The following is a 57,671-nucleotide window of genomic DNA, read 5'->3' as shown; positions in this document are numbered from 1 at the left end:
CACAGATAGGCACGATGAAAGCGCTGGGATACGGGGGAAGAGATATTGCGGCTAAATATCTGATTTACGGCATGGCGGCAACGGTTACCGGAAGTGCTGTTGGTGCGGTAGTCGGAGAAAAGGTACTGCCAAAGATCATCATTGAAGCTTATAAGATGATGTATGTAGGTCTTGGAACCGTTCAGGTGCCTTTGGAAGCTCAGTACACACTGATGGCTTCCGGAATTGCGATTGGCGTTGTAGTACTTGCAACGATGTCTGTCTGTTACAAAGAACTGAGAGAAAAGCCGGCTCAGCTTATGCGGCCTGCGGCTCCGAAAGAAGGGAAAAGGATTCTGCTTGAAAGAATTCCTTTTATCTGGAAGCGTTTAAGCTTTATCTGGAAAGCGACCATGCGGAATATGTTCCGGTATAAGAAAAGATTTTTTATGATGATTTTCGGAATCGGAGGAAGTATGGCGCTGATGCTGGTAGGATTTGGACTGAAGGATTCTATTTCGGCGATATCAGATAATCAGTTCCACAGGATTATCCGGTATGATATATCTGTTGGATTAAAGGAGGGAGCAGGAGACAAGGAAAAGGAAGAGCTGATACAGTGGCTTTCCAGGAAAGATAAGATCACGTCAGTCAGGGAAGTCAGAGAAACGACAGTAGATCTCAAGGCCGGCAGGGAGACATGTTCAGCATCTTTTATCGTGCCGCTGGATTTAAAAGCCTTTGATAAATACATTTCTCTGCAGGACAGAAAGACTGGAGAAAGAGAAAAACTGGGAACAGAGGGAGTCATCCTGGCTGAAAAAACAGCGTCTTTGCTTGGAGCAGAGCCAGGAGATGAGATTACCATTAAGGAAGGAGACGATGGATCTGTCAAAGTCAAAGTAGCTGCCTTAACAGAAAACTACATGATGAACAAAATCTATATGTCTCCGGAACTGTATGAGAAGCTGTACGGGGAAGCGCCGGAGGCGACAAATATTTACTGCTGTACCGAAAACGTTTCCGCGGATTGGGAAAATACAGCAGGAAGCCAGATCCTCGATCAGGATGGCGCAGGATCAGTATCTTTTGTTTCAGATGACGCGCAGACCATGGAAGACATGGTGGCGAATTTGAATATCGTTGTAGTCGTATTGATCGTATCCGCCGGACTTCTGGCATTTGTAGTGCTATATAATCTAAATAATATTAATATTTCGGAACGCCGTGCCGAGCTGGCAACAATCAAGGTGCTGGGATTTTATGATCTGGAGGTAGGAGAATATGTGTACCGGGAGAATGTGATTCTGACCATCCTTGGAATCATTGCCGGAATCGGTATGGGAATACTGTTGCACCGATATGTGATCCTGACGGCGGAAGTCGACCTGATCATGTTTGGCAGAAGCATTTATATGGCAAGCTATGTTTACAGCACCTTGCTGACCATTGGATTTGCTGTCATGATCAATTTCCTGATGTATTTTCAGCTGAAAAAAATTGACATGGTAGAATCCTTAAAGAGTACGGAATAAGAAAGGACAAGAAAAATGAAAATGAACGATTTAATTATTTATCAGATTTTTCCACTGAGAGCATTTGTGGATGAAACGACAGAACATGGAATTCTGGAAGCAGTGGAATGGATTCCTCATATTAAAAAAGTCGGAGCAAACGCGATCTACTTTTCACCGGTGTTTGAGTCTTCTGAACATGGATATGATACGAAGGACTACCGAGTGATCGATCACAGACTGGGAACCAATGAAGATTTTAAGGAAGTCTGTGATAAGCTTCATGAAGCCGGAATCAAAGTGATTCTGGATGGGGTGTTCAATCATGTAGGACGGGAATTCTGGGCATTTCAGGATGTCTGTGAGAAAAAGTGGGATTCTGCCTATAAGGACTGGTTTTACATCAATTTTGACGGAAACAGCGGTTATGATGACGGCTTCTGGTATGAAGGCTGGGAAGGCCATTATGAATTGGTAAAATTAAATCTTGATCATCCTGATGTGAAGAAACATCTGCTGGAATGTGTAAAAGGATGGATGGATGAGTTTAAGATTGACGGACTCCGCCTTGATGTGGCATATATGTTGAACCGCGGTTTTATGAAGGAGCTGGCTGATTTTGTCAGAAATGAAAAGAAGGACTTTATCCTGATCGGGGAAATGTTGCATGGAGATTACAACGAACTGGTCAATGATGAACTCCTTGATTCTGTGACAAATTATGAATGTTACAAAGGAATGTATTCCAGCTGCAACACCCACAATATGCATGAAATCGGATATTCAATCAACCGGCAGTTTGGGCCGGAAGAATGGACGCTTTACAAAGGGCTTCCATTGTATAATTTTGTCGATAACCATGATGTGGAGAGGATTGCGACCCAGCTGGAGGATAAGGAACATCTGCCTTTGATTTACGCATTGATGTATGCGATGCCGGGAATTCCTGGAATTTATTATGGAAGCGAATGGGGAATTGAAGGAAAGAAAGAAAAAGGAAGCGATAACAGTTTAAGACCTAGAATCCGTCCGGAGGATCTGGTGGAAAATGAACTGACTCAGTACATCGGGCGTTTGTCAAAAATCCGAAAAGCAGCTCCGGCTTTGAAATATGGAAATTATATACAGCTGGCAATTGAACCAAACGTACTGGTTTTTGAAAGAGAAGGAGAAGGAGACCGGATCATTGCGGCAGTTAATATCGGCGATGAGGAACGGGTAATGCATTTTAATGCCAGGGCCGGCATGGGAATAGATCTGATATCCGGAGAGAAAGTGGATTTCGGAGGGGGCTTAAGAGTTCCTCCAAAGACGGCTCTGATGATTCGCACAGAAGACGCGTTAAACCGAATAAAAGAAGAGACTGAGAATCAGAAAGAAAAGGCAGAAACGAATCAGACAGAAGACGCAGTGATTTCTTGACTTTTATGTTAAAAACATATAAAATTAAATGAGTGCGAAAGCACAAAAATTGAATAAGGAGGAAACCTGTGGAGTGTTTGGTATTGTTATAGCCATTATCGCAACACTGGCGGTCTCAGTTCCGGTTTCAGTTCTGACAGCGAACGCAAGGAACAGGAAAGCAATGGAAATCACCATTGGGAATGCGGAAGACAAAGCCAGAGAGATTATAGATGAAGCAATCAAAGCAGCCGATGCGAAAAAGCGGGAAGCTTCTTTAGAAGTGAAAGAAGAAACTATAAAAGCGAGACATGACTTTGAAAAAGAAACAAAAGAACGCAGGGCAGAACTGCAGAAGTATGAGCAGAGAGTTCTTTCCAAGGAAGAGTCAGTGGAAAAGAAATCTGAACTTTTGGAACGCAAAGAACAGTCTTTGACGGCAAAAGAAAAGAATGTTGAATCTGAGAAAGCTCATGTGCAGGAACTGAAGTCAAAACATCTACAGGAACTGGAAAGAATTTCCGGTTTGACCTCTGATCAGGCAAAAGAACAATTATTATCAGCAGTAAAAGAAGACGTAAAACACGAGACAGCAATGTACGTCAAAGAAATGGAAACAAGGGCCAAGGAGGATGCGCAGAAGAAAGCGAAGGAATATGTAGTGACTGCGATTCAGAAATGCGCAGTGGATCATGTGGCAGAGACGACCATTTCCTTAGTCCAGCTTCCAAACGATGAAATGAAGGGCCGTATTATTGGACGGGAAGGAAGGAACATCCGATCCATTGAAAATATTACAGGTGTGGAATTGATTATTGATGATACTCCGGAAGCAGTCGTACTTTCAAGTTTCAATCCGGTGCGCCGCGAGATCGCGAGAATCGCTCTGGAAAAACTGATCGTAGACGGAAGAATTCATCCGGCCCGTATCGAAGAGATGGTGGAAAAAGCTACAAAAGAAGTAGAAAATCAGATGCGGGAAGAAGGAGAAGCGGCGACTCTGGAACTGGGAGTCCATGGAATTCATCCGGAGCTTGTCAGACTGCTTGGAAGGATGAAATTCCGGACAAGTTATGGACAGAATGCGCTGAAACATTCAATGGAAGTTGCTCAGCTTTCCGGACTTCTGGCAGCAGAAGTCGGTGTGGACGTCCGCATGGCAAAACGTGCGGGACTGCTTCATGACATAGGAAAAGCGATCGATCATGAAGTAGAAGGTTCTCATGTAGAACTTGGTGTGAACTTATGTAAGAAATATAAAGAAAATCCAATTGTGATCAATGCGGTTGCGTCTCATCATGGAGATGTAGAACCGGAATCAATGATCGCCTGTCTTGTACAGGCTGCAGACGCAATTTCTGCAGCAAGACCAGGTGCGCGAAGCGAAACATTGGAAAGTTACACCACAAGATTAAAACAGCTGGAAGAGATCGCAAATTCATTTCAAGGTGTTGATAAATCTTTTGCTATTCAGGCAGGTCGGGAAATTCGGGTTATGGTAGTTCCTGAACAGATTAGTGATGATGATATGATTCTGTTGGCAAGGGATATTTCCAAGCAGGTAGAAGAAAACTTGGATTATCCGGGACAGATCAAAGTGAATGTTATCAGAGAGTCACGAGTTGTAGACTATGCGAGATAAGAGACAGAGGCGATAGAGTAATTCTATCGCCTTTTCCAATGAAACGGAAAGGAAGGAATAAAATGAATGGTTATGAAAAAATAGAACAGAGACTGATCCATCAGGGAAAAGTGGTAGGATTTTATGAAGATATCGTAAAGCTGCCAAGCGGGAAGACAGTGGTTTGGGATTTGGTAAAACACAAAGGCGCGGCAGCTGTGGTTCCGGTTACGGAAAAAGGTACGATCCTTCTTGTGAAGCAATATCGAAATGCTTTGGATCAGGAAACGCTGGAAATCCCGGCAGGAGGGATTGAACCAGGAGAAACGCCTCTCGAATGTGTGACCAGAGAGATTGAAGAAGAAACCGGATTTAAAGCAGGACATATGGAACATCTGATGACGATCATTACGGCCATTGGTTTCTGTGATGAGAAGATTCCAATCTACGTTGCTACCGATTTAAAACCCTCAAAGCAGCATCTGGACGAGGATGAGTTTATTGACGTCAAAGAATTTACGACAGACGAAATCAGGGAAATGATATTTGATGGGAGAATCATTGATGCAAAAACCATTGCAGGTGTTTTGGGATATCTTTCATCAGGGAAAAGATAGTGGAATGATCTTGAAGAGAGCCGCATAGGATATACTATGCGGCAGTTTTATGATATGAATGATTTGTCAGGAACTGCTGAAAACAGATCTTAAGGGGAGGAAGACGTGGAAAGGAGAAGGTTTTTTGCAGGGCTGTTTTTAATGGTTGGCCTGATACTTGGCAGCTTGTTTACAAATTTTGTGTACAAGGATTATCTTGCCTATGGAGGCCAGATTGATTCTCTTGTGCTGAACAATAAGGATTTATATGTGTCAAGTGCAAGTCTGCTTCCGTATATTCTGTTTAAAAGAGGCAAGCAGTATGGAATACTGTTTCTTGCAGGATATCTTCTGCAGCCGCTGGTCTTTTTATTTGGCAGTCTGTTCTGCCTTGCTTTTTTCCTTGGCTCCATGCTGTCTCTCCAGATCATTCAGATGGGGCTGAAAGGCCTGATCATAGTTCTGTTTGGCTTTTTCCCGCATTTTATATGTTATGGCATTTCTGCAGCGCTTTTGTTTCGCAGGAATGTGCAGGAAAGTCAAAAAGAAGGAACAGACTTCTATTATGGAAGCCGTTCCTTCTCAGAAAGATTTTCTGTTCAATTGGAAATTATCCTGGTCATAATCGGATGCATTCTGGAAAGTTATGCAAATCCTGTTCTCATGGAAGAGGTGCTGAAATTATTCGCTTAAACAGTATCTGCCATACGGTAAAGAAGAGCGGCAGATTTGTCCCAGCCAAGGCATGGATCAGTAATGGACTGTCCATAAACACCATTGCCGATGGACTGATTTCCGTCTTCAATATAACTTTCGATCATGATTCCTTTTACCAGAGATTTGATTTCCGGCAGGAAGCTTCTGCTGTGCAGGACTTCCTGGACGATACGAGGCTGCTGATTCCATTGTTTTCCGGAATTGGAATGGTTTGCGTCTACAATGACAGTCGGATTTTTCAGCTGGAATTTCTCGTACATATAAGCAACTTTTGTGAGGTCTTCATAATGATAGTTTGGAATGTTATTTCCATGACGGTTGACAGAACCTCTTAAAATTGCGTGAGTCAGAGGATTTCCGTCTGTTTTTACTTCATATCCGTTGGCAATGAAATCATGTGGGTGCTGTCCGGCTGTGATGGAGTTCATCATAACAGTCAGGTCACCGCTGGTTGGATTTTTCATTCCGGCAGGGATATCAAAACCGCTGACAGTTAAACGATGCTGCTGATTCTCAACGGAACGGGCTCCGACTGCGACATAAGATAAAATATCCTCCATATATGGCCAGTTGCCCGGATAAAGCATCTCATCAGCAGCCGGCATATGGAATTCTTTCAGGGCGTCCAGATGCAGTTTGCGGACAGAACGAAGTCCGGCAGCCATATCAGGAGCCTTTTCCGGATCCGGCTGATGGATCATACCTTTGTATCCGTCTCCGGTGGTACGCGGTTTGTTTGTATAAATGCGCGGGATGATCAGGAGTTTGTCCTGAAGATCCTTCTGTACTCTGGCAAGACGGCCAAGATAATCCATCACGGCTTCCTCATTGTCAGCGGAGCAGGGTCCGATGATAACGATAAATTTGCCGGATTCACCGGTAAATACTTTGCGGATTTCTTCATCTTTGTCTGCCTTTATTTTCTTTAACTCTTCGCTTAATGGAAATTCTTCTCTCAGTTCTTCAGGAGAAGGCATTTTCGCAATTTTGTGCATTCCCATAATTCAATCTCCTTTATCATACAATTCGTAGTTTATAGTTTAACAAATAATGGTTCAGGTGTAAAGTAAGGAAATTGCAGACAGGACTTTACAAAAGCAGAGTGTTTGTCTATAATAAAAGAAGTCAGAAAACACTTTCATTTTCTGAAAACTGAATATTGAAGTAGAGAAGAGAATATTTCTCCAACTTCAGGGCAGAGTGAGATATGCGCGCATATCAATTCTCGACTGGTGGTGATGCCCTTCTGGGATGAGTCCACGAGCTTCGGCCGATGAGGTTAGAATCCTCAACCAACAGTATAGTCTGGATGAAAGAAGTAAAGGAATGGTGTGGATGCACCGTTCTCGTTTGTAGTGCCCTGTCGTTTTATGCCGGTTATGCAGAAGCGAGAGGGATTTTTTATTTTCGGAAAAGCTGGTAAGGCTGACCGGAAAAACAGCAAAGAGAAAAGGAGAATATAATGATGACAGGAGAGATGACGACAATGAAAACAGAGAAAGTAAATATCAGGACCATAGCGGTAACAGGAATGCTGGGAGCTTTAGCAACGATTTTAATGTTTCTGGAATTTCCGATTCCGATGCTGATTCCGCCGTTTATTAAATTTGATTTTTCCGAACTTCCGGCGCTGCTGGCGGCTTATGCCATGGGACCTGTTTCAGGAATTGCGGTCTGCTTTATTAAAAATGTGATCAACCTGCTGCATTCACAGACAGGAGGAGTGGGAGAACTTTCCAACTTTATTCTTGGAGTGTGTTTCGTACTGCCGGCCGGACTGATCTATAAGAAAAAGAAAACACAGAAGAATGCGCTGATCGGAGCGTTTGCCGGAGCAGTGCTTATGGCCGTTGTCAGTGTATTTTCTAATTATTTTATTGTATATCCGGTATATACGAATTTTATGCCGATGAGTGCGATTTTAAGCGCGTATCAGGCGATCAATTCCAATGTATCAAATTTATGGGATGCCCTGATCTGGTTTAATATGCCGTTTACTTTCGTGAAAGGTCTGTGCAGCGTGGTGATCACGTTTCTGATTTACAAGAGGGTGTCACCAATTCTGAAAGGTACAGGAAGATAGAAGAAATTAAGAAGAAAACGCCGTCTGCTGAATTTCGATCAGCAGCGGCGTTTTCTCAGGTTTTGGGAAGATTAATCAAATTTGTGCTCTGCTTTCTCCATGAAGGATGCTGCTTCCACAATAAAACGTTCATGGGTTCCGATGCCGACACGTCCTTTGGCATCTGTTACTTCCACGTGGAACTCCAGGCGTTTGCGGTCGATTTCTGTTAAGGTACAGTGACATTTAACTGTTCCTCCGACCGGAGTAGCGGATACATGGGCGATATTCAGCTTTGTGCCAACCGTTGTCATACCTTCATCCAGTTTGTCAGCGAGAAGCGCTACGGCAGAGCGCTCGATCAGAGTGCACATGGCAGGGGTCGCATAGACAGGAAGACTTCCGCTGCCCCATGTCCTGGCTGTATTTTCCGGTACCACGTCCTCAGATAATGTAATCTCGTCTCCAATTTGAATATTCATAAAAATCCTCCTATGTTTTCATACATTTTAGCTTACTCAAAGTATATCAAACATGCAGAAAAATGCCATAGTTTTTTCCATAAAACATTAAGAATTTATAAAAAAGAACAGAATATGGCGCAAAGGTCAGAGGAGATATGCTATAATGTCCGATAGAACAAAGGATAGTGTATACTCTGAGAGGAGGAAACGATTGAAATTATACTTGATCCGCCATGGAGAAACTGACTGGAATAAAATACACAGACTGCAGGGAAGATCCAATGTAAGTCTCAATGATCATGGAAGAGAGCTTGCGCGGCTTACAAAAGAAGCTCTGAAAGATATTCCGTTTGATGCAGCATATACCAGCCCGCTGGACAGAGCGGCAGAAACCGGAGAAATCATTCTGGAAGGAAGGAATCTGGTCCTTCATAAAGACTGGCGTCTGGCAGAAGCTGATTTTGGAATATACGAGGGGATCAGAGAGCAGGAATTGAGGCAGAAAAATGACCCATTTATGAAGTTTTTTGATGATCCGGAGGAGTTTCAAAAAACGGGAGGCGCGGAGAATCATAAAGATGTTATGATCAGAGCAAAAGATTTTCTGGAAAGTACAGTGCTGCCTGGAGAGAGTGAATTTGAGCATATGGTAATATTTTCTCACGGCGCATGGATTCATGCCTTTTTGACAGTCGTGTATCACAGAGGAATCAAAGATTTCTGGCATGCGCCAAAGCAGGCGAACTGTGGAGTTTCGATCATAGAGGTTCAGAATGGCAGCTGCAGGGTTCTGGAGGAATCCAGGATATTTTATTCTGTTTAAAATAAAAGGAGATGAAGATGACAAAGAATCAATTTATCCGTGAACTGCGGGAAGCTCTGGAAGGAATGGTTCCTCCATCGGTCATAGAAGAAAATACAGCATATTATGAAGATTATTTCAGGACGCAGATGTCTCAGGGAAAGACAGAAGAAGAAATCTGCGGAATGTTGGGAAGTCCAAGACTGATTGCGAAGTCAATTGCGGAAGCAAATGGAAGTGAAGACAATGTATATTATGAACAGACTTTTGAAGAGTCACAAAACTGGGAACAGGATGAGCCGAGAGGAAAAGTCAGAATATTTGATCTGAATTCATGGAAAGTGAAAACAGGGTGCCTGCTGTTTGTGGCTGCGATGCTTTTGATTCTTTATGCAGTGCTCCATGTTTTTGCAGCGGTCATGGCGGTTTTGAGTCCGGTCATTCTGGCAGTTCTGATCATTTATCTGATCTATCGGATGATAAGGCGGTAACAGCAGATAGGAAGGGTGAATATGGATATCATAGCAGAAGCAGAAAGTATAGAAGAAGAAGTTGTCTCGTTTCGGCGGGAGTTTCATCAATACCCGGAAGTATCCGGTCATGAGGTGATGACAACAGAATACATTCGGGAACATTTAGAAAAATGGGGGATTTCTTATCGCTTAATGGAACCAACCGGCATCATCGGCGTTCTGGGGAGCGGTTCATCGACAACGGCTTTGCGGGCTGATATGGATGCTTTGGAAATCCGGGAGGAAACAGAACTTTCCTTTCAGTCCCAGAATACAGGCTGCATGCATGCCTGCGGTCATGACGGCCATACAGCTGTTTTGCTGGCCGCGGCAAAAATATTAAAAGAACACGAAGATGAGCTGGATCACAGGATCATGCTGGTATTCCAGCCGGCAGAGGAAACGGCCCAGGGAGCAGCAGATCTTCTGGAAACAGGCATCTTAAATCAGGCAGATAAAATATTCGGGCTTCATATTTTTTCCGGGATTGAAAAGGGAAAAATATCTCTGGAGCCGGGAGCCAGGATGGCGGCGACCAACTGGTTTTCGATCCGGATCGGAGGGAAGTCCGGACATGCGGGGAAACCGCAGGAATGCGTTGACGCGGTTGTGACAGCGGCATCTCTTGCCATGAATCTTCAGACGATCATAAGCCGGAGCATCAATCCGCTGGAAAGCGCCGTCTTGACCATTGGAAGGATGGAAGCAGGAACAGCAAGAAATATCATAGCCGGGGAAGCAGTGCTGGAGGGAACCGTGCGGACATTTTCAAGAGAAGTGCAGGAGAAAATCCGGGAAAGGATGGAAGAAATCACGGCAGCGGCGGCACAGATGTTTCATGCGGAAATTTCCCTGGATTTTCAGCCGGCAAGCCATCCTGCTTTATGGAATGATGAAGATGCGGTAAAAGAAGTAATGAAAAAAGCGGTTACGGTATTTCCGAAAAAGGATTTTGTGCATGTTCCTCCTATGATGCTGGGAGAAGATTTTGCCAATTACCTGAATGAGATGAAAGGCTGCTTTGCCTTTATTGGCGGAGGAGGGAAATATCCGAACCATCATGGTATGTTTGACTTTGATGAGGATGTTCTGGTTCAGGGAGTGAAACTGATGCTGGTATTTGCCTCGGTTTAAAAATTCGGGAAAGAACAGTTGAGGCATCAGGAAACATATGATATAATCAGAAATCAACAGAAACCGAAAGATAATGAAAAGAAAAGGCAGGGAGATATGAATTTAGTTTATCGTAGTACAAGAAATGGAGAAGAGACAGCATCTGCATCAGAAGCAATTCTGAAAGGACTGACCAGCGATGGGGGACTTTTTGTTCCAGACTGTATTCCGAAGCTTGGAGTTCCGCTGGGAGATCTTGCGAAGATGTCTTATCAGGAAATTGCCTATGCTGTCATGAAAGAATTCTTAACAGATTTTACAGAGGAAGAACTGAAATACTGCATTAAAAATGCATATGATGATAAATTTGACACAAAAGAAATTGCGCCGATGGTAAAAGCAGACGGTGCGTATTTCCTGGAATTATTCCACGGAGCAACCATTGCGTTTAAGGATATGGCTCTTTCCATTCTGCCATATCTGCTGGTAACGTCTGCGAAGAAGAATCATGTAAAGAATGAGATCGTCATTCTTACCGCAACGTCAGGAGATACAGGAAAAGCGGCGCTGGCAGGATTTGCTGATGTGCCGGGGACAAAGATCATTGTATTTTATCCGAAGTCTGGTGTAAGTCCGATTCAGGAGAAGCAGATGGTGACCCAGAAAGGGGATAATACATATGTAATCGGAATTCATGGAAATTTCGATGACGCGCAGACAAGCGTAAAGCAGATGTTTGCAAACAAAGATCTGGCAGAAGAGATGAATCAGGCAGGATATCAGTTTTCATCTGCGAATTCCATTAATATCGGCCGTCTGGTGCCGCAGATTGTCTATTATGTCAAAGCATACGGCGATATGCTGAAAAACGGGGCTCTGAAAGAAGGAGAGCCGATGAATGTTGTCGTTCCTACAGGAAACTTTGGAAACATTCTGGCTTCTTTCTATGCAAAACAGATGGGAATTCCGATCGGAAAATTCATCTGTGCTTCCAATAAGAACAAAGTATTGTTTGATTTCTTCCGGACCGGTTCTTATGACAGGAGAAGAGAGTTTTATGTTACAACTTCTCCGTCCATGGATATTCTGATTTCCAGCAATCTGGAACGTATGATTTACCGGATTACAGGAAATAATCCGGAAAAATGCGCTGAATTTATGCAGACTTTAACAAAAGACGGCGTCTATACGATCACGGAGGAGATGAAGAAGGGGCTTTCCGAGTTCTATGGCGGATATGCAACAGAAGAAGAGACAGCGGAAAAGATCAGGGAAGTTTATGAGAAAGACCATTATGTCATGGATACACACACAGCAGTAGCTGCTGTTGCTTATGATAAGTATAAGGCAGAAACAGGAGATGAGACACCATCTGTAATTGCCTCAACTGCAAGTCCGTATAAATTTACAAGAAGTGTTATGGATGCCATTCATCCGGGATCCGAAAATGCGACAGATTTTGAGCTTGTAGATAAATTAAAAGAGATTTCCGGTGTGGAAGTCCCAAAAGCCATCGAAGAGATCAGAACTGCGCCGATTCTTCATACGACAGAGTGTGATATTGATAAGATGGAAGATGAGGTAAAGAAGATCCTCGGCATTTCATAAAATTTAAATCATAAAAGATAAAAAAGCAATTCATAAAAATGGGTTGCTTTTTTTCTTTTATAGTGATACATTAATATACAAGATAGAGAAATGGAAAATAATTACAATTCTTACGAATTCAGGTCGATGATTGATTCCCAGGAGATTTTGACAATTGAATAAGACCATTTTCCGGTACGTTCGTATCGACATATCCCGCCAGGATCTGAATACAGGGAGCGATGCAAGGATATGATAATGAGACTTCTGCATGGTCATGGAGGTGAGTGCAGCCTGTCATAGGAATGAGGGGAGCCAGGAGGCTATGAGACATCTTTGTCTGCCGGGAGATGAGGGAAGAGCCCAGTTGTACAGGAATATAAAGGAGTAGGTGGATGAAAGAGAAAAGGATGAAGATAGTCTGGAAGATGATCTCTGCTGTTATGATATTCTGGGCTGTACTGTCATGCCCGGGAGAAGTCCATGCTCAGATTCATTCAGGCGAAGCCAGAAAGATCGGAACCTGGTGGGAAGGAAACGGGAAGGAATTTTCTTCATTTGATGATTCCAGAGCGTTTCGGGCAGACGCTTCTTATGGATTTAAGCTGAAGGCAACGAAAGAAACAGAGACGGTTATTGTGAAAGGAAGGCAGTCTGATAAACTTCCGGATCTGGAACTGCCGGCCAATGTAAAGAAATTTTTGTGGTTTCAGACGAAGGAAAATCAGGCCGGGCAGATCCAGGTAAAAAAGACAAATATGGAAATTTATCAGTGTGAGCCGGATGGCAGCAAGGGGCACTGGGAAAAGGTGGATCTGGAGCTGACAGTGACTGCTATTGAAAAATATCAGGGCAGAGAAGGATTTGTGGCAATCGGTACTGATATCTGCGACAGCGCCTATGTCGGAATTGAAGAGATGACGCTGAGGAGCCGGTTTTATCGTGCAGGGACTTCCACACCGGTCCGGCTGAAAAGCAATATTACGCTTCGGGACATTGATGCCAATCAGTATATCGGGGTGAAGGCGGACAGTGTAAAAGGTCAGTATGTATCAAAGAATACGAAACTAAGCTATGCGCAGTCAGACGGATTCCATATTTACTATGCGGATTACAGCAATAATTATACCAGTGAAGATTTTACCTGTGCTGGTTTTATTTTTGAGTCTGACAGCTTTGAGTACGTATTTGGAAAAGTTCGAAGTCAGGGACCTACAAAAGAAGATCAGTTCGTAGGATCTGGTCAGAACATGGTAAAATTCGATTCGGTGGATCCTAAAAAATATATTTCTCAGAAAGAGGGAGAGCGGGAAGAGACATCTAAGATCAGCAGCCTGGCAGGAACATGGACATATCAGATTGAACAGCCCATTGCGGCGGAGATTCCGGAAGCACATTATTATAAACAGTTTGCCTTTAAAGATCAGATTGAGGAATGCCTCAGGATTGAAAGTGTAAAGATATTCGGTGATAATACCGATGTTTCAGAGGAGTTTGAAATATCACAGAAGAAGAATCTGGTATCCGCTGTTTTAAAAAATCCAAAGGATCCGAAATTTTACAGCCGGGGAGTATATCGGATGGAAATACAGGTCAGAATGCAGATACCGGAGAATCCTTCCAGAGAAGAACTGGAGGCGTTGAGAAAACAATGGAAAGCTCATGGACATTATAATACAACGGAGACAACGATCAGCATTGAAAATACCGCAGAGACAACAGTAGATGAGAAAACGTCGCCAACGAATCAAGCGGAAGCAATTATTGAATTGCCTGAGGCCGCGCCGGATGTACCGGGTATGAAGATAACAAAGACAGCAGAACCGTATGAATATCAGGCAGGTGACACTGTGCAGTACAGGGTCAGGGCAGAAAACGTAAATCAGGAGTCGGGTACTGCTTATTTTATGATTCAGGATCTGTCTCTTCCGGAATATGTAAAAATTGAAGAAGATTCGTTTCAGGTTTCGGGAATGGAAAAAGAAAACTATACATTGGAACAGAAAGGAAACGGCTGGATCTTAAGATCAAAGGGAGATTATGAGCTGCCAAAAGGGCGGCCGGTGATCATATCGTATCAGGCGAAAGCCGCCATCAGCGCCAATGGAAAGCTGGCGGATAATACGGCGAAGGTGTGGGCAGGCGGAGTTTTGGAAAAAGAAGATCACTGCCAGGTTTATATCAATTCTCCAAAACTTGACATAACGAAGGAAGCGCCGGAAAAAGCATATCAAAAAGGCGAAATGATCGCATTTCAGTCTGTACTGACAAACAGGAATGAAGGAACGTTTATGAAAGATGTGGAAATTTCGGATGAGATCAGAACAGATGGGGTTGTTTTGATTCCGGGAAGCCTTGCGGTCATAGCAGATGGAAGAGATATTACAAAGCAGTGCTCTATTTCTTATGAGAAAGATGGAAGCGGTTTTCACATTCAGACAGGATATTGTCTAAAGAAAGGAAACATACCTGTTCTGGATGCTTCATCGGGAGAACAGGCATCTGAATATAAGAAGTTTCAATATGCGGATCAGATTCAGCTTCATTATCAGACCATGGCAGAAAAAGATGGTTTGGAAGGAAAAGAGATCGTCAATCGAATCAAAGCGCCGGCAGTGAATAATGTTAATGGAGATAAAATCCGGGAAGATGACGCCATTCCGTCAGGGGGAGCGGAAGCTGAAAAAAGTGTAAAACTGAAGGCGCCGCAGCTTCAGATCATAAAAGAATCTGATCAGAACGTATATGGAGTCGGACAGACAGGAAAATATAAGCTGAAGATAACACAGCAGAAAGAAGACCTTGTGGCAGAAAATCTGGCAGTTTCGGATGAGTTTGATCAGGATGGAGTGGTGATTTCCAAGATCAGGGTAACATACAACGGCGAGGAGATTACTTCTTCCTGCAAAATAGATGCATCAGAGACTGCTTTTTTTGTAGAAACAGGAAGAAATCTTGGACACGGAGATGAAATGGAGGTGACCTATCAGGTGCTGTTTCAGGAAAAGACGAAAGATCAGCTGAAAAATACCGCCAGGGTGGAAAGCAGCAATACGCCGGGAGATCAGGATTCGAATATTGTAACAATACAGCCGCCGCTGCTGAAGATTCAGAAAAAATCCGGACAGAATTCCTATAAAAAAGGAGAAAAGGGAACTTATGAATTAAGAGTGACTCAGGAAAATGACGGAGCTGCTGCTCACGGGGTTATAATCGAAGATATATTTGAAAAGAAAGGGGTAGAGATTCAGGAAATCCGTGTTAAATATAACGGAAAAGACATAACCGGACAGTGTGAGATTACAGAAGGATCTGGCGGAAATCAATTTAAGATTCTGACAGGAAAAGACATGGGAAAACAGGATGAGATCATCGTGACATACCGGGTTTTGTTTCAGACAGAAGAAACAGGAAATATAAAAAATAAGGCATATGCTTCTGCCGCCGATGCCCCGAAATGCCAGGATGAATATACAGTCACCCTGGAAGAGGTCAAACCGGAACTTTCAATCGAGAAGACTTCGGAAAAAAGAGATTATCATGTAGGGGAACCCTGTATTTATCACATCGCAGTGACACAGAAAAAAGAGGGGGCAAAGGCGGAGAAGGTTGTGATCATAGACCGCCTGTCCAGTCAGGATGTAAAAATACAGAGAGAAACAATGAAGATAACGGGACCAGACGGAACGGAGGTGACGAAACAGTGTAAAATTTCCTTTTTGGATGGAGCATACCGGATAGAAACCGGGATAGATTTATCTTATGGAGAGAAGATAAAGATTCAATATCAGGTGAAAATACTGCCTTCCAGTGAAGGAAAAGAGATTGTAAATACGGCACAGGCAGAAGGGAAAAATGCGGATCCTGCAACCGCAGAACATGATATCAAAATCAGCAGTCCAAAGCTTGTTTCAGGCTCAGGAAAATCCTTTGGAAGCAGTTCTCCAAAGACAGGAGATCAGGGGCCGGGAGGATGGATCGCGGCAGCGGTCATTGCCGGCGCATGCCTTGTATTTTTATTGAGAAAACGGTATAATAGAAAAAAATAGCAGAGGTGAGCGCGTATGGCAAAAGATTTTTTCGGACGTCTGGAAGAGACAATTTCCACGACAGGGAAGGCAGCAGCACACAAAGCCAGAGAAGTGGCGGATTCAGCCAAAAGGTATAATGATATCCGCATCGCGAAGAAGGATCTGAATGATCTGTACCGGCAGGTAGGAAAGAAGTATTTTAAGGAGACGATGGATTACCCGCAGGCAGAATATATAGATCTGTTTAATCTGATCGAAAAGCTTCAGGGCGATATTGAGATTCTTCAAAAGGAACTCGATAAGGAAGAAGAGATGAAAAGTAAAAAAGAAGACTAAAAAAAGATCTTGCAAAGATATTCTTTGCAGGATCTTTTTCTTTGGGAGGAAATTATGATACAAACAATAGAAATGACAGATATTGGAAACGGAAGGCCGTCCAATCAGGATGCGTATTTGATCAAAAAGGGAAAGCACGAAGGAAAGCAGTGCCTTCTGGCAGCGGTATGTGACGGAATGGGCGGTTTGAGACGGGGAGAAATTGCGAGCCGGTATATTATTGAACTTCTGAAACAGTGGTTTGATGAAGTGCTGCCTGGATTAATAAGGAAAAAGAAAATCGACAGAATCCAAAAAGATCTGATTGGCCTGATTAAAAAGTCAAATGATAATCTCCTGCTTATGAGTGAAGATACAGATGAAACAATGGGGAGTACACTGACCCTTTTATTTGTCCTTGGAGAGCAGTTTTTCGTGCTTAATGTAGGAGACTCCAGGGCTTACTGGTTTGAGCAGGGCAGAAAATATGTTACCACAGATCATACTCTGGCGCAGCTTGAAGTAAAAGCGGGGCATATGACGAGGGAACAGGCAAGGAGAGATCCAAGGAGGCATATCCTGATTCAGTGCGTCGGGGTGACCAAAGACATAAAAATTGACTGTTACAGAGGCAGAATAGAACCAGGGATGGAATTTCTGCTTTGTACAGATGGTTTTTACGGCCGTTTGGAGGAAGAGGAAATTTACCATGTGGATTCGGATCAAAATGAGATGCGGATGTGGGTTGAAGATTGTTTTCGAAAAGTCAAAGAAAGAGGTGAGCTTGATAATCTTTCATGTATTCTGATCAAAGTACCGTAGAAACAGAAATTTTTCAGGGGAAATACCGAAAGATCAGGGAACTGAAAACCGGGGGCATGGGAAAAGTCTTCCTGGTGGAAGAACGCAGGAAAAAGAAACGCTATATCATGAAGATTGTTCCGGCAGATAAGAAAGGACTGCGGGAAGCAGAATATTTGGAAAAGGCAGAAAATCTTTCGGGGATTCCAAAAATCATGCAATGGGAAAAAAATGAGCATGAGATTTTTATGGTTATGGAGTATGTTCGTGGAAATTCGCTGAAAGAACTGGTCAGTAAGAAAAAGAGAATCGGAAAAAGAAAACTCATCCGATGGAGTCTGGCGCTTTGTGAAATTCTGCAAGGTCTCCATCAAATGGAGCCACCGGTTATCTGCATGGATTTAAAACCGGAACATGTCAGGATAACACCGGCAGGAAAGGTATATCTGATTGATTTGGGAATCAGTGCTTATGAGGGAGAAGAACTGGAAGGGTATGGAACAAAAGGATTTGCCGCGCCGGAACAGAGGAAAAAAGGCAGTCGGGCCGATGTGCGTCTGGATATTTTCAGTTTTGGAAAAATCCTGGATTTTTGTAAAAAGAGAATGCGGTGGAAAGGCATGGAAACGGTGATAAGACAATGTACCAGGAAACGGCAGAAGGACCGGTATCCATCGATGGCTGTGCTGAAGCAGGCATTGAAAAGAGAAAGAAGACGGGAAACTCTGAAAATAACAGCTGCTTTGATAATAATTTTTGGCCTGTCAGCAGGGATTGGCAGGCTCTCTTTTTCTGAAAATGCCTCCGGTGCAATGCCAGTGGATGCAAAAAGAGAAATGCAAAAATATTTGTTCGGGGATGAAAGGAACCGTCCGGATTATATTATGGCAGAACAATGTATAACAGAATGGCAGGGAAAAGATTCGGAAATCAGCAGATACGAACGACTCCTGGACGCCATGGAAAATCCAGGGAAAGTACAGTCATGGGAAGTAATATGGCAGGATCTTAGGAAAAATCCGGCTCCTGGATTGTATGAGACATGCTTTCTTTCGCAGGTGTATCTTACACGGCAGAAACAGCTTGCTTCTTTTGGAAAACCAGCCTGGCAGGCCTGGAAATTATTGGAAAAACAGAAGGACCGGAAAGTTTCCGGAATTTACTGGAAGCGGCGCATAGAAGATGAACGTCTGCAGGCAGCCGGAAATCTTGCTCTTCAGGGAGAAGAGGAATTCCTTCGGGAAATTGCCGGAGAATATCTGCAGAAAACAGGGACACAGGAAAAAGCCTGGAGTGGATACCGAAGGGTGGTGATGTTTCTGGAAAGAGAAGGAAAAGATATGTCTTCTTATTATGAGAACTTTTTACAGAAGTTTCCCTGCTGTGAAGAGGCCTATGTAGAATATGGAATCTATCTCTGCCGTCTTGGAAGGTGGAAAGAAGCTCAGAAGATTTACAGGCGGGGGAAAAATAAGACCAGCATGGCAGGGGAAAAGGCAGGAGAATTAAAGGAGAAACTTGGAATATGAAAAAAAGATATCAGATCATTCCGGCAGCAGCAGGAATATGTCTGGCCATATGGATTTTATCTGCGGCCGCAGTACGGATTCGCGGAAATTACAAACCGTGGGAGCTGACATGGAGCAGGGAAGAGGAAATGCCGTATTTTCGCTCAGCTGCGCATTTAAAAATACAATTAAAAGAAGGCGCAGATTCCAGTCAGATAAAAGTGTTTGTAAACAGCAGGCAGCAGGATCTTTTGTGGCTGGAAGAAAAAACTACAGAATTATTTTTTGAGGAGGAAGGTTTTTATGAAGTGGAAATACGTCATAAAGACGGGGAGTATTATCACCGCAGGATTTATGTAGAACTTTCAGATCCCTCTGCACCGAAAATTTCCACAGGCGGTTACAAAGAAGGAATCTGGACAAAAGAAGATGTGGCTTTGAAGCTGCTGGGAGCAAAATCTTTGACCGGCATTGATCATTATGAATACAGAGGAGAAGGTGGAGAATGGAAGGAAGTTTTGGATGAAAAAATTTTTCTGGATGAAACGATGGATGAACGAGTTCAGGCAAGGGCAGTCTCCAAAGCAGGAAGGCAGGGAGAGATTTCAGAAATCCGGATAAAAATCTGGAAGATCAGACCCAATAAGGTGAAGCTTTACTGTAAAGAAAAAAGTACAAATGGATGGTTTCGCAAAATCCCAGTCATCTATTGGGAGCATCAGCTGCTGGAAGGCGGACCGGAAACCAAACTTTATTTTGAGCTGATCTGCCTGGACAGTGGAAAGAAAAAGGTAACGGAAGGGGAAATTCCGGAGATCAGAGAAGAAGGGAGATATCAATTATCTGCCTGGGCGAAAGATGAGGCAGGAAATCGTTCTGAGACAACAGAACCGCTGAATCTATGGATTGATTTCGGCGCTCCGGAGATTTCCATCTGGGGTGCAGATCAGATAAAAAATGGCTTCTGCCGCAGAAAACAGACCGTGTGCATTTGGATTAATGATAAAAATATCACGCCCTCTTCCATGAAAATTCAGACTTCCGGGAAAAGGCTCCTGGGATGGAAACCAATGGGAAATGGATATTATACGGCTGTCGTCTTTCAAAAACAGGGAAAACATTACCTGAAGGCGGAAGCCCGGGATCAAGGAGGAAACAAGACAGAGAAAAAAATGACCTTTGTGCTGGATGATCAGAAACCGGAAATCTGCATCCGGGGAATAGAAAATCACAAAACCTATCGAAAGAATATAAAACCGGAAATCTCGATTCGGGATGAGAATCTGTATCGATCCAGAATAGAAATACTGTGCGGCGGTGAAAAAATAACAGACAGGATACTTTCCAGAGACGGGCATTATACGATCACTGCAGCAGCAGAGGATAAGGCAGGAAACAGGACGGAAGTAAAAAAAGTGTTTACGATCAATAAAGCGGGAATCCTGATTTCATTTCAGTCTCCGGAAATTAACGGAAAAATTATTAATAAGAAAAAATTCCAGCCGTCTTTTCTGGTAAAAAGCATGGATCCTGTTCAGGTAATCGGATTTATGGTAAATGGCAGAAGTGAAGCCTGTGAATCTGAAAAAGACATCATCCGGCTGAAAAATCCGCTGGAAGAAAACGGACCATATGAGATCAGACTGATTCTTAGTGACGCATCGGGAAATTATGGAATATCAAAAAATATAAAATTTACTTATGATACAAAACCTCCGGAAATTCAGATTCTTGGACTTGATCCGAATGGGAAAATTTCATATGGGAAAGAGATATTGATAAGTCTGCGTCAAAAAGAAGATATTCTGGAATCCGTGTGTATCGATGGAAAAAAAGCAGAGATAGTGGAAGGAAAAGCAAAGGCTGCGGCGGAAGATCTGGGCAGACATCGTCTCTCCATCCTGGCAAGGGATATGGCAGGAAATGAGATAAAGAAAGAAATATGGTTTACTGTGGAGAAGGCCGTGCCTCAGATCATAAAAGAGGCGGTAAGAAAAAATGGGACCGGAAAAGGGCTGCGCTGTATATTTTACGGTGGGATTTTGCTGGCTGTATGTGGAGCAGGCGCTGTGCAAATCATAAAAAAGCGGGGAACAAGGTTATAATCTTCGAAATTCTATGCTATAATATTATTCATGTATGTATTTGAATCAATGGAGGAAAAGAATTATGGCAGAAGAATTAAAAGAAACAAGAGAAGAATTTGAAAAAGAATTAGAAGCCTCTTTAGAAAAAGCAGAGACAAACGAAAGTGCCACATGGGCTCATCTGGAGCAGATGAAAGAAGATGAAACGATCCTTCCTCTTACGGTAGGCGGCGTTGTAAAAGGCGGAGTTATTGTATACGTAGAAGGAATCCGCGGCTTTATTCCGGCATCTTTACTGTCTACAAGTTATGTGGAAGATTTAAATGTATGGCTTCAGAAAGATGTTGAGGCTAAGATTATTACAGTAGAAGAAGAAAACCAGAGACTGGTTTTATCTGCCAAAGCAGCAGCAAGGGAAAGAGAAAAACAGGAAAAAGAAAAGAAGATCGCCCAGCTTAAGACAGGCACGGTGGTAGAAGGAACAGTAGAAAATCTGATGCCTTATGGAGCATTTGTTGATATCGGAGACGGAATCAGCGGACTGGTCCACATTTCACAGATGAGCCGGAAGAGAGTAAAATCTCCGGAAGAAGTGGTAAAAGAAGGCCAGAAAGTGACAGTTAAGATTATCAAAGTAGCAGACGGCAAGGTAAGTCTCAGCATGAAAGCGATTGAGGAAGATGCGGAGGCTGCTGAAAAAGCGAAAGAAGTTGGAGTTGAGTATACGGAAGAAGCTGCAGGAACCAGTCTTGGAGATCTTCTGGCTAATATTAAATTATAGAGAGGTACATATGGCAGGATCAAGTTTTGGAACGGCTTTTCGTATTACAACGTGGGGAGAGACTCACGGTGCGGGAGTTGGAGTTGTGATTGACGGATGCCCTGCGGGCATGGAACTTTGCGAGGAAGACATTCAGAAATATCTGGATCGAAGGAAACCGGGACAGTCTCGGTATACAACTCAGAGAAAAGAAGGAGATCAGGTGGAAATCCTTTCCGGAGTCTTTGAAGGAAAGACAACTGGGACTCCGATTTCTCTTATAGTGCGCAATCATGATCAGAGATCAAGAGACTACAGTAATATTCAAGATGTTTACCGGCCGGGACATGCAGATTATACTTATGATGCGAAATACGGATTCCGGGATTACAGAGGAGGAGGACGTTCTTCCGGCCGGGAGACCATCGGACGGGTTGCAGCCGGAGCGGTTGCGGCCAAAGTCCTTCAGGAACTGGGAATTCATATTCTGACATATGCCAAAGCTATTGCTGGAATTGAGATTTCAGAAGATTCTTTTGATGAAAAAGAAATTGGTCAGAATCCTTTTTATATGCCGGATCACGGCGCAGCTGAAAAAGTACGGGAATACGCGGACCGCATGATCAAAGAGATGGATTCGGTCGGCGGTGTCATCGAGTGCGTGATAGAAGGCGTCCGGCCGGGAATTGGAGATCCGGTCTTTGACAAGCTGGATGCGGAGCTGGCGAAAGCAGTCATGTCCATTGGAGCGGTAAAAGGTTTTGAAATTGGAGACGGCTTTAGGGCAGCGTCATCCAGAGGATCAGAAAACAATGATGAATTTATGATGCAGGATGGAAAAGTCATTAAAAAGACCAATCATGCCGGAGGTATTCTTGGCGGAATCAGCGACGGAAGCACGATTATTTTCCGGTCAGCAGTGAAACCGACGCCTTCCATTGCCAGAGGCCAGCAGACGGTCAGCAGAGACGGTGAAGATGTGGAGATCCATATCAAAGGCCGTCACGATCCAATGATCGTACCCAGAGCTGTGGTAGTTGTGGAGTCAATGGCTGCCATAACATTGCTGAACGGTATTTTGAAAAATCTGGGAGCAACGATGGATCAGGTAAAAAAACTTTACAGGTAATGGTGGAAAATCTATGTATGAATTGATAAAAAAGGATGGAAGAGCAAAAAGAGGACGATTAAAAACGGTTCATGGAGTTATTGAAACACCGGTTTTTATGAATGTAGGAACGGCAGCGGCGATCAAAGGCGCTGTCAGCACAGATGATCTCAGGCAGATCGGCACACAGGTGGAACTGTCTAATACATATCATCTGCATGTGCGTCCGGGAGATAAACTGATCAAAGAATATGGGGGACTTCATAAATTTATGAACTGGGACCGGCCGATTCTTACGGATTCCGGCGGGTTTCAGGTGTTTTCTCTGGCAAAATTAAGAAAAATCAAGGAAGAGGGCGTTTCCTTTTCTTCTCATATTGACGGCAGGAAAATATTTATGGGACCGGAGGAGAGCATGCAGATCCAGTCCAATCTTGGATCGACGATTGCAATGGCATTTGATGAATGTCCGCCGCATCCTGCAACAAGAGAATATATGCAGAATTCAGTGGACAGGACAAGCCGCTGGCTGGAACGCTGCAAAAAGGAGATGAACCGTCTGAACTCTTTGGAGGATACGATCAATCCGCATCAGATGCTGTTTGGAATCAATCAGGGAGGAACGTTTGAGGATATCCGTATTGAGCATGCCAGGACGATTTCAGCCATGAATCTGGACGGATATGCCCTCGGAGGGCTTGCGGTCGGCGAGAGCCATGAGGAGATGTATCATATTCTGGATGAGACAGTTCCTTATCTTCCGGAAGATAAACCAACATATCTGATGGGAGTCGGAACGCCGGCTAATATTCTGGAATCGGTAGACCGGGGAGTGGATTTCTTTGACTGTGTATATCCGACAAGGAACGGCCGTCATGGTCATGTATATACCAATCAGGGAAAACTGAATTTATTTAATAAAAAATATGAACTGGATCACCGGCCGATCGAAGAAGGATGTCAGTGTCCGGCATGCAGAAGTTACAGCAGAGCCTATATCCGGCATCTTCTGAAAGCGAAAGAAATGCTGGGAATGCGTTTATGTGTCTTGCATAACTTGTATTTTTATAATACAATGATGGTTGAGATTCGTGAGGCAATCGAAGCAGGAAACTACAAAGAATATAAAAAACAGAAGCTCGAAGGCATGGCGAATTAATTATAAGAGAAAAATGGAGGAAGCAAATGAATACTACAGGATTGATTATCTGGGTCATTGTCATTATCGCTTTTATGTATTTTGTAACGATCAGACCTCAGAAGAAAAAAGATGAGCAGATGAAAGAGCTGATCTCTTCTTTAGAGGTTGGAGACAGCATTCTGACATCCAGTGGTTTCTATGGAGTGATTGTAGATAATCTGGATGACTCAACAATCATCGTAGAATTTGGTAATGACAAGCACTGCCGTATTCCGATGGAAAAATCTGCGGTGACTGCGGTGGAGAAAGCAAACGCAGAACAGGAAGAAGAATAGGAAAAAAGAGTTCCGGCTGAGGAACTCTTTTTTGTTTTGTGTGGAACTCCCGCGTTTCATAAGATAAACTGTCCATATTATCTCAGCGGCGGTCGTTATTGCTTTTGCCAGGCTTCTTCCAGACGGTCCATCAGATGATCCGGAACGTGCAGAGAACCGCGACCGGTTCCAAGCTGAATATCCGGTTTATTGGTTCCGTGAAAGTCAGAGCCGCCGGTTTCCAGAAGGGAATATTGTTTCGCCCATTCCCGGAGCCGGGTGATCTGCCCGATGTGATGCGTTGAGTGGTATACTTCCAGTCCCAGCAGGCCGTTGTCTTTCAGATATTCGATCAGATGCCGGAGTTCTTCGTTAGAGTAGTGATACTGAAAAGGATGAGCAAGAACCGGTATGCCTCCTGCCGCACGGATCAGGGATAATGTTTCTTCCGGTGCCAGAAATGGTTTTGGAACAAAATATTTGCAGGTTTCTCCAAGATATTTGCGAAAAGCCTCATCTTTGGTTTTACAGATCCCTTCTTCCTGGAGAACACGGGCAAAATGTGCCCTTGTGATAACGGTATCAGGATGTTTGCCCTGGAGTTTTTCTAATGTAACAGGATATCCGTCTTTTTGGAATAATGAGATCATTTTTAAATTTCGATTCATTCGGCCTTCTCTTATGGCGGTCAGACGGTCATTCAGCGTTTTGCTGGCGCAGTCGATGCCATATCCGAGAACGTGGATTTCGCGGCCGGAGATATCACATGAGATTTCTATTCCGGGAATAAAGTGAATGCGCGGATTCAGAGCCAGAATCGAAGGAATTCCTTCTGTGGTATCATGGTCTGTCAGAGAAAATCCATACAAGCCGAGAGATTCTGCCTGGGAGACGATTTGTGCCGGACTAAGGGTTCCATCTGAACAGGTAGAATGAATATGCAGATCAATCATAAAGCGGGTCCTCCTCGTAAGAAAATATAATTGGTTTGTCTTTTAGTTTATCATAAAAAGGAATAGAAGACAAAAAGGCGGCATAGGCTATAAGCAGAGGAGGAGATGTGATGGAGATAGGGAAAAAAGGAATTTATGTGGTGCAGAGCCTGATTGTTTCTTACATTATAACCGGTATTATTTTATGTGTGCTTGCGCTGATTATGTATCAGCTGAAGTCTGGAACAAAGATTGCAGAGGCAGGAGTGACGGCGACTTACATTCTGGCTTCCATGGCAGCAGGGTGGACTGCAGGCAGAAGAATTGGAAAAAGAAAATTTTTATGGGGACTGGCATCAGGAATTCTTTATTTTTTGATCCTGCTGTGCATTTCTGCGGTGATTCATCCGGGGGAAGCATTGATTTCAGGAGAACGCGTCACAGTATTTCTGCTGTGCGCGGCAGGCGGTATGCTGGGCGGCATGTTTGGTTAAAGAAGAAGTTCATTGTTGTCAAAAATACGGGAATATGATATAATATGTCAAGCTATATTGAGATAACAGGAGGAAAATAAGATGAAACATATTAAGACCCTGACCAATAAGACACTGCAGAATACAGTAAAAAAAGGCGGATGCGGAGAATGTCAGACATCCTGCCAGTCAGCTTGTAAGACATCCTGCACAGTAGGAAATCAGACTTGCGAACACAGCAAATAATAAAAAAAGATTTTTTTCAGCAAGTGAGGCGTTCCGGGCGGGCCGCCTCACTTTGTTGTGCAGAAGACAGGGATTGAACGAAATGGAGATAGATAAGGAGATTAGGAACGATGGTTCATCAGTATAAAAACAATGGATATAATATGGTGCTTGACGTTGCAAGTGGTTCTGTCCATGTGGTAGATGATCTGAGCTATGAGATCATTGCCCGTTATGAGGATCATTCTTTGGAAGAGATTCAGAAGGAATTATCTGATCATGATCCGAAAGAAGTGCAGGAAGCTTACGAAGAGATCCAGAATCTGGAAAAAGAAGGCGTGCTGTTTACCGAGGACTGCTATGAGGATTATATCTGCGAATTTAAAGAACGTCCTACGGTTGTGAAAGCTTTATGCCTTCATATTGCCCATGACTGTAATCTTGCCTGCAGATACTGTTTTGCGGAAGAAGGGGAATACAAAGGCCGCCGTGCTTTAATGAGCGCCGAAGTTGGAAAAGCGGCGCTGGATTTTCTTGTGAAAAACTCTGGAAACCGAAGAAATCTGGAAGTGGATTTCTTTGGAGGAGAACCGCTGATGAATTTCGATGCAGTAAAAGAGATCGTCGCTTATGGACGTTCCCTGGAAGAGAAGAATCATAAGAAATTCCGCTTTACACTGACAACTAACGGAGTTTTGTTAAACGATGACATTATGGAATTTGCCAACCGTGAGATGGACAATGTGGTGTTGAGCATTGACGGACGGAAAGAAGTTCATGATTATATGCGCCCTTTCCGCAATGGAAAAGGAAGCTATGACTTTATCATCGATAAATTCAAAAAATTCGCAGACAGCAGGAATCAGCAGAAGTACTATGTGAGAGGTACTTTTACCCATCATAATCTGGATTTTTCCAAAGATATCTTCCATCTGGCAGATGAGGGATTTGAGCAGATTTCCGTAGAGCCTGTGGTTGCGCCGGAGACAGAAGATTATGCCATTACCAAAGAAGATCTTCCAAAAATCATGGAAGAATATGATATCCTGGCAAAAGAGATGATAAAAAGAGAAAAGGAAGGCAGAGGCTTTACATTTTTCCATTTTATGATTGATCTGACAGGGGGACCGTGTGTGGCCAAGCGTTTATCAGGATGCGGTTCAGGAACAGAATATCTGGCGGTGACACCATGGGGAGATTTATATCCGTGCCATCAGTTTGTAGGGCAGGATGAATTCTGCATGGGAAATGTTTTTGACGGAATCAGCAGAGAAGATATCGTAAAAGAATTTAAGGCAAGCTGTGTCTATACGAAAGAGGAATGCAGAAACTGTTTCGCGCGTTTTTACTGCAGCGGAGGATGCAGCGCTAATTCCTATAATTTCAATGGAACCATTGATGGAACCTATGAGATCGGATGTGAACTGGAACGTAAGCGCGTAGAGTGTGCATTAATGGTAAAAGCGGCTCTTGCACTGGAGGAAGAGGGGCAGGAAGAAGCTTAGGCATCAGAAAAAACAGAAGATAACGATAAGAAAGAGTATTGCGGCAGGCCCGGATACTCTTTTTGTCGATGAAGAAAGATAATGGAGACAAAGATGGAACAGTGGTACATATATAAAAAGAAAGCAGACTTTGCCGGAATCGGGGAAAAATACCAGATTGATCCGGTCATTGCCCGTCTGATCCGGAACCGGGATGTGATCAGTGATGAGGAAATCCATTCTTATCTTTATGGAACGATGAAAGATGTATCGGATCCTTTGCTTCTAAAAGGAGCAAAAGAGACGGCAGAGATTCTGGAGAAAAAAATCCGGGAAGAGAAGAAAATCCGGATTATTTCTGATTATGATGTAGATGGGGTGATGTCCAATTATATTCTGTGGAAAGCATTGACAGATCTGGGCGGCATTGTGGATTTTACGATTCCTAACCGGATGAAGGATGGATATGGAATCAACCAGTCCCTGGTCAGCCGGGCAGTCAAAGACGGCATTGATACGATCATTACCTGTGACAATGGGATTTCAGCGGGAGAAGCGGTGAAATACGGAAGAGAACAGGGACTTACAATGATCGTGACGGATCATCATGAAGTTCCGTTTGAGGAACTGCCGGACGGAACCCGGAGAGAAATCCTGCCTGAAGCTCATGTGGTTGTAGATCCGAAACAGAAGGAATGTCATTACCCATATCCTCTTTTATGCGGAGCCGGGGTAGCTTTTCAGCTTATGAGAGCATTGTACCGGGATTTGGGAAAGAAAGAAGAATCATTGGAGAATCTTCTCCCTTTTCTTGCGGTTGCCACTATCTGCGATGTGGTGGATCTGACAGGAGAAAACCGTATTTTTGTAAAAGAAGGGCTTTCCAGGATTCATGAGACAGGAAATACAGGCTTTCAGGCGCTTTTGAAGGTTCATGAACTGGATCAGAAAAAGATTGCTTCTTATGACTGTGGGTTTGTCATTGGTCCATGCATCAATGCCAGCGGAAGACTGGATACGGCGGAAAAGGTCATGGGACTTTTCCTGGAACGGGATCCGGTGAAAGCAGAAGCCGTGGCCTCTGAATTGAAAGAATTGAACGAAGAGAGAAAACGAATGACCGAAGAAGGCGTGGCGCAGGGAATAGAGCAGGCTCAGCTCTGCATGGACAAGGGAGATAAGGTGCTGGTTGTTTATCTCCCGGAATGTCATGAAAGCGTTGCGGGCATCATTGCCGGAAGAATCAAAGACCGGCTTCATCATCCGGTGTTTGTGCTGACAGACTCAGAAGATGGAAAGAAAGGATCCGGAAGATCCATTGAGACATATTCCATGTTTGAGGAAATGATGAAGATCAAAGATGTTTTTACAAAATTCGGAGGGCATCCAATGGCAGCAGGATGCTCCCTGGAAGATGGGCGTCTGGATGAATTCCGGGAAAGAATCAACCGCCAGTGCACCCTCACAGAAAAAGATTTTATTGATAAAGTACATATTGACGCGGATATGCCGGTTGATTACATTACAATGGATCTGATCCGGCAGATGTCAGTGCTGGAACCTTTCGGAAAAGGAAACAAAAAGCCGCTGTTTGCCCATAGGAAATTAAAGGTTGAAAGGGTGCGTGTGTTTGGAAAAGGTAAAAATGTGATTAAATTAGCGTTAAAGAGTAGCCAGGGCACGAGGATTGATGGTATGATTTTTGAGGAGGAAGAAAGTTTTCGAGAAAAAATGCAGGAAATGCAGTATATTACATGTACTTATTATCCTGTGATCAATGAATATCAGGGGTATCGAAATCTTCAGATCCAGATTCAGAATTACTTTTTTACGGAGGAATAGGAAATGGGAAATATCAGGCTGGTGGCAATGGATTTGGATAATACATTGCTGGACAGGAATAAGCAGATTTCAGAACATACAAAGGAAGTACTTCAGGCAGCGGCAGATCAGGGAGTTGAGATCGTGCCGGCTACCGGAAGAATTTTTAAGGCAATCCCGGATTTTTTAAGAGAGATGGAAGGGGTTCACTATGCCCTGTGCTGCAATGGTGCAACGGTGTACGACAGGATCAGAGATGAGATCATTTACACCAATCATCTGGAAGCGGAAACCGTATTTCGTCTGCTGGATGTTCTGGAAAAATATCACTGTACCCAGGATATTTACCGAAACGGGCAGGGATACATGGAACCAAGATTTCTGCGCCATCTGGATGAATACAAGATTGAAGGTCCGATTTTTGATCTGATTCTTCGAACCAGAAAGGAGGTTGCAGATCTGAGGAACTATATTCAGGAAAACCCTCAGGGAATTGAGAAAGTCTGCAGCTTTTTTGACGATATGGAAGTCAGGGAAACGGTAAAAGAAGAATTGAGGGCGCTTGAGATTGCCAATGTGGCCAGTTCTCTTCCAAATAATATAGAGATCAATCAGTTTGGATGCGATAAGGGAGATGGCCTGACACATCTTGCGGAGTATCTTGGCCTGACAATGGATCAGGTAATGGCCTGCGGAGATGCGGAAAACGATACGAAGATGATCGAGGCGGCCGGACTCGGTGTTGTTATGGAGAATGGAACCAGGGAGCTGAAAGAAATCGCTGATTTCATTACAAAGACTAACAATGAAGATGGAGTCGCATATGCCATTGAAAAATATGTTTTGTAAATAAAACATACAGGAGGCAGATCTGGTTTTCGGAGAGGGTCTGCCCTCCTTTTAACCGAATAAAAAACTTGTCAAAAAAAATTTAAAAAAAGTGTTGACATTTATCTTCAAACATTGTATATTATTATCTGTCGTCAGGAAAACGACAAACGAAACGAAAGAACGGGATCATAGCTCAGCTGGGAGAGCATCTGCCTTACAAGCAGAGGGTCACAGGTTCGAGCCCTGTTGGTCCCATTTTCTATGAATATCATAGAATCAATTACATATGGCGATGTAGCTCAGTTGGCTAGAGCATACGGTTCATACCCGTAGTGTCAGCAGTTCGAATCTGCTCATCGCTATGTCAGGAAGAGATGTATTTTTATCGAATACATCTCTTTTTTTCTTTTCTGCTGTTATGAATCAGGTTATAATAATGGTAACAGAAAATATGTAAGATTACAGAATAAAAGGAGACTCATTATGAGGATAGGAACAGGATATGATGTCCATCGGCTGGAAGAAGGCAGAAAATTAATTCTCGGGGGTGTGCAGATTCCGTTTGAAAAAGGACTGCTGGGACATTCCGATGCAGATGTTCTGCTGCATGCAGTTTCAGATGCTCTGCTGGGAGCGGCGGCTCTTGGAGATATTGGAAAACACTTTCCGGACACGGATCCGGCATTTGAGGGAGCAGACAGTCTGAAGCTTCTGGAAGAGACGGTTCGTCTGGTGAAAGAAGAAGGGTATAAAGTAGGAAATGTAGATGCAACGGTGATTGCACAGAAACCTAAACTTGCGTCATATATCCCCAGGATGAGGGAAAACATCAGGAAAGTCCTTGAGGTAGAAGAGAACCAGGTAAATATAAAGGCAACAACAGAAGAACATCTTGGATTTACGGGAGAAGGCCTGGGAATCAGTGCTCAGGCAGTCTGTCTGCTGGAGGAGCGCTGATATATGGATTTAAGTTATGAAAAGAAAGAAAGAAAAACAGAAATCTATCAGATGTATCAGGAGATTTTCGAGGATCCGGAAGAATTTGCCCGGTATTATTTTGAGGAAATCTATCCGGGAAATAGAGTGCTGACCGCGCAGGAACATGGAGAGATACGGGGAATGATCCATCTGAATCCCTACAAAGTGAGGGCAGGCAGGAAGGACTGGACACTGCATTATATTGTAGCTGTTGCAGTCAGAGAGCAGTACCGGCGGCAGGGAATCATGGCACAGATGCTGGAGCGCTGTCTGAATGATATGGCGCAGAAAGGGGAGCCTTTTACGTATCTTATGCCGGCAGACCGTGCTTATTATGAACCGTTTGGATTTGTCTTTATCATGGATTGGACGGAGGCGCAGGTTCGGGGAGAAAAGACAGAAAAACAGGGTGTGATCATGGCAGCGGATGAAAAAGATTATGATGAAATTTCTGATTTTCTGGAGGAATTTTTAAAAAAATTTCGTGTTTATACAGTGCCGGATCAGGCTTATCTTGAAAGGACACAGCGGGAAAGCCAGAGCAGTGATGGTTCTTTGATGGTATGGAGAAAGGAAGGCGCGCTGCGGGGAGTTTTTGCTGAAGGAAAAGAAGATGACGATGTATTTCTCAGATGGGCTTTTTCAAAAGAGCCGGAGCAGATGCTGACACAGATCAAAGGCCGTTTCCCAGACCGGGTGATTGAGATTACAGGAGGGAATATCAGCCCGGGCAGTCAGGTGCCAAAGATTATGGCAAGGATCACATGCCTGAAAGCGTGGGAAAAAATTCTGAAAGGAAGAAAAAATGTTTCGTTCCGGCTGAACGTAGAAGATCCGCTGATCAGGGAAAATAATGGGACATTTTGTTTTGAAGCTGGATTTGAAGGAGTAAAAATCAGAAAAGAAAGGGAAGACGGTGATGCCCAAAAGATTTTAATAGAGGATTTGACCCGGGTATTCTTTGGATATGAAGCAGAAAAGATTCTGGAGCAGTATCCGTATCTGGAGAGTATCCAGCCAGCAGAACCTGTTTATATTTCGGAGGAGGTATGACCTATGAAACTAATGTTTATCGGCGCAGACCATGAAGTAACCGGAAGCTGTCATTATGTGGAAGCGTGCGGGAAACGGTTTGTTGTAGATTATGGGATGGAACAGGGAGTTAATATTTATGAGAATGCGGAGCTTCCGGTCAGTGCGGCAAAACTGGATTTTGTACTCCTGACCCATGCTCATATTGATCATTCAGGAATGCTTCCGCTGCTGTATGCAAGAGGATTCCGAGGACCGATCTACGCAACAAAGGCAACAACGGATTTGTGCCAGATCATGCTTCGAGACAGCGCGCATATCCAGGAATTTGAAGCGGAATGGCGGAACCGCAAGGCAAAAAGATCCGGAAAACCGGAAATCATTCCAGTCTATACAATGGAAGATGCGGTTAATGTGATGGATCAGTTTATCCCTTGTTCTTATAAGGACAGGACAGAAGTATGCAAAGGAATCGAAATCCGGTTTACAGACATTGGACATCTGCTTGGATCAGCCAGCATTGAGGTGTGGCTGAATGAGGAAAATGTACAGAAAAAACTGGTATTTTCCGGAGATATCGGAAATACCAATCAGCCGCTGATCAAAGATCCGCATTATACGGATGAGGCGGATTATGTGATTATGGAATCTACTTATGGCGACAGGTTTCATGAAAAACATCCGAATTATGTGGATGAACTGGCAGAAGTGATACAAAGAACCTTTGACCGGAAGGGAAACGTGGTCATTCCGTCATTTGCCGTAGGGCGGACTCAGGAACTGCTCTATTATATCCGGCAGATTAAAAGTGAAGAACTGGTAAAAAATCATGGGGATTTTAAGGTGATTGTAGACAGTCCGCTTGCGGTAGAAGCCACTCAGATTTTTAATAAAGATGTGGAAGAGACATATGATGAAGACGCCATGGAACTGGTGCGCAGAGGCATCAATCCCATTACATTTTCCAATCTCCAGCTTTCTGTGTCCACGGAAGAGTCTAAAGCGATCAACTTTGATGAAGAGCCGAAAGTGATCATTTCTGCCTCCGGCATGTGTGATGCGGGAAGAGTGAGGCATCATCTGAAACATAATCTGTGGGATCCGAAAAATACGATTGTGTTTGTCGGCTATCAGGCATATGGAACACTTGGCCGTGCTTTGGTAGAAGGGGCAAAAGAAGTGAAGCTGTTTGGTGAGACGATCAAGGTTCAGGCAGAAATTCTGCGCCTGGAAGGAATCAGCGGGCATGCGGACAAGAAAGGGCTGATCCGCTGGATCCGGGAATTTGAAAAACAGCCGGAGATGGTGTTTGTTGTTCATGGCGAGGATAAGGTATGTGATATTTTTGCGGAATGTCTGCAGCAGGATTACGGCCTGCCGGCAAAAGCGCCATACAGCGGGGATACATTTGATCTGGTGTCCGGCAGATGGACTGCATGGGGCTCCAGAGAACTGGTAAAGAAGAAACTGCGTCCGCAGAGTGGCGCTTATATCCGGCTGAAAGCTGCGGCAGAGAGGCTTCAGGCTGTGGTAGAGCATAATGAAGGAGGAGCCAACAAAGATCTTGCCAGGTTTGCAGATCAGATTCTTGCATTGTGTGATAAATGGGACCGCTGATGGGAATATCCGCCATCATATTGACAAACGGCCGTAAAATCGGTATGCTATGTGTCATAGGAGCCCTCTTGGTTAGAAGAGGGGCGGCGTATGGATGTACCCGCAGGTATAATAAATTTGTTTTCTGTAAAAGTACAGGAGGAAGATAATCAGTATGACAGTATTAAAAGCAGAGGATATGATGTGTGACCATTGTGTCGACAGGATCAAGAATGGACTGGAAGATGCGGATATCGATGCCGAGGTGGACCTAGGCGATAAGACGGTGAAAATAGAGGGCGGCGATGAAGTCGTTGAAAAAGCAAAAGAGATTCTGGAAGATCTGGGATTTCTGGCAGAAGAAATTTGAACTGCAGTTTAAAAAGAATGCGGTAAAATAAGGATGAAAAGGGTATTGCGGGAAGCAATATCCTTTTTGCATTTTCAGACAGAGTATGTTACCATCTATTAAGGTATCCTGGAGATAAGAATCCGGGAAGGTTCATGAGAAGGAGCGCATGGAAACATGGATGAGAGAAAGAGGAAGCGCGAAGACGCGGTCCGTATTAATAAATATTTAAGTCAGGCAGGCGTCTGTTCCAGGAGACAGGCGGATGTTATGATCGGTGAAGGCAGAGTTCAAATAGACGGAGAGACGGCATCCAGCGGGATGAGAGTGCTCAGAGGCCAGAAAGTAACTGTGGATGGAAAGCCGGTCCGCATTCAGGAGGATCTTGTTTTTCTGGCATTTCATAAACCCAGGGGAATTGTTTGCACAACAAGCCGCAGAGAGAAAGATAATATTGTAGATTACATTGGCTACCCAACCCGGATTTATCCGGTAGGAAGGCTGGATAAGGAGTCTCAGGGGCTGATCCTTATGACCAATGACGGGGAAGCGGCAAATCGAATCATGAAAGCCAGGAATTATCATGAAAAAGAATATGAAGTAACTGTAAATAAGAAGATCACAAAGGAATTCATAGAAGGAATGAGGAATCCTGTGCCGCTGAAAGAAATCCATGCTGTCACAAGGAAATGCAGGGTTGCAAAGGAAGGTCCCAATCAGTTTCGGATCATCCTGACGCAGGGATTAAACCGCCAGATCCGGAGAATGTGTGAATATTTCGGATACCGGGTTACCAGACTAAAAAGAGTCAGAATTATGAATATCCATCTGGGGGATCTGAAGGAAGGAGAATACCGGCCTTTGACATCCCGGGAATTACGTCAGTTGAAAGAGGAATTGGAACGTGAATGATGTAGAAAGAATGAAAGAACTGATTGCCATCCTGAATCGTGCGGGAAAGGCATATTATCAGGAAAACAGGGAAGAAATCAGCAATTATGAATATGATAAACTATATGATGAACTGAAGGATCTGGAAGAAAAGACAGGAACGGTCCTTTCTTCCAGCCCGACAATCCATGTGGGATACGAGTTGATGACATCTTTGGAGAAAGAAGCACATCCATCTCCGATGCTGTCGCTGGATAAGACAAAAGATCCTCAGGAGCTTTCTTCCTGGCTTGGAGACCAGGAAGGCCTTTTGTCATGGAAACTTGACGGTCTGACGATCGTTCTGACTTATGAAGGCGGGGAACTTGTAAAAGCAGTAACAAGGGGAAATGGGGAAGTGGGAGAAGTCGTAACCAGCAATGCGAAAGTTTTTGTGAATATTCCCCGTAAGATCTCTTATCAGGGACAGCTGGTCATACGCGGAGAAGCTGTTATCCCATACTCAGTGTTTCAGAAAATGAATGAGGAAATCGAGGATGTGGACAGCCAGTATAAGAATCCGCGAAATCTCTGCAGCGGTTCTGTACGTCAGCTTAACAGTGAAATTACCGCAAAACGGAAAGTTCATTTTTATGGATTCAGTGTAGGGGATGCGGAAGGTGTGGATTTTCATAATTCCCTGGAAGAGAAGATGAAATGGGCAGCAGATCTGGGATTTGACATGGTAGAGTATGTAAGGGTCAATGCAGAAAATGTTCAGCAGGAAGTGGAGCGGTTTTCTGAGAAAATAAAGGATTTTGACCTTCCATCGGATGGTCTTGTTCTGGCGCTGGATGATATTGAGTATGGAAAGAGTCTTGGAAGAACGGCTAAGTTCCCAAGAGACTCCATTGCCTTTAAGTGGGCAGATGAAACAGCAGATACACATCTCCTGAAGGTAGAATGGAGTCCGTCCAGGACAGGTCTGATCAATCCGGTTGCGATTTTTGAGCCTGTTCAGCTGGAAGGAACGACGGTAAGCCGCGCAAGTCTCCATAATATCAGTGTAATGGAGGAACTTGAACTGGGAATCGGGGATGAGATTACAGTTTATAAAGCGAATATGATCATCCCTCAGCTGGCAGAGAATAAGACGAAGAGTGGAAATGTTCCGATACCAGAAGTCTGTCCTGCGTGCGGTGGAGAGACCAGGATAGAAGATGAAAACGGGATAAAGACTCTGGTGTGCACCAATGAGTTCTGCAGCGCCAAAAAGATCAAGTCGTTTTCTCACTTTGTTTCCAGGGATGCCCTGAATGTGGACGGATTGTCTGAAGCGACACTGGGGAAAATGATAGACCGGGGATATTTGAAAGAATTGTATGATCTTTTTGATCTGGAGAAATACCGGGAAGAGATCATTGCAATGGATGGATTTGGTGAGAAATCATTTGAGAATCTTATTCAGGCTATCAATAATGCCAGGGAGCCGGCACTGGCAAACTTTATTTACAGTCTTGGAATTTCCAATGTCGGATTGTCCAATGCCAAGCTGATCTGCCGGCATTTTCATAATGATCTGGAGGCAGTCCGCCATGCTTCTGTTCAGGAATTTACAGAGATTGATCAGATTGGACCGATGATCGCAGAAGCAGTGGTATCTTACTTCAGGACGCCTCACAATGTGGAAGTTGTAGACAAACTGCTGGAGAAGATTCATTTTAGACAGGAAGAAGAAAATACAGAGGAACAGATCCTGGAAGGAAAGACCATCGTTATTACGGGATCTTTGAATCATTTTGGCAACCGTAAAGAGCTGAAAGAGCGAATTGAGCAGCTTGGAGGAAAAGTGACAGGTTCTGTTTCGAAAAAGACAGATTATCTGATCAATAATGATAAGGAATCATCATCTTCGAAAAATAAAAAAGCAAAAGAGCTGGGGATTCCGATCATCAGTGAAGAAGATTTTCTTGAAATGATGCATTAGATTTAGAGGAGGAGAGAAATTATGCCGATTCGGATTGACAATGATTTGCCGGCCAAGGCAATTTTGGAAGAAGAAAATATTTTCGTCATGGATAAAGAAAGGGCCTGCACACAGGATATTCGTCCTCTGCGCATCGCGATTTTGAATTTAATGCCAAATAAACTGGACACAGAGCTTCATCTGCTGCGCAGTCTTTCGAATACGCCTTTGCAGCTGGATATTACATTTTTACAGACAGAGTCTTATGTACCGACTCATGTATCAGAATCCCATCTGGAAAAATTTTATCATTATTTTTCTGAAATCCGGAATCATAAATTTGACGGTCTTATCATAACCGGGGCTCCGGTGGAATTAAAGGAATTTGAAGAAGTGGCCTACTGGGATGAAGTGGCGCAGATCATGGAATGGTCTAAAACTCACGTAACGTCGACTCTTCATATCTGCTGGGCTGCCCAGGCAGGGCTTTATTATCATTATGGAATCAGGAAGCATGTACTTGACAAGAAGATTTCCGGCGTGTATGAGCACCATCCGCTTCATAATAAGATTCCTCTTGTGAGAGGATTTGATGATATGTTTTATGTTCCTCATTCCAGAAATACCGGTGTAGACGGTGAAGCAATCCGCCGGAACAAAGAGCTTACGGTAGCGGCTGAGTCGGATGAGACAGGACCGTATCTGATTTTAAATCAGGACGGCAGTCAGATTTTTGTGACAGGACATCCGGAATATGATGTCATGTCTCTGGATCAGGAATACCGGAGAGATCTGAAGAAAGGTCTGAATCCGGAAATTCCGAAAAATTACTACAGGGACAATGATCCGGCAAAGGGTCCGGTAAAATCCTGGAGATGCCACGCAAACGCCATGTATTATAACTGGCTGAATTATTACGTTTATCAGGTAACACCATACATATTATAAGGAGAACAACGTCCATGATAAAATTGATTGCAACAGATATTGACGGAACTTTACTGGAAGAGGGAACGCTGGATCTGAATCCGGAATACTATGATGTAATCCGGGAGCTTAGGAAAAGAGGCGTTCTGGTCATCGCCGCCAGCGGACGTCAGAGAGCGAGCATTGAAAAGGTATTTACACCGGTTCTGGATGATATGATTTTCATTTCAGAAAACGGAACCTGCATTTATTCAAAGGAATATCAGTATGTCGATAAGATTCAGCCGGAAGTTGTCCGGGCTTTTGTGGAAGAGGCAAGACAGTATCCCGGATGTGAAGTCGGCATCAGTCACGATAACATGGGATATTATGAAAATATCGGAATTTACCAGCGTCTGGTAGGAGACTATGGATACAGAGGAAAACTGGTGGATGATGTATGCGATTATGATGATGGCGTATGCAAGATCAGTATTTTTCACCACAATGATGCAGAAAAAATAGTCGGACAGGATTTCCTTGAGCGGTGGAACCGGGTGATGCATGTGGCTGTATCAGGAAAATCCTGGGTGGATGCGTCAAATATGAATGTAAATAAAGGTTCTGCCCTGAAACATTTTCAGGACGAATATGGGATCACTCCGGATGAGACGCTGGCGTTTGGCGATAACATCAATGACATTGAAATGCTGCACCGGGCGAGTCACAGTTTTGCGGTGGCAAACGCAAGAGATGAGGTAAAAGAAGCGGCCAATTTTGTAACGGCTTCCAATAAAGAGGACGGAGTGCTGCAGGTATTAAAGGCTGTGATTCGAGGTGAGTTATGTTAGAAGCAGTGATTTTTGATATGGATGGCGTGATTGTGGATACAGAACCGGGCTATCTGGCGGCGGTCAATCGATTTTTGAAACGATTTGGAAAATCGATTGATTCAAAATTTAATGAACAGTTTTTCGGAGGATCTGCTTATGATATGTGGGCAGTGACGAAAAAACATGTGGGACTGGATCACCTGACTGTAGAAGAATGCATGAAAGGAATGGAAGAAGAACGAGAGAAGATGATCCGGCAGGAAGGGTACCGGGCAATCCCCGGAACGATTCCGCTGATCCAGGATCTTTATGACCGCGGAATTCCTCTGGCTGTAGCTTCTTCTTCGTCCCTTTCAGAAATAGAAAAAGTGACAAAATATCTGAATGTAAGAAAATATTTTGCAAAGATCGTCTCAGGGATTGATGAGTGTGAGCATGCAAAACCGTTTCCGGATGTTTTCTTAAAAGCAGCCAGAAAACTGGACGTCAAGCCGGAAAACTGTCTTGTGATCGAAGACTCCAGCAATGGGGCGCTGGCTGCGAAAAGAGCCGGCATGAGAGTCATAGGATTCCGGAATCAGGAATGTGGAAATCAGGCTCTGGAATCAGCTGATTATGTGGTAACGACCATAGAGGATGTAGATTATGCCCTGTGTCAAGAAGTGGGAAATAAAAATGACATATAAAGAAGCAGTAAATTATTTGAATGAGACGGCAGGTTTCGCCAAAAAAAACAAGCTGGAACATATAAAATATCTGATGGAGTGTCTGGGAAATCCTCAGAGAGAAATTCGTTTTGCCCATGTGGCAGGAACCAACGGAAAAGGATCGGTTTGTGCGTTTCTGGAGGCTTTTCTTCTGGAAAAAGGATGGACAACAGGAGTTTTTTCCTCTCCTCATCTTGTATCAGTCAATGAACGGATTCGCCTTAATGGACAGGATGTGTCGGATGAACTTTTTGCAAAGGCATGCAGCCGTGTAAAAGACGCAGTGGAGGAGGATTTGAAAAAAGGTGGAACTCATCCGTCTTTTTTTGAATTTTTATTTCTGATGGCACTGATCATATTTCAGGAAATAAAACCGGACTGCTGCATCATAGAAACCGGAATGGGCGGCAGATATGACGCAACGAATCTTTTGGATCCGGAAATTTCGGTGATCACCTCCATCAGCATGGATCACATGGAATTTCTTGGAAATACTCTGAAAGAAATCGCATTTCATAAAGCCGGGATCATAAAACCAGGAAAACGGGTGCTGTCCTGCGGCCAGGAAGAGGAAGTAATGCAGGTGATCCGGGATGAAGCAGGAAAAAAACAGGCTCTTTTGGAAGTAGTTTCTGAAGATAATCTTAATTTTAATGAAAAACCGGGGAAATATATTGATTTTTTAAATTCCAATGCTTATGATAGGAAGAGGGTTGCGGGAGATTTCCAAAAAGAAAATATTTCTCTTGCAATACGGGCGGCGCAGCTGCTGTCAGGATCTCTTAGTGACGAGAAGATCGTAAACGGATTGCGGCATCTTGTGCTGCCGGGACGTATGGAAGAAGTGCTTCCCCGTGTTTTTGTCGATGTAGCGCATAATATGCAGGGGATCGAGGCATTCTGCCGTACGGCAGAGAGACAGTTTGCCGGAATGAAAAAAAGGATTTTATTTGCGGCATCTCACAAAAATGAAGAAGATTACATGCGGGCAAGATTACGGAATCTTTCAAAGACAGAATGGTTTTGCCAGATTGGTATTGAAGGCAGAAGAATTGACCAGCAGGAATTTATGTCCGCATTTGAACAGTTGATAAAAGATAGGGATGAGGATACGGTATGTTTTATCGTAGGCTCATTTTATCTGGCAGGGATAACAAAGAAATGTATGATCAGGAGGAAATAACATGTTAGACTTTAATGAAGAGTTGGAAAAGTTTCAGCCTTGTGCAGATTTAGAAGACGCGGAAGAAAATTTTGATGGAGACGAGTTAGAACAGATCAAACAGAATAAAACTGAATTATATAAAGCAAACCAGATGATCAAAAAGTATAATCAGGCGTTGAATTACGCAAAACAGGGAAACGATGACCTGGCGATGCTTCAGCTGAAAAATGTGGTGGCGGCCATCCCGAATTTTACCGATGCGTACCTTTTGATGGCGCTGCTGTCCATGAAGGCGGAAGATTACGGAACTGCAAAGGATGCACTGGATCAGATTTTCGCCATTGATCCTGAAAATGAATCTGCAAAAGAGTATATGAAGGAATTCAAGGCAGAGCCGGAAGAAGAAGTAAAGGCAGAAGAAAGAAAAGAAAAAAAGGAAAAGAAAGAACGGAAGGAAAGAAAAGAGAAGAAAGAGAAAAAGGAAGCGGTACAGGATGCTCCGAAGTCAAAACTTTCCAATCCGTTTGGCGGCGGCATTTCACAGGAAAGCGGAAAGACAAAGAGTCCGATGTTTTATATGGTCGCAGGAATCATCATTGGAATCGTCGTTGCAGCCGTTTTGATCTATCCTACTGTGAGAGCAAGCTTTAAGAGTCAGGCTTCCAGTCAGTCAGAAGACTACCAGGAACAGCTGCTCACCAAAGAAACGCAGTTAAAAGAAGCTCAGGAAGCTCAGAAGAAGGCAGAAGACGAGCTGGAAGAATACACAAAGAATGGTGAAAAAGGCGGAATCTACGATACTCTTTTAACTGCAATGCAGGATTATACAGATAATAAATATGACGAGGCAGCTATAGCGCTGTTAAGCATTGACGGGAATAAACTTACAACAGATAATATGAAAAAAATATATACAAATCTGACCAAGAAGGTTTATCCAAGGGCTTACAGCAGTCTGTACAGCAAAGGATTAAGCGCTTATAAATCAAAAGATTATAAGACAGCGATCACATACCTGACCAATGCGACAAAAGCCGATAATACACAGGTAAACGCTTATTATTATCTTGCGAGAGCCTATGAAGACAGCAAAGATACAGACAATGCAGTGAAGATTTACAATCAGATCATTAAGAAGTTCCCTTCCACAAGAAGCGCAAGCACAGCAAAACAGAAAGTGAGCCAGCTTCAGTAATTCTGCGGAAGGCAGGGTGAAACACAAAAGATAAAAGAAAGAAGAATGGAAAAGAAACACATTCTTCTTTTCTTTTATCTTTTTTTGTTTATAAAGGAATAATGCCATACAGGGGATGGTGTTTTGAAAAAAGAAAGAGAGGCGACAGAATGTCAACGGAATATCAGGTAGAAAATCGGACATTGTATATTCGTCTGGATGGAGAACTGGACCACCATCTGGCGAAAAAAGTCCGGAGGCAGTGTGAAGTAATCTTAAAATCCTATCCGATCCGGGATATCGAATTTGATTTTTCAAAATCAGGATTTATGGACAGTTCAGGAGTGGGCGTGATCCTGGGACGGTACAAACAGGTGCAGCCAATGGGCGGGACAGTTTCCATCAGTCATATGAATGAGGCGGTAAAAAGAGTGGCTCATATGGCAGGGCTGAACCGGATCATAAAAGAAAAATAGAATCAAGTGGGAGGAGAGAAGATGATACATTTAGAGTTTAACAGTGAATCTGAAAATGAAGGAATTGCCCGTGTGGTAACGGCGGCATATATGATGCGGTTTGATCCGACAGTGGAGGAGATGGCAGATGTAAAGACTGCGGTATCAGAGGCAGTTACAAACTGTATCGTACACGCCTATGAAACCGGGGAAGGCAGGGTGATTCTGGACATTTCACATGAAGGAAGGTGTATGACCATAACAGTGGAAGACTTTGGCGTTGGAATTGAGGACGTTGAGAAGGCAATGGAACCTATGTATACAACAAAAGCTGAGGAAGAGAGAACAGGAATGGGATTTTCTTTTATGGAAGCTTTTATGGACAAGGTGGAAGTGATATCAGAGCCAGGACGGGGGACGAAAGTCATCATGGAACGGACCATTGGAGGGACAGAAGCTTTTCATGGATAAGACGAGGGAACTGCTGCGGCTTACCAAAGAAGGAGATGAAGAAGCAAGAGAAAAAATCGTGGTAGACAATATGGGGCTGATCTGGAGTGTCGTAAAACGATTCACCAACAGAGGATATGATCCGGAAGATCTGTTTCAGGTCGGCAGCATCGGTCTCATGAAAGCGGTAGATAAATTTGACCTGTCCTACGATGTAAAGTTTTCAACCTATGCAGTGCCGATGATTACGGGCGAAATCAAGAGATTTTTAAGAGATGACGGAATGATCAAAGTAAGCAGGTCTTTAAAGGAGAATGCTTATAAGATCCGGCAGGCCATGGAGGCATTTTCCATGGAACATCAGCGGGAGGCAACTCTGGATGAGCTGGCGAGGGAGACAAATCTCGGGAGAGAAGAGATCGTAGTAGCTATGGAGGCAAACAAAGATGTGGAATCTCTTCATCAGCCGACTTATCAGGGAGACGGCAGCGAAATTCTGCTTATGGATCGTCTGCCAAAAGAAGAAAATGAAGAGGAGGCAGTGATCAATCATGTCATACTGGAAGAATCCATGAAAGAGCTGTCTCCGGAGGAAAAAGAACTGATCCAGTACCGGTATTTTCAGGGAAAGACCCAGCAGGAAATTGCAGGCATTCTTCACATTTCTCAGGTGCAGGTTTCCAGGCTGGAAAAAAAGATATTAAGAAGACTGAGAGAACAAATCATTGGACATTCCGGAAAAATGTGCTAAAATGGAAGTATCAAATCTGTGGACAGATCGTCCATTTTCCCAAAACAAAGGAGAAACATTTATGATATATCAGGAAAAATCGGTAATGGAACTGCGTGAAATTGCCAAGGAACGAAAGATGAAAGGAATTTCTGCATTAAAGAAAAAGGAACTGATCGAAGCGCTGGAAGCCTATGATCAGAAACATAATCAGAAAAAAAATACAGGAAAGGAATTTCCGAAAAATATAAAAAGTCTGGACAGTGGGGAGAAGGCTAACGGTATTCTGGAAGTCATGCCGGATGGATATGGTTTTATCCGGTGTGAGAATTATCTGCCGGGAGAGAATGATATTTATGTATCTCCGGCCCAGATTCGAAAATTCAACCTGAAGACGGGAGATATTTTATCCGGCGCAATCCGTGTAAAAACTCAGAGTGAAAAATTCAGCGCCTTATTATTTGTAGAATCAGTCAATGGATATCCGCCGGAAACAGCAGCAAGAAGAAAACATTTTGAAGATCTTACGCCAATCTTCCCCCAGGAGAGACTGAACCTGGAAACAGGGTCCGCGTCTCTGCCTATGAGGATGGTGGATCTGCTGTCTCCGGTAGGAAAAGGTCAGAGAGGAATGATCGTTTCGCCGCCAAAGACAGGAAAAACCACATTATTAAAACAGATTGCCCAGAGCATCAGCAGCAATTATAAAAATATTAAGCTGATCGTACTTCTGATCGATGAGCGCCCGGAAGAAGTAACAGACTTTAAAGAATCCATCGAAGGAAAGAATGTAGAAGTGATTTATTCAACTTTTGATGAACTTCCGGAGCATCATAAAAGGGTGTCAGAGATGGTACTGGAAAGAGCAAAGCGTCTGGTGGAACATCAGGAGGATGTAGTGATCTTACTGGACAGTATCACCCGTCTGGCGCGGGCCTATAACCTTACGGTACCGCCAAGCGGAAGGACACTGACCGGAGGACTGGATCCGGCTGCTTTGTATATGCCGAAGAAATTTTTCGGAGCGGCCCGCAATATGAGAGAAGGGGGAAGCCTTACCATCCTTGCCACGGCTCTGGTGGAGACAGGAAGCAAGATGGATGATGTTATTTTTGAGGAATTTAAAGGAACCGGAAACATGGAAATCGTGCTTAGCAGAAAGCTGTCAGAAAAGAGAATCTTCCCTGCGGTAGATATTGCAAAATCGGGAACCAGAAGAGAAGAACTGCTTCTGAGCAAAGATGAGATTTCCGTAGTAACGGCTTTGCATAAAGAACTTTCAGGCAGCAGGTCAGAAGAATTTTTAGAGCAGATGCTGGATTTGTTTAAGCGGACCAGAAGCAATGCGGAATTTGTTGAACTGACAAAAAGATCTCTCCTGCGAAGATAAGATGATTTTTAAAAATTAAGAAAAAGTATTTGCAATCTTTCCATTCATGTGATAGAATAAAAAAGCTGTTATAAAAACAAGAAATGACGAAAGTCAAAGTATGTATACGTTGGCAAAATCCAACAGAAATTATAAGAAGAGGTGAAAAACATGCGTAAAGGAATCCATCCAAAATATTATCAGGCGAAGGTAGTCTGCAACTGTGGAAATGAATTTGTAACAGGATCAACAAAGGAAGACATCCATGTGGAGATCTGTTCTAAATGTCATTCATTCTACACAGGACAGCAGAAAGCGACACAGGCTCGCGGACGTATTGATAAGTTCAATCGTAAATATGGTGTTAAGTAGAAAAACTGGAAATCAGGTTGAGGTTATCTTTTAATCTCAGCCTTTTTTATTGCAAAGAATAAAGGAGAAAATCATGGCGGTTCGTATAGGAGGACAGGCAGTGATGGAAGGCGTAATGATGAAAAATATGGATCGTTATGCCGTTTCCGTAAGAAAACCGGATGGGAAAATAGAGACAAAAGTCAGGAAATGTGTAAGTTTTGCAGAGAAACATCCGGTCTTTAAGCTGCCGGTCTTAAGAGGAGTGGTCAATTTCGTGGAATCCATGGTCATTGGCATTTCCACCCTGAACTATTCTGCAGGTTTTTTTGAGGAAGAAGAGGAGACACAGCCTGGAAAGATCGATCAGATGCTGGATAAGATCAGCTCCGGAAAGGGAGAAAGCATTATGATGGCGTTTGTGCTGATTATTTCTCTGGCAATATCCATAGGGCTTTTTATGGTTCTGCCGTATCTTGCATCAGAGCTTCTTGGACAGTGGATTCGGAATGAGTATATCATCCTTCTGGTGGAAGGATTGATCCGAATCGGAATTTTTCTGGGATATATTGTGCTGATTTCCAGAATGGAAGATATTAAAAGAGTGTTTATGTATCATGGCGCAGAACATAAGACGATCAACTGTCTGGAAGCGGGAGAAGATCTGACGCCGGAAAATATCAAAAAGCATTCAAGGCTGCATAAACGATGCGGCACCAGCTTTATTTTCATTGTAATGATCATAAGTATGGTGTTCTTCTTCTTTATCCGGGTGGACACAATCTGGCTCAGAGTCCTGCTGAGGCTTCTCCTTCTGCCGGTAGTGGCGGGAGTTTCCTATGAGTTTATTCGGCTGGCAGGAAACAGCGATAATCCCCTGGTGCAGATTTTCAGCAAGCCGGGACTTTGTCTTCAGAGACTGACAACAAAAGAACCGGATGAATCTATGATCGAAGTAGCGGTCGCATCGGTAGAAGGCGTGTTTGACTGGAGAGAATATTTAGAAAAGGAAAGAAAATGCCATGAATAGAAGAGAATGGGTTGCTTATGGACAGGAAATGCTGGAAAAAGAAGGAATTGAAAATGCCTCCGGAGAAGCGTGGTATTTGTTTTCTGAATGTCTGGGCGTCAGCAGGGAAGATTATCTGTTCGGAATGACAGAAGAAGTAACGGATGTATCCGGCCTGCAAAAATATCAGGAAATGCTGCAGAAAAGAGCGAAAGAGAGATGTCCGCTTCAGTATCTGCTGGGAACCCAGGAGTTTATGGGGTATTCTTTTCTTGTAAATCCGGATGTTCTGATTCCCAGGGCAGATACGGAGACTGTTCTGGAGGAAGTGATGGCCACAGGGATCCGTCCGGAGACGATTCTGGATCTGTGCACAGGCTCCGGCTGTATTGCGGTCAGCCTGGCGCTTCTGATGAAACCCAGACTGTGTATTGGGACAGACATCAGCCCCCGGGCACTGGATGTGGCAAAAGCAAATGGAAAAAAACTCTGTCCTATGGTAGAATTTGTAGAGAGTGATCTGTTTGAGCAGGTGGAAGGAACGTTTGATCTGATCATTTCAAATCCGCCGTACATCAAAACGGAAGAATGCAGAGAACTGATGCCGGAAGTCAGGGATCATGAACCAATGCTTGCCCTGGACGGCAGGGAAGACGGTCTGTATTTTTACCGTAAGATCATAAAAGAAGCCCCCGGCTATCTGAATCCAGGAGGAATGCTTGCTTTTGAGATCGGATATGATCAGGGAGAGGCAGTAAAGGGAATGATGCTGAAACAGGGATTTCATTCCGTAGAAATAAGGAAAGATCTGGCAGGACTTGACCGGCTGGTTTTTGGAAATAAATAAGAAGGAGAAGATTATGTTTGATAAATTAGAAAGTTTAGTGGATCGTCTGGATACTGTACTGCAGGAATTAAACGATCCGTCTGTGGCATCGGATCAGAACCGATTCCGGGATTTGATGAAAGAACAAAATGAACTGACTCCGATCGTTGAGAAATATAAAGAATACAAGGCGGAAAAACAAAATGTGGAAGAGAGCCTTGAGCTGCTGAATGAGGAAAGCGATGAAGAGATGAGGGTGCTTGCCAAAGAAGAACTGGCAGAATCCAAGGATAAAGTGGAAAAACTGGAAGAGGAGCTTAAGATCCTGCTGATCCCGAAAGATCCAAATGATGATAAAAATATTATCGTTGAGATGAGAGCAGGAGCCGGCGGAGATGAAGCCGGTCTGTTCGTTGCGGATGTAGCAAGAATGTACCGCAGCTATGCAGAAAGACGCCACTGGAAGGTGGAAACCCTGAGCTTTAATGAAAGCGGTATCGGAGGATTTAAGGAACTGGTGTTTATGATTTCCGGACACGGAGCTTATTCCAGATTTAAGTATGAAAGCGGTGTCCACAGAGTTCAGAGAATTCCGGCGACAGAATCCGGAGGAAGAATCCATACGTCCACGATCACAGTAGCGATCATGCCGGAAGTGGAAGAAGTAGAAGTAGAGATTGACTTAAATGACTGCCGTTTCGATGTATTCCGTGCGTCAGGAAATGGAGGACAGTGTGTCAATACGACAGATTCCGCGGTTCGTCTGACTCATATTCCGACAGGAATCGTTGTTTCCTGTCAGGATGAAAAATCACAGTTAAAGAACAAAGATAAGGCATTGAAAGTCCTGAGATCCCGTTTGTATGAGTTAGAGCAGCAAAAAGCTCATGATGAAGAAGCGGCCAAGAGAAAGAGCCAGATCGGTACAGGAGATCGTTCTGAAAAAATCCGTACGTATAATTATCCTCAGGGGCGTGTAACAGATCACAGAATCAAACTGACACTTCATAAGCTGGATTCTATTATGGATGGAGATCTGGATGAACTGATCGACAGCCTGACAGCAGCTGACCAGGCAGCGAAACTGAGCAATATGGAAGAAGAATAAGAGAAAGTATCTGAGGTGCGCGATGAAAGATGGATTTATTAAGGTTGCATGTGCAACGCCAAAAGTGAAGGTTGCGGATCCGGAATATAATGCCGGAGCCATGATAAAAATCATAGAAGAAGCAGAGGGCCGGGGAGCGAACATTCTGGTCTTTTCAGAACTGACAATCAGCGGTTATACATGCGGAGATCTCTTTTTGCAGCAGCCGCTGCTGAAAGGATGCACAGAAGGACTTCTTAAAGTCGCAGCTGCTACAAAAGGCAGAAATATGCTGGTAGTCGCAGGATGTCCGCTGGTGGTAAAACAAAAATTATATAACTGTGCCGTGGTGATCCATGAAGGAAAAATCCTGGGAGCAGTGCCAAAGACCCACCTTCCGAATTATTCCGAGTTCTATGAACTGCGTCACTTTGCTTCCGGAAAAGGAATGGATGAAGTGATCCGGCTGGGAGAGATGGAAGTTCCTGTCTGTACCGATCAGCTGTTTGTATGCCGGGAGATTCCGGAACTGATCATTGCCTGTGAGATCTGTGAAGATCTGTGGGTGCCGCTGCCTCCGAGCACATATCATGCCATGGCAGGCGCGACAGTAATCTGCAATCCATCGGCCAGCGTAGAAACAACGACAAAAGAAGTTTACCGCAGAAGTCTTGTATCCAACCAGTCAGCAAGGCTTCTGGCAGCGTATCTCTATGCCAACGCAGGAGAGGGAGAATCTACACAGGATGTGGTCTACAGCGGCCATCATCTGATCTGTGAAAATGGATCTGTGCTTGCAGAGGCAGAGCGTTTTACCAATGAAACAATTTATGCAGACATTGATGTACAGCGTCTGGCGGCAGAAAGAAGAAAGATGACATCTTTCCCAGGCGGCGAAACCGGATCCTGCCGCGAGATTCCATTCTCACTGGAAATCCGTGAAAATCCAATTTCCAGGACATTTCCAAAGGCTCCGTTTGTGCCGGATAATAAAGAAGAGAGAGAAAAAAGATGCAATGAGATTCTGTCTCTTCAGTCTATGGGGCTGAAGAAGAGACTGGAACATACCGGCTGCAAACATGCGGTGATCGGTATTTCAGGAGGACTGGATTCCACTCTTGCGGTCCTGGTAACGGCAAGAGCCTTTGATATGCTGGAGATTCCAAGAGAAAATCTGATCTGCGTGACAATGCCGTGCTTTGGAACGACAGACCGCACTTATCAGAATGCGGTTTCCCTGGTTCATGAATTAGGAGCTTCGCTGAAAGAGATCCGGATCGAAAAAGCCGTAAGACAGCATTTTGAAGATATCGGACATGATGAGAATGTGCATGACGTAACTTATGAGAATTCTCAGGCAAGAGAAAGAACTCAGATTTTGATGGATCTGGCGAACCAGTATAATGGAATGGTTATTGGAACCGGAGATATGTCAGAGTTGGCTCTGGGATGGGCAACTTACAATGGGGACCATATGTCCATGTATGCAGTCAACTGTTCCGTGCCGAAGACTCTGGTGCGGTATCTGGTTCTTTACTATGCCGACACAACAGAAAACAAGAAGCTGTCTGAGGTGCTGATGGATGTGCTGGATACCCCGGTCAGTCCGGAACTGCTTCCGCCGGTGGATGGTGTAATTTCTCAGAAAACAGAAGATCTGGTAGGACCGTATGAACTTCATGATTTCTTCTTATATTATATGCTGCGGTTCGGATTCCCGAAAACGAAATTATACCGGATCGCAAAGCAGACATTTGAAGGTGTTTATGACGATGAGACCATCCGCAAATGGCTGGATAAATTTTACTGGAGATTTTTCAGTCAGCATTTTAAACGTTCCTGCCTGCCGGACGGACCAAAGGTTGGAAGCGTGGCGGTATCTCCAAGGGGAGATCTGAGGATGCCGAGTGACGCAAGCCCTGCAGCTTGGCTGTAATTAAGAATAAAATAGAGTTTTTATACGTGACATATATCAGCAAAAAAGTGACATTTGTAAATGGGATAAGATGACAATTTACAGATGTCACTTTTTCTTATGCTTGTTAAAATAATTCATATAGTACGACAGCAGATTTATTTGATCTTGTCGTGCGACATACGGTGTCATAGATGGATAAAAGGGCCTTTTTGTTTATCGTATCCAAAAGAAGAAGGAGGAATTTATGAAAAAAGTTTTGACCAGGATGACGACATCCGCAATTGCTGCGACGATGGCAGTGGGCGGCTTTGTTCTTGTTGGAAGCAATTCCAGTGCAGTAATGCCCCAAACAGCATTTCAAAGAGTGGTAAATGCGGCTGAGAAGTCTCAGTCTCTGAATTGGAATGTCAGCGGCAATTACAAGGAAGAAAACGGAGCAATTACCTGCGATTCCATCGGCAAGGGAGACTCTTTCCTATTCAGTGAAACAACAGGAAAAGATTTTGTCTATGAAGCGGATATCCAGTTTAAAGAACGAAAAGGAGCTGCATCTTTGATCATGCGTTCCAATGGAAAAACGGATGACAAGAAAGAAATGTATGTTGCCAATATCAATGGTGAGAGCGGTGCAGTAAGGTTGTTCAAATTTGAGGGAAATGATGCCCCCGATCTGTTCAAGGAACAAAAAGTCAGCCTGACAGATGACAATACCTATCACTTGAAAGTGGTAGCCATTGGAAGCCACATGGTATATTACATCAATGACAAACTGGTGATGAACACAGCAGACTACACAATGGGAGATGATGCATCGAATAATGCCGCTGCAGTACTTGGCGGCTAGGATGATGCCTTGACAGAAGGACAATTTGGTTTCCTTACATGGGAAGCAAATGTTGTGTACAAAAATGTGAAAATGTCTTCTATTACAGAGGGAAACACTCCGCAGTTATCTGGACTGACGGCAGAAAGCAACGGCGGGAAAGTAGATAAGAAAATTGCATTTGACCAGGATCAGTATGTTTATATTACATATGTAACCAATTCCACGCAGAGCGTAAAGTTAGTTCCGGAAAAACAAAATGCTGACACAGAGATTACGGTTACAGATGAAGATGGAAAAGAGGCAGATATCAACAGCCTTCCAGTTACAAAAGAAAAGCAGACATATACATTGACAGCAAAAAATGGAGATGCTGAAGTTGTTTATCGGGTCAGGATCCATAAAATGCAGCCGGATGCGGAATATTACAATGAGGACTACCGGGGACAGTATCATTATTCTGTAAAAGACGGATGGGGCAATGATCCAAATGGTACAATATATTTCGGTGGAAAATATCATCTGTTTTATCAGTACTATGATAAAGAAGCATGGGGACCTATGCACTGGATGCATGCCACCAGCGAAGATTTAATCCATTGGGAAGAAGATACCATTCAGTTTTATCCGGATGAATATGGAGCAATGTATTCCGGATGTGCGGTAACTGCTGATCACAGTACTGCGCCGGATATTTTTAAAGAAGGCGAAAGTGGAATTGTATTTTTGATCACTGCAGATGGCGGCAGCGAGGGACAGAAGATTATTGGAGCCTACAGCAAAGATGGGAAAACGTTCCACAAATATAAAGATGGAAAAGTTTTGCTCCATTGGAAAGATGACAGCCTCCAAAATAAAGCATTCCGTGATCCGAAAGTATTCCGCTATGAGAATCAGTGGTTTATGGTAGTTGCGGGAGGACCACTTAGAATTTATTCTTCTAAAGATTTAGTAAATTGGAAACAGGAATCTGCATATCCAGATCTTAATACAGAATGTCCGGAACTTTATCCTCTTGCAGTATATGATGAAAACGGAGAGAAAACCGGAGAACATAAATGGGTATTAAACCGCGGGGGACGAAAATATAAGATTGGTGATTTTAAACAGGCCGATGGAAAATGGACCTTTGTGCCGGATGAGCAGTATAAGAGTACCAATGCAAATGGCATGGGAAATGAAGACAACGATGGTATCATGAATTTCGGCCCGGATTCTTATGCAGCTATGACATATTATGTCAGTGATTTTGGAACAGAAGATAATATGAAGCTTCCAGATTTAGTAGCCATTAACTGGATGAATACATGGGAATCAGGTTTCTGCAATGCCATCCCTTATGCCAATGGAAATACCGTGTTCAATGGAACCTATAATCTGGAGTGTACCCTTGGAGTACAAAAAGAAAGTGATGGAAAGTATTATCTGACACAGACTCCGATTAAGGGATACAAGGATCTGAGAGATACTGAGAATAAGGTTGAAGTGAAAGATGCTACAATTACAGAAGACAATAATCCGTTAAAAGACTTTGACGGCGACAGCTATGAGATTGTAGCTACGATGAAACCAGAAGATGATGCTACAGAAATCGGATTTAAAGTAAGAACTGGTGAAGGAGAAGAAACAGTTGTAAAATATAATACTCAGACAGAGCAGATGACGATTGACCGAAGCAAATCTGGAACGCTGGTTGCCAATGGAGATATCAATGTCCGCGGACAGAAAGTGACAAAGAATGACGATGGAACGATTGATTTCCATATTTACGTGGACCGCAGTTCTGTGGAAGTATTTTCTAAAGACTACACAGTTGCCGGAGCAATGCAGATCTTCCCGTCTATCGCAAGCAGAGGACTGGAAGTATACAGCAAAGGCGGCGATTCCAAGGCAGATATTACGGTATATCCTCTGCAGACAATCTGGACAGACAAAGAAGCAGCTCCAACAGGACTCCGTCTGAATAAATCCAGTCTTGAAGGTTATGTAGGGGATGAATTCAGCTTAAATGCAACAGTTGTACCGCTGGGAACACAGGAAGATGTTGTTTACACTGTAGAAGGCGATGCAGTCAAACTGTCTCAGAATGGAGCCAAAGCATCCATTACAGCTGTTAAAACAGGAAAAGCCACGATTACCGTCAGCTTAAAAGACCATCCGGAGATTAAAAAGACCTGTGAAGTGACAATTCGGGAGAATAATTTTAAGACCAATTTAACAAAATTCAATGCAGTAGCAGGAAAATGGTACATTGATGGAGAGACTTACTATGGAAGTCACAATGACAATGGATTCCTGTTTGCCGATAAAGTAAATACGGATAAATTTACTTATGAAGTGGATGCTAAATTCAATTCCGGTATCTTAAACTTTATTTTCCAGTCTCAGACACAAAATGCTTTTGATGGATGTTATGCGGTCCAGCTGGCAGATAACAGAGTCCGCTTATTTGATTTCAAAGGAGATAAGACATTTGCGGAGACAAATACTCTTGAAAAGGCAGATGACGGAAAATACCATGTAGAGATCAAAGTAGATGGATATCATATTATTGTTACTGTAAATGGAAAACAGTACATTGATACCGAAATTACAGACAAGGATCATCAGTACAGCGAAGGATATGTCGGACTTGGATTGTATAATGCATCTGCTGAGTATCAGAACTTCTATATTAACACAAACAGTCCGGTAACCAAGATTGTGACAAAGGTTAATGATCTGTATCCGGCAATCAACAGCAGCCTGGAAGATATGAAGAAAGCACTGCCAGAAAAAGTTGTTGTTGCGGGAGATGATTTTGTGAAAAAAGATCCGGCAGAGATCAACTGGGATTGGAGCAAGGTGGATCCTGACAAACCTGGTGTTTATGAAGTAACAGGAAAAGTCGGCGAAGCATCAACAACAGTGAAAGTAACAGTCCGCTCAAATAAAGAGTTAGCAGCATTGACAAAACAGCAATATGATCCAGAAGACTATACGGCGGACAGCTATAAAGCCTACGAAACAGCTCTTGCAAAAGCAAAAACTGTACTCCAGAATGCGGATGCGACACAAAAAGAAATTGATGCAGCATCTGATGCACTGAAAGATGCGATCAGCGGATTGAAAAAGGAAACATCTTCTATCACAATCAGTGCACCGTCTTCTGTCTATGAAGGAGAAAAGGTTCAGTTGAAAGCATCTGGAAAAGGCATAAGCAAGAAAGTAAAATGGAGTGTTTCTCCAAGTAAAAATGCTTCCATTAATGGAAATGGCGTTCTGCACGCAAAATCAGCAGGAAAGGTCACTGTGACAGCACAAAGCGGCTCTCTGAGAAAATCAGTAGAAATTACGATCAAAGCCGCAGGAATTAAGATTACGGCTCCTCAGTCTATCAAAGCCGGTCAGTCAGTAACTCTGAAAGCAGAAGGTTATGGAGTTTCAGGATCCGTACAGTGGAAAATCAGCAATAAATCTATTGCTTCCATTTCAAAATCAGGAGTCCTGAAAGGTCAGAAAGCCGGAACAGTTCAGGTAACCGCCAAGATTAAAAACTACAGTGATACAGTAACAATTAGAGTAAAATAATATAATTTCCCGAAAGAAGGATTGTTCAAAAAAAAGAACAATCCTTCTTTTTTTGTCAATATTTTCATTAGAATTGCACATATGTGCAAAGATTGAAAAAATGTAGAACAGAATTTCAGAAAGTGATAATATGTAAACAACTTAAAGGAAGGCAGTCATAAAAAGAAAAAAGAACGAACAGGAGGAAGAAAATGAAAGAAGTCATTGCAGCAGAAAACATTAAGTTAAAGGTGGAAGCTTCAGACTGGAAAGACTCTATGGTCAAGTCAGGACAGCTTCTGATTGACAGCGGGTATATTACCAAAGATTATATTGATCTTACCATCCAGTGTGTACTGGATAACGGACCTTATATTGTAATTGCCCCGGGACTTGCATTGTCACATTCAAGACCGGATGTCAGTGTAAAGAAAACAGGTCTTAGTCTGATTACATTAAAAAAGCCGGTCTGTTTCAACTGTGACAATGATCCGGTTGACATTGTTTTGACACTTGCGGCGACAGATGATACGGCACATCTTGAGAAACTTCAGGGAATGGCAGAGTTTATTTCAGAAGAGGAAAATATCGAATTTATCCGCAGTGCATCTTCTCCGGAAGAAGTCGCAAAGGCAATCAATGAATTCGAGCCAGAAGAATAGCAGAAAGGAAGAAAGAGGATGGAAATATTAAACACAATTTTTACTTTTATCTCCAACAACATTCTGACAAAAGCAGAATTGTTTGTAGGACTGATCGTACTGGTAGGATATATCCTGCTGGGAAAAAAATGGTATGAAACACTTGCCGGATTTATCAAAGCGGTTGTAGGATATATGATCCTGACAGTAGGTTCAAACGGTCTGATCACAACATTCCGGCCAATTCTTAGTGGATTGAATCAGAAATTTAATTTGAATGCCGTTGTTATTGATCCTTATTTTGGTCTGAACGCGGTAAACGCAGCATTAGAAAATATCGGATTATCCGCAGCATGGACGATGACTTCTCTGCTTCTGGCATTTATCTGGAACATTATCCTGCTGATTTTCCGAAAATATACAAAACTCCGCACGCTTCTGCTGACAGGACATATCATGGTGCAGCAGGCAACAACCGTTACCTGGATCGTATTCCTGTTTATCCCGCAGCTTCGCAACATCTGGGGAGCTGTGGCAGTCGGAATCCTGGTAGGAACTTACCAGGCAGTATTTTCAAATCTTACCGTTGAGCCAACGGATCGTCTGACAGACGGCGAGGGAGGATTTGCCATCGGTCATCAGCAGATGTTTGCAATCTGGCTGGCAGATAAACTGGCTCCAAAACTTGGAAAGAAAGAAGATTCCATTGAGAATCTGAAACTTCCTGGATTCCTGCAGATGTTCAGCGACAATGTAGTATCTACTTCTGTTTTGATGTTCGTATTCTTCGGAATCATTATGGTAGTCCTGGGAGAAGACTTCATGAGAGGCATTGATGATACATTTACAGCGACCACAGCATTCCCATTCTACATATTCTCCAAAGCATTAAGCTTTACGGTTTACTTAAATGTACTGCAGGCCGGTGTTCGTATGTTCGTAGCTGAACTGACAGAGTCTTTCAAAGGTATTTCTGACAAACTTCTTCCAGGAGCAATCCCGGCTGTTGACTGTGCTGTATCTTATGGATTTGCACCGGCAAATGCAGTGACTGTTGGATTCTTCTGCGGAGCTATTGGACAGTTCCTGGCAATCGCAGGACTCTTGGTTTTTCATTCACCAGTTATGATCATCGCAGGATTCGTACCGCTGTTCTTCGATAATGCCAGTATCGCAGTATACGCAAATCACCGCGGCGGAGTAAAAGCAGCAGTAATCTTATCCTTCTGCAGTGGAATTATACAGGTTCTTGGCGGAGCACTTTGTGCGGCACTGCTTCAGCTGGTAGCATTCGGAGGATGGCATGGAAACTTTGACTTCTCAACCATCTTCCTTGCAGTATCTTATGTTGTAAAATATCTGAAGGTGCCTGGAGTTATCATCTGTGTGATCGCAATGCTGATCATTCCACAGATCCAGTACAGAAGATCCGACAAAGAAAAGTACTTTACCGTAGGCCAGGAAGAAGAATAGAACATTTCGTGAATCCGGGCTGCCGGCAAAAGATGAAAGAAGCAAAAGCAATATAACAATTTACAATATATATTTAGGAGGTAATTATTATGAAAATCAAAGCAATCGCAGCATGTGGAAATGGTATGGGATCCAGCCAGATGATCAAAATGAAAATCAACAAGGTGTTTAAAAAATTAGGTATTGACGCTGAAATCGGACATATGAGTGTTGGAGAAGCAAAAGGTGTTGCAAACAACTATGATATGGTATTTGTTTCTGAGACTTTTACTTCTCAGTTCAAACCTGGAAAAGACACCAAGATCATCGGACTGAAGAATTTATTATCAGAGAAAGAAATTGAATCTAAGATCAGAGAAGCACTGGATATGCCGGCTGAGTAATCGAGGTGGATTCATATGTATGATATTAAGAAGAATCCTCTTGGAATCTATGAAAAAGCCATTCCAAATGATTTTTCCTGGAAAGAGAAGATGCAGGCAGCCAAAGCGGCAGGATTCGATTATATAGAGATTTCCATTGATGAGTCAGATGAACGTCTTGCCAGGCTGGACTGGAGCGATCAGGAAATTGATGAAATCCGTTCTTATATGGAAGAAACAGGAATTGTCATCCCGACCATGTGTTTAAGCGGTCACAGAAGATTTCCATTCGGCAGCAAAGACGAAGCTACGAGAGAAAAAGCTTTTGAGATCATGGAGAAGGGGATTATCCTGGCACAGAAATTAGGAGTGCGCTGTATTCAGCTTGCAACCTATGATGTGTATTATGAAGAATCTGATGAAGAAACAAAAAGAAGATTCCTGGACGGAATGAAAAAATCAGTAGAAATGGCAAGCAGAGCGGGAGTGATTCTGGCTATGGAGATCATGGATACTCCGTTTGTGGGAACGATCTTAAGGGCTATGCATTATATTAAGGAAATACCATCTCCTTATTTTAAAATTTATCCGGATATGGGAAATCTGACACAGTTCAGCAATGATGTGGAGAGTGAATTTGAGCTGGGAATCGCGCAGACGGCAGCAATCCATGTAAAAGAGACAAAGCCAGGCGTATTTAAAAATGTTCCATTTGGAGAAGGAACCGTACGTTTTACAGATATCTTTAAGAAATTAAAGGAATTGAACTATACGGGCATGTTCCTGATCGAGATGTGGGCAGATAATTCCAGAAAACAGACAATGGAAGAAGCAGTAAAAACCATAAAAGATG

Annotated in this window: 53 protein-coding genes, 2 tRNA genes and 1 riboswitch (2 of these 56 running past the window's edge); of the genes, 52 read left to right on the top strand and 3 right to left on the bottom strand. The window is 43.4% G+C overall.

The features are described 5' to 3' along the window. From JMF81_RS10445 to JMF81_RS10425, 5 genes are all read left to right on the top strand, one after another. Window positions 1-1,514, top strand: the final stretch of a protein-coding gene (locus JMF81_RS10445) for an FtsX-like permease family protein (protein WP_201311395.1). The gene continues 1,864 nt to the left of window position 1, outside the view; only the last 1,514 of its 3,378 coding nucleotides appear in the window; the start codon falls outside the window, past its left edge; its stop codon occupies window positions 1,512-1,514. Window positions 1,515-1,529: 15 nt separating this feature from the next. Next, window positions 1,530-2,915: an alpha-amylase family glycosyl hydrolase gene (locus JMF81_RS10440; protein WP_201311394.1), complete on the top strand. Its 1,386-nt coding sequence runs from the start codon at window positions 1,530-1,532 to the stop codon at window positions 2,913-2,915. A gap of 73 nt (window positions 2,916-2,988) precedes the next feature. Continuing rightward, window positions 2,989-4,536 carry a ribonuclease Y gene (rny, locus tag JMF81_RS10435; protein WP_201311393.1) on the top strand — a complete coding sequence of 516 codons (1,548 nt, stop codon included), beginning with the start codon at window positions 2,989-2,991 and terminating at the stop codon, window positions 4,534-4,536. 62 nt (window positions 4,537-4,598) lie between these two features. After that, on the top strand, window positions 4,599-5,132 hold the full coding sequence (locus JMF81_RS10430; protein WP_201311392.1) for an NUDIX hydrolase: 534 nt from the start codon (window positions 4,599-4,601) through the stop codon (window positions 5,130-5,132). 105 nt (window positions 5,133-5,237) lie between these two features. After that, on the top strand, window positions 5,238-5,804 hold the full coding sequence (locus JMF81_RS10425; protein ID WP_201311391.1) for a hypothetical protein: 567 nt from the start codon (window positions 5,238-5,240) through the stop codon (window positions 5,802-5,804). Here JMF81_RS10425 and JMF81_RS10420 read toward each other — a convergent pair. After that, on the bottom strand, window positions 5,801-6,829 hold the full coding sequence (locus JMF81_RS10420; RefSeq protein WP_201311390.1) for a 3-deoxy-7-phosphoheptulonate synthase: 1,029 nt from the start codon (window positions 6,827-6,829) through the stop codon (window positions 5,801-5,803). The two genes, JMF81_RS10425 and JMF81_RS10420, sit on opposite strands and share 4 nt — an antisense overlap. 181 nt (window positions 6,830-7,010) lie before the next feature. Continuing rightward, window positions 7,011-7,153: riboswitch (FMN riboswitch) on the top strand. A gap of 140 nt (window positions 7,154-7,293) precedes the next feature. Between JMF81_RS10420 and JMF81_RS10415 the strand changes: the two genes are divergently transcribed. Further along, window positions 7,294-7,911, top strand: coding sequence for an ECF transporter S component (locus JMF81_RS10415; RefSeq protein WP_243282607.1), 618 nt, complete (start codon window positions 7,294-7,296; stop codon window positions 7,909-7,911). 71 nt (window positions 7,912-7,982) lie between these two features. Here JMF81_RS10415 and JMF81_RS10410 read toward each other — a convergent pair whose 3' ends face one another. After that, entirely contained in the window at window positions 7,983-8,372 is a 390-nt protein-coding gene (locus JMF81_RS10410; RefSeq protein WP_201311389.1) for a thioesterase family protein, read from the bottom strand. Between the two features lie 193 nt (window positions 8,373-8,565). Between JMF81_RS10410 and JMF81_RS10405 the strand changes: the two genes are divergently transcribed. The 13 genes from JMF81_RS10405 to yajC all read left to right on the top strand — a co-directional run bounded on the left by JMF81_RS10405 (window position 8,566) and on the right by yajC (window position 24,454). Beyond that, window positions 8,566-9,177 (top strand): histidine phosphatase family protein, encoded by a 612-nt coding sequence (locus tag JMF81_RS10405; RefSeq protein WP_243282604.1) that lies wholly within the window; start codon window positions 8,566-8,568, stop codon window positions 9,175-9,177. 17 nt (window positions 9,178-9,194) lie between these two features. Continuing rightward, window positions 9,195-9,647 carry a DUF1700 domain-containing protein gene (locus tag JMF81_RS10400; RefSeq protein WP_201311387.1) on the top strand — a complete coding sequence of 151 codons (453 nt, stop codon included), beginning with the start codon at window positions 9,195-9,197 and terminating at the stop codon, window positions 9,645-9,647. 21 nt (window positions 9,648-9,668) lie between these two features. Further along, on the top strand, window positions 9,669-10,802 hold the full coding sequence (locus JMF81_RS10395) for a M20 metallopeptidase family protein (protein ID WP_201311386.1): 1,134 nt from the start codon (window positions 9,669-9,671) through the stop codon (window positions 10,800-10,802). A 96-nt stretch (window positions 10,803-10,898) separates the two neighbouring features. Next, window positions 10,899-12,389, top strand: a complete 1,491-nt coding sequence (gene thrC / locus JMF81_RS10390; protein ID WP_201311385.1) for a threonine synthase — start codon at window positions 10,899-10,901, stop codon at window positions 12,387-12,389. Between the two features lie 374 nt (window positions 12,390-12,763). After that, a complete protein-coding gene (locus tag JMF81_RS10385) occupies window positions 12,764-16,417 on the top strand; it encodes an isopeptide-forming domain-containing fimbrial protein (protein WP_201311384.1) in 3,654 nt (1,217 codons plus the stop codon). 15 nt (window positions 16,418-16,432) lie between these two features. After that, complete coding sequence (locus JMF81_RS10380) at window positions 16,433-16,735, top strand: hypothetical protein (protein ID WP_201311383.1); 303 nt, start codon at window positions 16,433-16,435, stop codon at window positions 16,733-16,735. A gap of 54 nt (window positions 16,736-16,789) precedes the next feature. Further along, window positions 16,790-17,536: a PP2C family protein-serine/threonine phosphatase gene (locus JMF81_RS10375; RefSeq protein WP_201311382.1), complete on the top strand. Its 747-nt coding sequence runs from the start codon at window positions 16,790-16,792 to the stop codon at window positions 17,534-17,536. Further along, the gene (locus JMF81_RS10370; protein ID WP_201311381.1) at window positions 17,512-19,044 is read left to right on the top strand and encodes a serine/threonine protein kinase; all 1,533 of its coding nucleotides are present in this window, start codon (window positions 17,512-17,514) and stop codon (window positions 19,042-19,044) included. The genes JMF81_RS10375 and JMF81_RS10370 overlap by 25 nt, the downstream gene beginning before the upstream one ends. Continuing rightward, window positions 19,041-21,128, top strand: a complete 2,088-nt coding sequence (locus JMF81_RS10365; RefSeq protein WP_201311380.1) for an Ig-like domain-containing protein — start codon at window positions 19,041-19,043, stop codon at window positions 21,126-21,128. Before JMF81_RS10370 ends, JMF81_RS10365 begins: the two co-directional genes overlap by 4 nt. Window positions 21,129-21,192: 64 nt before the next feature. Then, entirely contained in the window at window positions 21,193-21,891 is a 699-nt protein-coding gene (locus JMF81_RS10360) for a S1 RNA-binding domain-containing protein (protein ID WP_201311379.1), read from the top strand. Between the two features lie 10 nt (window positions 21,892-21,901). Beyond that, entirely contained in the window at window positions 21,902-22,999 is a 1,098-nt protein-coding gene (gene aroC, locus JMF81_RS10355) for a chorismate synthase (protein WP_201311378.1), read from the top strand. 13 nt (window positions 23,000-23,012) lie between these two features. Continuing rightward, the gene (gene tgt, locus JMF81_RS10350; RefSeq protein WP_201311377.1) at window positions 23,013-24,137 is read left to right on the top strand and encodes a tRNA guanosine(34) transglycosylase Tgt; all 1,125 of its coding nucleotides are present in this window, start codon (window positions 23,013-23,015) and stop codon (window positions 24,135-24,137) included. Between the two features lie 26 nt (window positions 24,138-24,163). Continuing rightward, window positions 24,164-24,454: a preprotein translocase subunit YajC gene (gene yajC, locus JMF81_RS10345; RefSeq protein ID WP_201311376.1), complete on the top strand. Its 291-nt coding sequence runs from the start codon at window positions 24,164-24,166 to the stop codon at window positions 24,452-24,454. A gap of 95 nt (window positions 24,455-24,549) precedes the next feature. Here yajC and JMF81_RS10340 read toward each other — a convergent pair whose 3' ends face one another. After that, entirely contained in the window at window positions 24,550-25,386 is an 837-nt protein-coding gene (locus JMF81_RS10340) for a PHP domain-containing protein (RefSeq protein ID WP_201311375.1), read from the bottom strand. A gap of 110 nt (window positions 25,387-25,496) precedes the next feature. Between JMF81_RS10340 and JMF81_RS10335 the strand changes: the two genes are divergently transcribed. The 33 genes from JMF81_RS10335 to JMF81_RS10175 all read left to right on the top strand — a co-directional run. Beyond that, entirely contained in the window at window positions 25,497-25,859 is a 363-nt protein-coding gene (locus JMF81_RS10335) for a TIGR04086 family membrane protein (protein ID WP_201311374.1), read from the top strand. Between the two features lie 81 nt (window positions 25,860-25,940). After that, entirely contained in the window at window positions 25,941-26,084 is a 144-nt protein-coding gene (gene scfA, locus JMF81_RS10330; RefSeq protein ID WP_009203580.1) for a six-cysteine ranthipeptide SCIFF, read from the top strand. A 110-nt stretch (window positions 26,085-26,194) separates the two neighbouring features. After that, a complete protein-coding gene (gene scfB, locus JMF81_RS10325) occupies window positions 26,195-27,568 on the top strand; it encodes a thioether cross-link-forming SCIFF peptide maturase (protein ID WP_201311373.1) in 1,374 nt (457 codons plus the stop codon). A 93-nt stretch (window positions 27,569-27,661) separates the two neighbouring features. After that, window positions 27,662-29,389, top strand: a complete 1,728-nt coding sequence (gene recJ / locus JMF81_RS10320; RefSeq protein ID WP_201311420.1) for a single-stranded-DNA-specific exonuclease RecJ — start codon at window positions 27,662-27,664, stop codon at window positions 29,387-29,389. Window positions 29,390-29,392: 3 nt separating this feature from the next. After that, entirely contained in the window at window positions 29,393-30,217 is an 825-nt protein-coding gene (locus JMF81_RS10315; protein ID WP_201311372.1) for a Cof-type HAD-IIB family hydrolase, read from the top strand. A 164-nt stretch (window positions 30,218-30,381) separates the two neighbouring features. Continuing rightward, window positions 30,382-30,454, top strand: a tRNA-Val gene (locus tag JMF81_RS10310). Between the two features lie 33 nt (window positions 30,455-30,487). Further along, window positions 30,488-30,561: transfer RNA gene (locus JMF81_RS10305), tRNA-Met, on the top strand. Window positions 30,562-30,682: 121 nt separating this feature from the next. Beyond that, window positions 30,683-31,156 carry a 2-C-methyl-D-erythritol 2,4-cyclodiphosphate synthase gene (ispF, locus tag JMF81_RS10300; protein WP_274954806.1) on the top strand — a complete coding sequence of 158 codons (474 nt, stop codon included), beginning with the start codon at window positions 30,683-30,685 and terminating at the stop codon, window positions 31,154-31,156. Between the two features lie 3 nt (window positions 31,157-31,159). Continuing rightward, a complete protein-coding gene (locus JMF81_RS10295) occupies window positions 31,160-32,230 on the top strand; it encodes a GNAT family N-acetyltransferase (RefSeq protein ID WP_201311371.1) in 1,071 nt (356 codons plus the stop codon). A gap of 3 nt (window positions 32,231-32,233) precedes the next feature. Next, the gene (locus JMF81_RS10290; protein WP_201311370.1) at window positions 32,234-33,826 is read left to right on the top strand and encodes an MBL fold metallo-hydrolase RNA specificity domain-containing protein; all 1,593 of its coding nucleotides are present in this window, start codon (window positions 32,234-32,236) and stop codon (window positions 33,824-33,826) included. 154 nt (window positions 33,827-33,980) lie between these two features. Further along, window positions 33,981-34,175, top strand: coding sequence for a heavy-metal-associated domain-containing protein (locus tag JMF81_RS10285; RefSeq protein WP_201311369.1), 195 nt, complete (start codon window positions 33,981-33,983; stop codon window positions 34,173-34,175). A gap of 156 nt (window positions 34,176-34,331) precedes the next feature. After that, a complete protein-coding gene (locus JMF81_RS10280) occupies window positions 34,332-35,066 on the top strand; it encodes a pseudouridine synthase (protein WP_201311368.1) in 735 nt (244 codons plus the stop codon). A gap of 10 nt (window positions 35,067-35,076) precedes the next feature. Then, a complete protein-coding gene (gene ligA, locus JMF81_RS10275; RefSeq protein ID WP_378171641.1) occupies window positions 35,077-37,011 on the top strand; it encodes an NAD-dependent DNA ligase LigA in 1,935 nt (644 codons plus the stop codon). Between the two features lie 21 nt (window positions 37,012-37,032). After that, entirely contained in the window at window positions 37,033-37,938 is a 906-nt protein-coding gene (gene metA / locus JMF81_RS10270; RefSeq protein WP_201311366.1) for a homoserine O-acetyltransferase MetA, read from the top strand. Window positions 37,939-37,952: 14 nt separating this feature from the next. Then, complete coding sequence (locus JMF81_RS10265) at window positions 37,953-38,747, top strand: Cof-type HAD-IIB family hydrolase (RefSeq protein ID WP_201311365.1); 795 nt, start codon at window positions 37,953-37,955, stop codon at window positions 38,745-38,747. Next, the gene (locus JMF81_RS10260) at window positions 38,741-39,415 is read left to right on the top strand and encodes an HAD family hydrolase (RefSeq protein ID WP_201311364.1); all 675 of its coding nucleotides are present in this window, start codon (window positions 38,741-38,743) and stop codon (window positions 39,413-39,415) included. Before JMF81_RS10265 ends, JMF81_RS10260 begins: the two co-directional genes overlap by 7 nt. Next, window positions 39,405-40,619, top strand: coding sequence for a bifunctional folylpolyglutamate synthase/dihydrofolate synthase (locus tag JMF81_RS10255; protein ID WP_201311363.1), 1,215 nt, complete (start codon window positions 39,405-39,407; stop codon window positions 40,617-40,619). Before JMF81_RS10260 ends, JMF81_RS10255 begins: the two co-directional genes overlap by 11 nt. Window position 40,620: 1 nt before the next feature. Then, the gene (locus JMF81_RS10250; RefSeq protein ID WP_201311362.1) at window positions 40,621-41,796 is read left to right on the top strand and encodes a tetratricopeptide repeat protein; all 1,176 of its coding nucleotides are present in this window, start codon (window positions 40,621-40,623) and stop codon (window positions 41,794-41,796) included. Between the two features lie 149 nt (window positions 41,797-41,945). Then, window positions 41,946-42,251 (top strand): STAS domain-containing protein, encoded by a 306-nt coding sequence (locus JMF81_RS10245; protein ID WP_201311361.1) that lies wholly within the window; start codon window positions 41,946-41,948, stop codon window positions 42,249-42,251. Between the two features lie 21 nt (window positions 42,252-42,272). After that, complete coding sequence (gene spoIIAB, locus JMF81_RS10240; protein ID WP_201311360.1) at window positions 42,273-42,701, top strand: anti-sigma F factor; 429 nt, start codon at window positions 42,273-42,275, stop codon at window positions 42,699-42,701. Then, window positions 42,694-43,431, top strand: coding sequence for a SigF/SigG family RNA polymerase sporulation sigma factor (locus JMF81_RS10235; RefSeq protein ID WP_201311359.1), 738 nt, complete (start codon window positions 42,694-42,696; stop codon window positions 43,429-43,431). Before spoIIAB ends, JMF81_RS10235 begins: the two co-directional genes overlap by 8 nt. Window positions 43,432-43,492: 61 nt before the next feature. Next, the gene (gene rho / locus JMF81_RS10230) at window positions 43,493-44,800 is read left to right on the top strand and encodes a transcription termination factor Rho (RefSeq protein ID WP_201311358.1); all 1,308 of its coding nucleotides are present in this window, start codon (window positions 43,493-43,495) and stop codon (window positions 44,798-44,800) included. 150 nt (window positions 44,801-44,950) lie between these two features. After that, window positions 44,951-45,151 (top strand): 50S ribosomal protein L31, encoded by a 201-nt coding sequence (rpmE, locus tag JMF81_RS10225; protein ID WP_201311357.1) that lies wholly within the window; start codon window positions 44,951-44,953, stop codon window positions 45,149-45,151. Between the two features lie 73 nt (window positions 45,152-45,224). Next, complete coding sequence (locus tag JMF81_RS10220) at window positions 45,225-46,160, top strand: DUF1385 domain-containing protein (RefSeq protein WP_201311356.1); 936 nt, start codon at window positions 45,225-45,227, stop codon at window positions 46,158-46,160. Next, window positions 46,153-46,986 (top strand): peptide chain release factor N(5)-glutamine methyltransferase, encoded by an 834-nt coding sequence (gene prmC / locus JMF81_RS10215; protein ID WP_201311355.1) that lies wholly within the window; start codon window positions 46,153-46,155, stop codon window positions 46,984-46,986. Before JMF81_RS10220 ends, prmC begins: the two co-directional genes overlap by 8 nt. Window positions 46,987-46,999: 13 nt before the next feature. Continuing rightward, entirely contained in the window at window positions 47,000-48,073 is a 1,074-nt protein-coding gene (prfA, locus tag JMF81_RS10210) for a peptide chain release factor 1 (protein ID WP_201311354.1), read from the top strand. Window positions 48,074-48,095: 22 nt separating this feature from the next. After that, on the top strand, window positions 48,096-49,988 hold the full coding sequence (locus JMF81_RS10205) for an NAD(+) synthase (RefSeq protein ID WP_201311353.1): 1,893 nt from the start codon (window positions 48,096-48,098) through the stop codon (window positions 49,986-49,988). Between the two features lie 226 nt (window positions 49,989-50,214). After that, the gene (locus tag JMF81_RS10200; RefSeq protein ID WP_201311352.1) at window positions 50,215-50,814 is read left to right on the top strand and encodes a family 16 glycoside hydrolase; all 600 of its coding nucleotides are present in this window, start codon (window positions 50,215-50,217) and stop codon (window positions 50,812-50,814) included. A 9-nt stretch (window positions 50,815-50,823) separates the two neighbouring features. Next, window positions 50,824-54,363 (top strand): GH32 C-terminal domain-containing protein, encoded by a 3,540-nt coding sequence (locus tag JMF81_RS10195; protein WP_201311351.1) that lies wholly within the window; start codon window positions 50,824-50,826, stop codon window positions 54,361-54,363. A gap of 191 nt (window positions 54,364-54,554) precedes the next feature. Continuing rightward, on the top strand, window positions 54,555-55,004 hold the full coding sequence (locus JMF81_RS10190) for a PTS sugar transporter subunit IIA (protein WP_201311350.1): 450 nt from the start codon (window positions 54,555-54,557) through the stop codon (window positions 55,002-55,004). An 18-nt stretch (window positions 55,005-55,022) separates the two neighbouring features. Beyond that, a complete protein-coding gene (locus tag JMF81_RS10185) occupies window positions 55,023-56,456 on the top strand; it encodes a PTS ascorbate transporter subunit IIC (RefSeq protein WP_201311349.1) in 1,434 nt (477 codons plus the stop codon). Window positions 56,457-56,545: 89 nt separating this feature from the next. Beyond that, window positions 56,546-56,839: a PTS sugar transporter subunit IIB gene (locus JMF81_RS10180; RefSeq protein WP_201311348.1), complete on the top strand. Its 294-nt coding sequence runs from the start codon at window positions 56,546-56,548 to the stop codon at window positions 56,837-56,839. 15 nt (window positions 56,840-56,854) lie between these two features. Further along, window positions 56,855-57,671 carry the 5' portion of an L-ribulose-5-phosphate 3-epimerase gene (locus tag JMF81_RS10175; protein WP_201311347.1) on the top strand. Its footprint extends 56 nt past the window's final position, so the window shows 817 of its 873 coding nt (coding positions 1-817); the start codon lies at window positions 56,855-56,857; the stop codon falls past the right edge of the window.

This window comes from Anaerostipes butyraticus (genome assembly GCF_016586355.1).
GTDB lineage: Bacteria > Bacillota > Clostridia > Lachnospirales > Lachnospiraceae > Anaerostipes > Anaerostipes butyraticus.
The sequence above is the reverse complement of the archived record's forward strand: the minus strand, read 5'-3'. Positions and strand labels throughout refer to the sequence as shown.

What these genes read in the sequence shown, in the direction of transcription:
- JMF81_RS10385 (WP_201311384.1), top strand. Translation starts at nt 12,764, where the DNA reads ATGAAAGAGAAAAGGATGAAGATAGTCTGGAAGATGATCTCTGCTGTT.
- spoIIAB (WP_201311360.1), top strand. Translation starts at nt 42,273, where the DNA reads ATGATACATTTAGAGTTTAACAGTGAATCTGAAAATGAAGGAATTGCC.
- metA (WP_201311366.1), top strand. Translation starts at nt 37,033, where the DNA reads ATGCCGATTCGGATTGACAATGATTTGCCGGCCAAGGCAATTTTGGAA.
- aroC (WP_201311378.1), top strand. Translation starts at nt 21,902, where the DNA reads ATGGCAGGATCAAGTTTTGGAACGGCTTTTCGTATTACAACGTGGGGA.
- JMF81_RS10380 (WP_201311383.1), top strand. Translation starts at nt 16,433, where the DNA reads ATGGCAAAAGATTTTTTCGGACGTCTGGAAGAGACAATTTCCACGACA.
- ligA (WP_378171641.1), top strand. Translation starts at nt 35,077, where the DNA reads ATGAAAGAACTGATTGCCATCCTGAATCGTGCGGGAAAGGCATATTAT.
- JMF81_RS10245 (WP_201311361.1), top strand. Translation starts at nt 41,946, where the DNA reads ATGTCAACGGAATATCAGGTAGAAAATCGGACATTGTATATTCGTCTG.
- scfA (WP_009203580.1), top strand. Translation starts at nt 25,941, where the DNA reads ATGAAACATATTAAGACCCTGACCAATAAGACACTGCAGAATACAGTA.
- JMF81_RS10440 (WP_201311394.1), top strand. Translation starts at nt 1,530, where the DNA reads ATGAAAATGAACGATTTAATTATTTATCAGATTTTTCCACTGAGAGCA.
- thrC (WP_201311385.1), top strand. Translation starts at nt 10,899, where the DNA reads ATGAATTTAGTTTATCGTAGTACAAGAAATGGAGAAGAGACAGCATCT.
- recJ (WP_201311420.1), top strand. Translation starts at nt 27,662, where the DNA reads ATGGAACAGTGGTACATATATAAAAAGAAAGCAGACTTTGCCGGAATC.
- JMF81_RS10335 (WP_201311374.1), top strand. Translation starts at nt 25,497, where the DNA reads ATGGAGATAGGGAAAAAAGGAATTTATGTGGTGCAGAGCCTGATTGTT.
- JMF81_RS10415 (WP_243282607.1), top strand. Translation starts at nt 7,294, where the DNA reads ATGACAGGAGAGATGACGACAATGAAAACAGAGAAAGTAAATATCAGG.
- JMF81_RS10185 (WP_201311349.1), top strand. Translation starts at nt 55,023, where the DNA reads ATGGAAATATTAAACACAATTTTTACTTTTATCTCCAACAACATTCTG.
- JMF81_RS10315 (WP_201311372.1), top strand. Translation starts at nt 29,393, where the DNA reads ATGGGAAATATCAGGCTGGTGGCAATGGATTTGGATAATACATTGCTG.
- JMF81_RS10370 (WP_201311381.1), top strand. Translation starts at nt 17,512, where the DNA reads ATGTATTCTGATCAAAGTACCGTAGAAACAGAAATTTTTCAGGGGAAA.
- tgt (WP_201311377.1), top strand. Translation starts at nt 23,013, where the DNA reads ATGTATGAATTGATAAAAAAGGATGGAAGAGCAAAAAGAGGACGATTA.
- prmC (WP_201311355.1), top strand. Translation starts at nt 46,153, where the DNA reads ATGAATAGAAGAGAATGGGTTGCTTATGGACAGGAAATGCTGGAAAAA.
- JMF81_RS10365 (WP_201311380.1), top strand. Translation starts at nt 19,041, where the DNA reads ATGAAAAAAAGATATCAGATCATTCCGGCAGCAGCAGGAATATGTCTG.
- JMF81_RS10205 (WP_201311353.1), top strand. Translation starts at nt 48,096, where the DNA reads ATGAAAGATGGATTTATTAAGGTTGCATGTGCAACGCCAAAAGTGAAG.
- yajC (WP_201311376.1), top strand. Translation starts at nt 24,164, where the DNA reads ATGAATACTACAGGATTGATTATCTGGGTCATTGTCATTATCGCTTTT.
- JMF81_RS10190 (WP_201311350.1), top strand. Translation starts at nt 54,555, where the DNA reads ATGAAAGAAGTCATTGCAGCAGAAAACATTAAGTTAAAGGTGGAAGCT.
- JMF81_RS10430 (WP_201311392.1), top strand. Translation starts at nt 4,599, where the DNA reads ATGAATGGTTATGAAAAAATAGAACAGAGACTGATCCATCAGGGAAAA.
- JMF81_RS10400 (WP_201311387.1), top strand. Translation starts at nt 9,195, where the DNA reads ATGACAAAGAATCAATTTATCCGTGAACTGCGGGAAGCTCTGGAAGGA.
- rho (WP_201311358.1), top strand. Translation starts at nt 43,493, where the DNA reads ATGATATATCAGGAAAAATCGGTAATGGAACTGCGTGAAATTGCCAAG.
- rpmE (WP_201311357.1), top strand. Translation starts at nt 44,951, where the DNA reads ATGCGTAAAGGAATCCATCCAAAATATTATCAGGCGAAGGTAGTCTGC.
- JMF81_RS10290 (WP_201311370.1), top strand. Translation starts at nt 32,234, where the DNA reads ATGAAACTAATGTTTATCGGCGCAGACCATGAAGTAACCGGAAGCTGT.
- JMF81_RS10260 (WP_201311364.1), top strand. Translation starts at nt 38,741, where the DNA reads ATGTTAGAAGCAGTGATTTTTGATATGGATGGCGTGATTGTGGATACA.
- JMF81_RS10250 (WP_201311362.1), top strand. Translation starts at nt 40,621, where the DNA reads ATGTTAGACTTTAATGAAGAGTTGGAAAAGTTTCAGCCTTGTGCAGAT.
- JMF81_RS10295 (WP_201311371.1), top strand. Translation starts at nt 31,160, where the DNA reads ATGGATTTAAGTTATGAAAAGAAAGAAAGAAAAACAGAAATCTATCAG.
- JMF81_RS10395 (WP_201311386.1), top strand. Translation starts at nt 9,669, where the DNA reads ATGGATATCATAGCAGAAGCAGAAAGTATAGAAGAAGAAGTTGTCTCG.
- JMF81_RS10180 (WP_201311348.1), top strand. Translation starts at nt 56,546, where the DNA reads ATGAAAATCAAAGCAATCGCAGCATGTGGAAATGGTATGGGATCCAGC.
- JMF81_RS10280 (WP_201311368.1), top strand. Translation starts at nt 34,332, where the DNA reads ATGGATGAGAGAAAGAGGAAGCGCGAAGACGCGGTCCGTATTAATAAA.
- JMF81_RS10360 (WP_201311379.1), top strand. Translation starts at nt 21,193, where the DNA reads ATGGCAGAAGAATTAAAAGAAACAAGAGAAGAATTTGAAAAAGAATTA.
- JMF81_RS10235 (WP_201311359.1), top strand. Translation starts at nt 42,694, where the DNA reads ATGGATAAGACGAGGGAACTGCTGCGGCTTACCAAAGAAGGAGATGAA.
- JMF81_RS10375 (WP_201311382.1), top strand. Translation starts at nt 16,790, where the DNA reads ATGATACAAACAATAGAAATGACAGATATTGGAAACGGAAGGCCGTCC.
- ispF (WP_274954806.1), top strand. Translation starts at nt 30,683, where the DNA reads ATGAGGATAGGAACAGGATATGATGTCCATCGGCTGGAAGAAGGCAGA.
- JMF81_RS10220 (WP_201311356.1), top strand. Translation starts at nt 45,225, where the DNA reads ATGGCGGTTCGTATAGGAGGACAGGCAGTGATGGAAGGCGTAATGATG.
- JMF81_RS10410 (WP_201311389.1), bottom strand. Translation starts at nt 8,372, where the DNA reads ATGAATATTCAAATTGGAGACGAGATTACATTATCTGAGGACGTGGTA.
- JMF81_RS10340 (WP_201311375.1), bottom strand. Translation starts at nt 25,386, where the DNA reads ATGATTGATCTGCATATTCATTCTACCTGTTCAGATGGAACCCTTAGT.
- JMF81_RS10265 (WP_201311365.1), top strand. Translation starts at nt 37,953, where the DNA reads ATGATAAAATTGATTGCAACAGATATTGACGGAACTTTACTGGAAGAG.
- JMF81_RS10285 (WP_201311369.1), top strand. Translation starts at nt 33,981, where the DNA reads ATGACAGTATTAAAAGCAGAGGATATGATGTGTGACCATTGTGTCGAC.
- JMF81_RS10200 (WP_201311352.1), top strand. Translation starts at nt 50,215, where the DNA reads ATGAAAAAAGTTTTGACCAGGATGACGACATCCGCAATTGCTGCGACG.
- scfB (WP_201311373.1), top strand. Translation starts at nt 26,195, where the DNA reads ATGGTTCATCAGTATAAAAACAATGGATATAATATGGTGCTTGACGTT.
- JMF81_RS10420 (WP_201311390.1), bottom strand. Translation starts at nt 6,829, where the DNA reads ATGGGAATGCACAAAATTGCGAAAATGCCTTCTCCTGAAGAACTGAGA.
- prfA (WP_201311354.1), top strand. Translation starts at nt 47,000, where the DNA reads ATGTTTGATAAATTAGAAAGTTTAGTGGATCGTCTGGATACTGTACTG.
- JMF81_RS10255 (WP_201311363.1), top strand. Translation starts at nt 39,405, where the DNA reads ATGACATATAAAGAAGCAGTAAATTATTTGAATGAGACGGCAGGTTTC.